The sequence below is a fragment of the Agrococcus sp. Marseille-P2731 genome, from assembly GCF_900117395.1.
Classification (GTDB): Bacteria; Actinomycetota; Actinomycetes; order Actinomycetales; family Microbacteriaceae; genus Agrococcus.
Genome location: NZ_FPEG01000002.1, coordinates 114343 through 172013 on the forward strand (window position 1 = coordinate 114343; position 57671 = coordinate 172013).

General features: G+C 71.6%; 51 protein-coding genes and 2 tRNA genes (2 of these 53 only partly in view). 35 read left to right on the forward strand and 18 right to left on the reverse strand.

The features are described 5' to 3' along the window. The 16 genes from ftsW to BQ6202_RS04580 form a co-directional block, all read left to right on the forward strand. A protein-coding gene (gene ftsW / locus BQ6202_RS04505; RefSeq protein ID WP_083587020.1) for a putative lipid II flippase FtsW crosses the window boundary here: on the forward strand, positions 1-874 show its 3' portion. Its footprint begins 371 nt before the window's first position; 874 of the gene's 1245 nt are visible here — the last part of the coding sequence; the start codon falls outside the window, past its left edge; the stop codon is at positions 872-874. 3 nt (positions 875-877) lie between these two features. Further along, on the forward strand, positions 878-1960 hold the full coding sequence (murG, locus tag BQ6202_RS04510; RefSeq protein ID WP_072313300.1) for an undecaprenyldiphospho-muramoylpentapeptide beta-N-acetylglucosaminyltransferase: 1083 nt from the start codon (positions 878-880) through the stop codon (positions 1958-1960). Next, positions 1957-3372 carry a UDP-N-acetylmuramate--L-alanine ligase gene (gene murC / locus BQ6202_RS04515; RefSeq protein ID WP_072313301.1) on the forward strand — a complete coding sequence of 472 codons (1416 nt, stop codon included), beginning with the start codon at positions 1957-1959 and terminating at the stop codon, positions 3370-3372. Before murG ends, murC begins: the two co-directional genes overlap by 4 nt. Beyond that, entirely contained in the window at positions 3369-4610 is a 1242-nt protein-coding gene (locus BQ6202_RS14555; protein WP_083587021.1) for a cell division protein FtsQ/DivIB, read from the forward strand. The genes murC and BQ6202_RS14555 overlap by 4 nt, the downstream gene beginning before the upstream one ends. Positions 4611-4830: 220 nt before the next feature. Continuing rightward, a complete protein-coding gene (gene ftsZ, locus BQ6202_RS04525) occupies positions 4831-6036 on the forward strand; it encodes a cell division protein FtsZ (RefSeq protein ID WP_072313302.1) in 1206 nt (401 codons plus the stop codon). A 30-nt stretch (positions 6037-6066) separates the two neighbouring features. Next, on the forward strand, positions 6067-6738 hold the full coding sequence (locus tag BQ6202_RS04530) for a YggS family pyridoxal phosphate-dependent enzyme (protein WP_072313303.1): 672 nt from the start codon (positions 6067-6069) through the stop codon (positions 6736-6738). Between the two features lie 27 nt (positions 6739-6765). Continuing rightward, positions 6766-7236 (forward strand): cell division protein SepF, encoded by a 471-nt coding sequence (locus BQ6202_RS04535; protein WP_072313304.1) that lies wholly within the window; start codon positions 6766-6768, stop codon positions 7234-7236. Between the two features lie 4 nt (positions 7237-7240). Next, on the forward strand, positions 7241-7543 hold the full coding sequence (locus BQ6202_RS04540) for a YggT family protein (protein ID WP_083587022.1): 303 nt from the start codon (positions 7241-7243) through the stop codon (positions 7541-7543). Positions 7544-7668: 125 nt separating this feature from the next. Next, entirely contained in the window at positions 7669-8442 is a 774-nt protein-coding gene (locus tag BQ6202_RS04545) for a DivIVA domain-containing protein (RefSeq protein WP_072313305.1), read from the forward strand. Between the two features lie 8 nt (positions 8443-8450). Beyond that, positions 8451-9083, forward strand: a complete 633-nt coding sequence (gene lspA / locus BQ6202_RS04550) for a signal peptidase II (protein ID WP_234946120.1) — start codon at positions 8451-8453, stop codon at positions 9081-9083. Further along, positions 9083-10003: an RluA family pseudouridine synthase gene (locus tag BQ6202_RS04555; RefSeq protein WP_072313306.1), complete on the forward strand. Its 921-nt coding sequence runs from the start codon at positions 9083-9085 to the stop codon at positions 10001-10003. The genes lspA and BQ6202_RS04555 overlap by 1 nt, the downstream gene beginning before the upstream one ends. A gap of 43 nt (positions 10004-10046) precedes the next feature. After that, positions 10047-13553, forward strand: coding sequence for a DNA polymerase III subunit alpha (gene dnaE / locus BQ6202_RS04560; protein WP_072313307.1), 3507 nt, complete (start codon positions 10047-10049; stop codon positions 13551-13553). Positions 13554-13812: 259 nt separating this feature from the next. Next, entirely contained in the window at positions 13813-15447 is a 1635-nt protein-coding gene (locus BQ6202_RS04565) for an HNH endonuclease signature motif containing protein (protein ID WP_072313308.1), read from the forward strand. 223 nt (positions 15448-15670) lie between these two features. After that, positions 15671-16999, forward strand: coding sequence for a histidinol dehydrogenase (gene hisD, locus BQ6202_RS04570; protein ID WP_072313309.1), 1329 nt, complete (start codon positions 15671-15673; stop codon positions 16997-16999). After that, a complete protein-coding gene (gene nrdR, locus BQ6202_RS04575; RefSeq protein ID WP_072313310.1) occupies positions 16999-17463 on the forward strand; it encodes a transcriptional regulator NrdR in 465 nt (154 codons plus the stop codon). Before hisD ends, nrdR begins: the two co-directional genes overlap by 1 nt. Further along, positions 17460-18485, forward strand: a complete 1026-nt coding sequence (locus BQ6202_RS04580) for a quinone-dependent dihydroorotate dehydrogenase (protein ID WP_072313311.1) — start codon at positions 17460-17462, stop codon at positions 18483-18485. The genes nrdR and BQ6202_RS04580 overlap by 4 nt, the downstream gene beginning before the upstream one ends. A gap of 14 nt (positions 18486-18499) precedes the next feature. On the opposite strand, the gene BQ6202_RS04585 is transcribed toward BQ6202_RS04580, so the two are convergent. Then, complete coding sequence (locus tag BQ6202_RS04585; protein ID WP_072313918.1) at positions 18500-19057, reverse strand: DUF3043 domain-containing protein; 558 nt, start codon at positions 19055-19057, stop codon at positions 18500-18502. An 85-nt stretch (positions 19058-19142) separates the two neighbouring features. Between BQ6202_RS04585 and BQ6202_RS04590 the strand changes: the two genes are divergently transcribed. The 5 genes from BQ6202_RS04590 (at position 19143) to ctaF (ending at position 24173) form a co-directional block, all read left to right on the forward strand. Beyond that, complete coding sequence (locus BQ6202_RS04590; RefSeq protein WP_072313312.1) at positions 19143-20579, forward strand: dipeptidase; 1437 nt, start codon at positions 19143-19145, stop codon at positions 20577-20579. A gap of 51 nt (positions 20580-20630) precedes the next feature. After that, positions 20631-20972 (forward strand): HesB/IscA family protein, encoded by a 342-nt coding sequence (locus BQ6202_RS04595; RefSeq protein WP_072313313.1) that lies wholly within the window; start codon positions 20631-20633, stop codon positions 20970-20972. Between the two features lie 156 nt (positions 20973-21128). After that, the gene (ctaC, locus tag BQ6202_RS04600; protein ID WP_072313314.1) at positions 21129-22034 is read left to right on the forward strand and encodes an aa3-type cytochrome oxidase subunit II; all 906 of its coding nucleotides are present in this window, start codon (positions 21129-21131) and stop codon (positions 22032-22034) included. Continuing rightward, entirely contained in the window at positions 22031-23755 is a 1725-nt protein-coding gene (gene ctaD / locus BQ6202_RS04605; RefSeq protein WP_072313315.1) for an aa3-type cytochrome oxidase subunit I, read from the forward strand. The genes ctaC and ctaD overlap by 4 nt, the downstream gene beginning before the upstream one ends. A gap of 1 nt (position 23756) precedes the next feature. Next, entirely contained in the window at positions 23757-24173 is a 417-nt protein-coding gene (ctaF, locus tag BQ6202_RS04610; RefSeq protein ID WP_072313316.1) for an aa3-type cytochrome oxidase subunit IV, read from the forward strand. 64 nt (positions 24174-24237) lie between these two features. On the opposite strand, the gene BQ6202_RS04615 is transcribed toward ctaF, so the two are convergent. The 4 genes from BQ6202_RS04615 to pepN are packed head-to-tail and all read right to left on the reverse strand — an operon-like array spanning position 24238 to position 29833. Continuing rightward, on the reverse strand, positions 24238-25887 hold the full coding sequence (locus BQ6202_RS04615) for an FAD-binding dehydrogenase (protein ID WP_072313317.1): 1650 nt from the start codon (positions 25885-25887) through the stop codon (positions 24238-24240). A 26-nt stretch (positions 25888-25913) separates the two neighbouring features. Then, positions 25914-26312, reverse strand: coding sequence for a globin (locus BQ6202_RS04620; RefSeq protein WP_072313318.1), 399 nt, complete (start codon positions 26310-26312; stop codon positions 25914-25916). Continuing rightward, complete coding sequence (locus tag BQ6202_RS04625) at positions 26309-27283, reverse strand: mechanosensitive ion channel family protein (protein WP_072313319.1); 975 nt, start codon at positions 27281-27283, stop codon at positions 26309-26311. Before BQ6202_RS04625 ends, BQ6202_RS04620 begins: the two co-directional genes overlap by 4 nt. 12 nt (positions 27284-27295) lie before the next feature. Next, on the reverse strand, positions 27296-29833 hold the full coding sequence (gene pepN, locus BQ6202_RS04630) for an aminopeptidase N (protein ID WP_072313320.1): 2538 nt from the start codon (positions 29831-29833) through the stop codon (positions 27296-27298). 100 nt (positions 29834-29933) lie between these two features. On the opposite strand from pepN, the gene BQ6202_RS04635 reads away from it, so the two are divergent. The 3 genes from BQ6202_RS04635 to BQ6202_RS04645 are packed head-to-tail and all read left to right on the forward strand — an operon-like array spanning position 29934 to position 32128. After that, on the forward strand, positions 29934-30587 hold the full coding sequence (locus BQ6202_RS04635; protein WP_072313321.1) for a mycothiol-dependent nitroreductase Rv2466c family protein: 654 nt from the start codon (positions 29934-29936) through the stop codon (positions 30585-30587). Then, positions 30587-31072: a ribose-5-phosphate isomerase gene (locus BQ6202_RS04640; RefSeq protein WP_072313322.1), complete on the forward strand. Its 486-nt coding sequence runs from the start codon at positions 30587-30589 to the stop codon at positions 31070-31072. The genes BQ6202_RS04635 and BQ6202_RS04640 overlap by 1 nt, the downstream gene beginning before the upstream one ends. 15 nt (positions 31073-31087) lie before the next feature. After that, the gene (locus BQ6202_RS04645) at positions 31088-32128 is read left to right on the forward strand and encodes an Fpg/Nei family DNA glycosylase (protein WP_072313323.1); all 1041 of its coding nucleotides are present in this window, start codon (positions 31088-31090) and stop codon (positions 32126-32128) included. 78 nt (positions 32129-32206) lie between these two features. Here BQ6202_RS04645 and BQ6202_RS04650 read toward each other — a convergent pair whose 3' ends face one another. Further along, positions 32207-32878, reverse strand: coding sequence for a hypothetical protein (locus BQ6202_RS04650; RefSeq protein ID WP_072313324.1), 672 nt, complete (start codon positions 32876-32878; stop codon positions 32207-32209). Positions 32879-32927: 49 nt separating this feature from the next. Beyond that, positions 32928-33001, reverse strand: a tRNA-Gly gene (locus tag BQ6202_RS04655). Positions 33002-33072: 71 nt separating this feature from the next. Between BQ6202_RS04655 and BQ6202_RS04660 the strand changes: the two genes are divergently transcribed. After that, complete coding sequence (locus BQ6202_RS04660) at positions 33073-34494, forward strand: GH1 family beta-glucosidase (protein ID WP_072313325.1); 1422 nt, start codon at positions 33073-33075, stop codon at positions 34492-34494. Here BQ6202_RS04660 and BQ6202_RS04665 read toward each other — a convergent pair. The 3 genes from BQ6202_RS04665 to BQ6202_RS04675 all read right to left on the reverse strand — a co-directional run bounded on the left by BQ6202_RS04665 (position 34491) and on the right by BQ6202_RS04675 (position 37634). Next, a complete protein-coding gene (locus BQ6202_RS04665) occupies positions 34491-35492 on the reverse strand; it encodes a 2-hydroxyacid dehydrogenase (RefSeq protein ID WP_072313326.1) in 1002 nt (333 codons plus the stop codon). The two genes, BQ6202_RS04660 and BQ6202_RS04665, sit on opposite strands and share 4 nt — an antisense overlap. Beyond that, positions 35489-36796 (reverse strand): MFS transporter, encoded by a 1308-nt coding sequence (locus BQ6202_RS04670; RefSeq protein ID WP_072313327.1) that lies wholly within the window; start codon positions 36794-36796, stop codon positions 35489-35491. The genes BQ6202_RS04665 and BQ6202_RS04670 overlap by 4 nt, the downstream gene beginning before the upstream one ends. A 145-nt stretch (positions 36797-36941) precedes the next feature. Continuing rightward, positions 36942-37634, reverse strand: coding sequence for a fasciclin domain-containing protein (locus BQ6202_RS04675; protein ID WP_072313328.1), 693 nt, complete (start codon positions 37632-37634; stop codon positions 36942-36944). 200 nt (positions 37635-37834) lie between these two features. Here BQ6202_RS04675 and BQ6202_RS04680 point away from each other — a divergent pair, with 200 nt between their 5' ends. Continuing rightward, positions 37835-39640, forward strand: coding sequence for a cytochrome c biogenesis protein DipZ (locus BQ6202_RS04680; protein WP_072313329.1), 1806 nt, complete (start codon positions 37835-37837; stop codon positions 39638-39640). Between the two features lie 169 nt (positions 39641-39809). Next, a tRNA-Pro gene (locus BQ6202_RS04685) sits at positions 39810-39887 on the forward strand. A gap of 44 nt (positions 39888-39931) precedes the next feature. Here the strand turns inward: BQ6202_RS04685 and BQ6202_RS04690 are convergent. The 4 genes from BQ6202_RS04690 to sigK are packed head-to-tail and all read right to left on the reverse strand — an operon-like array spanning position 39932 to position 43270. Then, complete coding sequence (locus BQ6202_RS04690; protein WP_072313330.1) at positions 39932-40786, reverse strand: phosphatase PAP2 family protein; 855 nt, start codon at positions 40784-40786, stop codon at positions 39932-39934. A gap of 11 nt (positions 40787-40797) precedes the next feature. Beyond that, positions 40798-41739, reverse strand: a complete 942-nt coding sequence (locus BQ6202_RS04695; protein WP_083587023.1) for a DMT family transporter — start codon at positions 41737-41739, stop codon at positions 40798-40800. Between the two features lie 53 nt (positions 41740-41792). Beyond that, positions 41793-42725, reverse strand: a complete 933-nt coding sequence (locus BQ6202_RS04700; protein WP_200792211.1) for an anti-sigma factor — start codon at positions 42723-42725, stop codon at positions 41793-41795. After that, the gene (gene sigK, locus BQ6202_RS04705) at positions 42722-43270 is read right to left on the reverse strand and encodes an ECF RNA polymerase sigma factor SigK (protein ID WP_234946121.1); all 549 of its coding nucleotides are present in this window, start codon (positions 43268-43270) and stop codon (positions 42722-42724) included. The genes BQ6202_RS04700 and sigK overlap by 4 nt, the downstream gene beginning before the upstream one ends. Positions 43271-43528: 258 nt before the next feature. Here sigK and tig point away from each other — a divergent pair, with 258 nt between their 5' ends. From tig to BQ6202_RS04720, 3 genes are all read left to right on the forward strand, one after another. Further along, positions 43529-44890 carry a trigger factor gene (gene tig, locus BQ6202_RS04710; protein WP_072313331.1) on the forward strand — a complete coding sequence of 454 codons (1362 nt, stop codon included), beginning with the start codon at positions 43529-43531 and terminating at the stop codon, positions 44888-44890. Between the two features lie 124 nt (positions 44891-45014). Beyond that, positions 45015-45626 carry an ATP-dependent Clp protease proteolytic subunit gene (locus BQ6202_RS04715; protein WP_072313332.1) on the forward strand — a complete coding sequence of 204 codons (612 nt, stop codon included), beginning with the start codon at positions 45015-45017 and terminating at the stop codon, positions 45624-45626. After that, positions 45626-46297: an ATP-dependent Clp protease proteolytic subunit gene (locus BQ6202_RS04720; protein ID WP_072313333.1), complete on the forward strand. Its 672-nt coding sequence runs from the start codon at positions 45626-45628 to the stop codon at positions 46295-46297. Before BQ6202_RS04715 ends, BQ6202_RS04720 begins: the two co-directional genes overlap by 1 nt. A 63-nt stretch (positions 46298-46360) precedes the next feature. On the opposite strand, the gene BQ6202_RS04725 is transcribed toward BQ6202_RS04720, so the two are convergent. Further along, entirely contained in the window at positions 46361-47053 is a 693-nt protein-coding gene (locus tag BQ6202_RS04725) for a copper resistance CopC family protein (protein WP_072313334.1), read from the reverse strand. A gap of 121 nt (positions 47054-47174) precedes the next feature. Here BQ6202_RS04725 and clpX point away from each other — a divergent pair, with 121 nt between their 5' ends. The 4 genes from clpX to BQ6202_RS04745 all read left to right on the forward strand — a co-directional run bounded on the left by clpX (position 47175) and on the right by BQ6202_RS04745 (position 52457). Continuing rightward, positions 47175-48452: an ATP-dependent Clp protease ATP-binding subunit ClpX gene (gene clpX / locus BQ6202_RS04730; RefSeq protein ID WP_072313335.1), complete on the forward strand. Its 1278-nt coding sequence runs from the start codon at positions 47175-47177 to the stop codon at positions 48450-48452. Positions 48453-48533: 81 nt separating this feature from the next. Beyond that, on the forward strand, positions 48534-49349 hold the full coding sequence (locus BQ6202_RS04735) for an ABC transporter ATP-binding protein (protein ID WP_072313336.1): 816 nt from the start codon (positions 48534-48536) through the stop codon (positions 49347-49349). 55 nt (positions 49350-49404) lie between these two features. Then, positions 49405-50430, forward strand: a complete 1026-nt coding sequence (locus tag BQ6202_RS04740; protein WP_072313337.1) for an ABC transporter substrate-binding protein — start codon at positions 49405-49407, stop codon at positions 50428-50430. Further along, on the forward strand, positions 50427-52457 hold the full coding sequence (locus BQ6202_RS04745; RefSeq protein ID WP_072313338.1) for an iron ABC transporter permease: 2031 nt from the start codon (positions 50427-50429) through the stop codon (positions 52455-52457). The genes BQ6202_RS04740 and BQ6202_RS04745 overlap by 4 nt, the downstream gene beginning before the upstream one ends. A 45-nt stretch (positions 52458-52502) precedes the next feature. Here the strand turns inward: BQ6202_RS04745 and BQ6202_RS04750 are convergent, their stop codons facing one another. After that, positions 52503-54536, reverse strand: coding sequence for a M3 family metallopeptidase (locus BQ6202_RS04750; RefSeq protein ID WP_072313339.1), 2034 nt, complete (start codon positions 54534-54536; stop codon positions 52503-52505). 52 nt (positions 54537-54588) lie between these two features. On the opposite strand from BQ6202_RS04750, the gene BQ6202_RS04755 reads away from it, so the two are divergent. Next, positions 54589-55383, forward strand: a complete 795-nt coding sequence (locus BQ6202_RS04755; protein ID WP_072313340.1) for a class I SAM-dependent methyltransferase — start codon at positions 54589-54591, stop codon at positions 55381-55383. 120 nt (positions 55384-55503) lie between these two features. Here BQ6202_RS04755 and BQ6202_RS04760 read toward each other — a convergent pair whose 3' ends face one another. Then, on the reverse strand, positions 55504-55734 hold the full coding sequence (locus tag BQ6202_RS04760) for a hypothetical protein (RefSeq protein ID WP_072313341.1): 231 nt from the start codon (positions 55732-55734) through the stop codon (positions 55504-55506). After that, positions 55734-57671 carry the 3' portion of a valine--tRNA ligase gene (gene valS, locus BQ6202_RS04765; RefSeq protein WP_072313342.1) on the reverse strand. The gene runs 681 nt beyond the window's last position, so only the last 1938 of its 2619 coding nucleotides appear in the window; its start codon lies beyond the right edge, outside the window — the gene reads right to left on this strand; it ends in the stop codon at positions 55734-55736. The genes BQ6202_RS04760 and valS overlap by 1 nt, the downstream gene beginning before the upstream one ends.

Genomic DNA, 57671 nt, shown 5'->3' on the forward strand with positions numbered 1-57671 from the left:
CCCCCTCGGCTTCGGCGCGGGCGGCAACCGGAACTGGATCGGCTTCGGCGGCTTCTCGCTGCAGCCCTCGGAGTTCGTCAAGGTCGCGCTGTGCGTCTGGCTCGCGATGATCATGACGCGGAAGCAGAAGCGCCTGGGCAGCTTCTGGCAGGTGTGGATCCCTGCCGGGCCGGTCGCGGGGCTCTCGATCGGCCTCGTGCTGCTGGGCAGCGACCTCGGCACGGTCGTCATCATGGTGGCGCTGTCGTTCGGGGCGCTCTGGTTCGCAGGCGTCAAGTGGTGGCACCTGCTCCTGCCGGTGGTCGTGCTGTCGGTGCTGGCCGTGCCGATCGTGCTCGCGAGCGTGTCGCGCGTGCGGCGCATCACCTCGTTCCTGCAGGGCTGCACGAACGACGTCTACTACTCCGACTGCTGGCAGCAGCTGCACGGCACCTGGGCGCTGTCGGCAGGCGGCCTCTTCGGCGTCGGCCTCGGCAACTCCCGCGCCAAGTGGTCGTGGCTCCCGGAGGCCGACAACGACTACATCTTCGCCATCATCGGCGAAGAGCTCGGGCTGCTGGGCGCGATCGTGGTGCTCGCGCTGTTCGCGCTCCTGGCCTGGACGATGCTCCGCATCGTGCGGCAGGCGTCGATGCAGATGACGCGCGTCGTCGTCGGTGCCGCGATGGTGTGGCTCGTCGGGCAGGCGCTGGTCAACATCGCCGTGGTGCTCGGGCTGCTCCCGGTGCTTGGCGTGCCGCTGCCGTTCATCTCCTCCGGCGGTTCGCAGCTCATCGCCGCGCTGCTCGTCGTAGGCATCGTCCTCTCCCTCGAGCGGGTCGACAACCCCAGGGCGCGGGGCGAGGAGCCCCTGCCCGCAGCAGCGAGGGGCTGAGCCGTGCGCGTGCTGCTCGCCGGCGGTGGCACCGCCGGCCACGTCAACCCGCTGCTCGCGACCGCGCAGCGGCTGCGGGAGCGCCACCCGGGCGTCGAGATCACCGTGCTCGGCACGGCAGAGGGCCTCGAGCGCGAGCTCGTGCCCCGCGCGGGCCTCGAGCTCGTCACCATCGCCAAGCTGCCGTTCCCGCGCAGGCCGGATGCGGCGGCGCTGCGCTTCCCCGGTCGCTGGCGACGCGTCGTGCGCGAGGTGCGCGCCCTGATCCGCGACCGCAGGCCCGACGTCGTCGTCGGCTTCGGCGGCTACGCATCCGCCCCCGCCTATCGGGCTGCGCACCTCGAGGGCGTGCCCATCGTGATCCACGAGGCGAACGCGAAGCCGGGCATGGCGAACCTCCTCGGCGCGCGCTGGACCGACTTCGTCGGCCTCTCCTACCGCTCGACGAAGCTCCAGGGCGAGCTGGTGGGGATGCCGCTGCGGCCAGAGATCACCGGTCTCGATCGCGCGGGGCTGCGCGATGAGGCGATCGCCGAGCTCGGCCTCGCGCCTGAGCGCCCGACGCTGCTCGTCACCGGCGGCTCGCAGGGCGCCCGCTCCATCAACCGCACGATCGTCGAGGCGGCGGGCGACATCGTCGACGCCGGCTGGCAGGTCCTGCACCTCTCCGGCGGCAGGCAGACCGACTTCGAGCCCGCCACGACGGCGCACTACGTCGCGATCGAGTACCTCGACCGCATGCATCTGGCGCTCTCCGCTGCCGACCTGGTGGTGTGCCGCGCCGGCAGCCTCACCGTCTCGGAGCTCATGGCCGTCGGGCTGCCGGCGGTGTACGTGCCGCTGCCCTACGGCAACGGCGAGCAGGGGATGAACGCCGCCGACCAGGTTTCCGCTGGTGGCGCACTCCTCGTCGCGGACGGCGAGTTCACGGCAGAATGGGTGCGCACGAGGCTCGTGCCGCTGCTGCGGAGCGCCGATCGGCTCGCCGAGATGGCCTCTGCGAGCGCGGGCGCGGGAGCGAGCGACGGCAGCGACCGCATGTGCGATCTCATCGAGCGGGCCGCGGCCACGAGGAGGCAGTCGTGATCGAACCGGACTTCAGCCAGCCGATCCCCGAGCGGATCGAGCGCGTCCACTTCATCGGCATCGGCGGCTCGGGCATGTCGGGCATCGCCCACATGATGCTCGACGCGGGCCTCGCCGTCTCCGGCTCGGATCGCTCCGGCTCGGCGACGCTCGACCGCCTGGTCGAGCGTGGCGCCTCCGTCGCGATCGGCCACGACGGTGGCAACGTGCCCGTGGAGGGCGAGGGGCGCGTCGACGCCGTGGTCGTCACGAGCGCGCTCTGGCCGGACAACCCCGAGCTCCTCGTGGCGCGCGAGCACGGCATCCCCGTGCTGCACCGGTCGCAGGCCCTGCACGTGCTCGCGCGCGGCAAGCGCGTGGTCGCCGTCGGCGGCGCGCACGGCAAGACGACGACCACCGGCATGCTCGTCGTCGGCCTGCACGGCCTGGGCGTCGATGCCGGCTTCGTGAACGGCGGCGTCATCGCCGGGCTCGACACGTCGAGCTCGCAGGGCAGCTCCGACGTGTTCGTGCTCGAGGCCGACGAGTCCGACGGCTCGTTCCTGCTCTACGACGTGGCCGTCGCCCTCATCACGAACGTCGACACCGATCATCTCGACCACTACGGCACCCCCGAGGCCTTCGACGAGGCCTTCGCGCAGTTCGCGAACCGCGCGAGCGAGGCCGTCGTCATCTCTGCCGATGACGAGGGCGCGCAGCGCGTGCGCGGGCTCATCGACCACGCGCGCGTGATCAGCTTCGGCGAGTCCGAGGGGGCGGATGTGCGCATCCTCGAGATCCGCACGGGTCAGACCGCCTCGTGCGTGCTGGAGATCGCGGGGGAGCGGCTCGAGCTCGAGGTGGGCGTGCCGGGCAGGCACAACGCCGTCAACGCGGCCGGTGCCCTCGCGACGCTCGTGGCGCTGGGCTTCGCGCCCGCCGACATCGCGGGTGCGCTCGCAGCGTTCCGCGGCACGGGCCGGCGCTTCGAGCTGCACGGCGAGCGCCGCGGCGTGCGGGTCTTCGACGACTACGCGCACCACCCGGCCGAGGTCGACGCGGCGCTCACCGCTGCCCGCACCGTCATCGGCGAGGGGCGCATCATCGCCATCCACCAGCCCCACCTCTACACCCGCACGCGCGACATGGCCGGGGAGTTCGCCTCGGTCTACGAGCGGGTCGCCGACCACACGGTGGTGCTCGACGTCTACGGCGCCCGCGAGGATCCCATCCCCGGCGTGACGGGCGCACTCGTCGCCGAGCGCTTCGCCGATCCCGCCGATGTCGACTTCCTGCCCGACTGGCAGGCAGCCGCCGCGCGCGCGGCCGCGCTCGCGCAGCCCGGCGACATCATCGTCACGCTCTCGTGCGGCGACGTCTACCGGATCATCCCGCAGGTGCTGTCGGCCCTCGAGGACGGCGCCCAGGCGTGAGGCGACCCGAGGGCTTCGATCGGCCGGCCGATCGCGACGGCGACGAGCAGCCGGCAGCCGCGGACCAGGGCGACGAGCGCGCGCGCCGGGTCGTCGCCGAGGTGCGCGAGGTCGTCAGGCTCGACGCGCTGCGCCGCCGGCGCGAGCAGGCGCTGCAGGACGAGGCGGTGCGCGACGCCGGTGCATCGGCGGCCGAGCGGCCCGAGCCGCGGCGCTGGGCGCTGAGCGCCTACGCGGGGCTCGAGGACGAGCAGACCGCCGATGCAGACGCGGATAGCGCGGACGCCGCAGCCGAGCCGCGAGGCGGAGGCGCGCCCGCGAGCACCCCCACCGCTCGCCGAGGCGGTGCGAGCGACCATCTGGCCGACTCGGCTGCCGAGCCGCTCGCCGAGGGCGAGTCGCACGCCCAGCGCGTGGATCGCGCGTGGCGAGCGTCGCAGCGCGAGCAGCGCAGGCTCGATCGCGCAGAGCTCGCCGACACGCGTCGCGAGGCGCGGATCGCGAAGCGCGCCCGCATCCGCCAGGAGCGTGCCGAGGTGCGCAGGTTCACGGCCGAGCGCCGCAGGCAGCTGCGCACCGCGCTGCTCGCTGCCGGTGGGCTGGTGCTGGCGCTGCTCGTGCTGGTCGGCCTCGTCTGGTCGCCGCTCATGTCCGTGCGCGAGGTGCAGGTCGAGGGCGCGGAGCGCGTCGATCCGGCAGCCGTGCAGGAGGTGCTCGCCGATCAGCTCGGGCAGCCGATCGCGACGGTCACGGAGGCCGGCATCGCCGAGCGGCTCCAGGCGATCCCGCAGATCGAGTCGTTCCGCGTCGACGTCGTGCCGCCCTCGAGCGTCATCGTGCACCTCGTCGAGCGGCGGCCCGTCGCCGTCATCGGCGCCGACGCCGGCGCATCCGTCATCGATGCCGCCGGTGTCGTGCTCGGCACGGTCGACGAGACGACGGATGCGCTGCCGCGCCTCGTCGGGGTCGAGGTCGGCACCGAGCAGTTCGAGGCGGTCGCGACGCTGCTCGTCTCCGTGCCGAGCGAGGTGCTCTCGGCCACCGAGACGATCGAGGCGCCCACCGCATCCGACATCAGGCTCACGCTCGACACCGGTCAGCAGGTGCAGTGGGGCGGTGCAGAGCAGAGCCCGCTGAAGGCGGACGTCCTGGCCGCGCTGATGTCGACGCAGGATCCCGAGACCGCTGCGGTGCTCGACGTGCGCGCGCCGGAGCACCCGGTGGTCCGCGGCTCCTGAGCCGCCCGCTCGACCTCGGTGGTCTGGGCTCGCCGGCATCGGGCGGCCTCGGCGCCCGCCAGAACCTGACGAAACTTTTTCTTGGCGGATCCCGGCGCGACACGCCCTGACGGTCACGAGCAGGTGCTCCGTGCGCCCGTACCGTCGGAGTCGTCAGCATGAAATGAGGAATTCTCTAAACCTCAACTAGAGGTTGAGAGTTCGATCGAGGGGCCGGAACGTGACTTCCAACAACAACTACCTCGCCGTCATCAAGGTGGTCGGCGTGGGCGGTGGCGGTGTGAACGCCGTCAACCGCATGATCGACCTCGGTCTCCGAGGCGTCGAGTTCATCGCGATCAACACCGACGCGCAGGCGCTGCTGCTCAGCGACGCCGACGTGAAGCTCGACGTGGGCCGCGAGCTCACGAAGGGTCTCGGTGCAGGCGCGGATCCCGAGGTGGGGCGCCGCGCTGCGGAGGACCACGCGGAGGAGATCGAGGAGGCGCTCGCGGGCGCCGACATGGTCTTCGTCACCGCAGGCGAGGGCGGCGGCACCGGCACGGGCGGCGCGCCCGTCGTGGCGCGCATCGCGAAGAGCCTCGGTGCGCTGACGGTCGGCGTCGTGACCAAGCCGTTCTCCTTCGAGGGTCGCCGTCGCCAGGCGCAGGCCGAGGCGGGCGTCGAGGCGCTCAAGAACGAGGTCGACACGCTCATCGTCGTGCCCAACGACCGGCTGCTCGAGATCTCCGACATGGGCATCTCGATGGTCGAGGCCTTCGAGACCGCCGACCAGGTGCTGCTCGCGGGTGTCCAGGGCATCACCGACCTCATCACGACGCCGGGCCTCATCAACGTCGACTTCGCCGACGTGAAGTCGGTCATGCAGGGCGCGGGCAGCGCGCTCATGGGCATCGGCTCCTCCCGCGGTGCCGATCGCGCCATCAAGGCGGCAGAGCTCGCGGTCGCGAGCCCGCTGCTCGAGGCGAAGATCGACGGCGCCCACGGCGTGCTGCTCTCCATCCAGGCAGGCAGCAACCTCGGCATCCACGAGACCTACGACGCCGCGAAGCTCGTGCAGGAGGCGGTGCACCCCGAGGCGAACATCATCTTCGGCACCGTCATCGACGACACGCTCGGCGACGAGGTGCGCGTCACCGTCATCGCCGCGGGCTTCGACGGCGCCGGCCCGGTCGTGAAGGACGACGACTCGGTGCTCCGCACTGCCGCGCGCGACGAGATGGGGCTGCGCTCGGGCGCGCCCTCGGCGCCCCGCGCAGAGGAGCGCCGCGACGAGCGACGCGCCGACGTGCGCCGCACGGAGGAGCCGGCCGAGCGTCGTGCGGTCCCCGCCGTGCCCGTCGCCGACCACCTCACCGGTCCCGTCCAGCCGCTGACGCAGGTGGATGAGGAGGAGGACGAGTTCCTCCCCGACTTCCTCCGCTGACGACACCGACCGCATCCGCTGACCGCGAGCATGACTGACGCCCCCGCGCGCCTGGCCGCCTTCCTCGAGGATCTCGAGGAGGCGCGCCGGGCGCGCGAGGTCACGGTCGTGGTTGTGACCAAGTTCCACCCCGTCGAGCTCGTGCGCGAGCTGGCCAGCACGGGGCATCGCCACTTCGGCGAGAACCGGCACCCGGAGGCGCGCGACAAGGCCGATGCGCTCGGCGATCTCGGACTCACCTGGCACTTCCTCGGGCAGTTGCAGCGCAAGAAGGCGCGGCAGGTCGCGCGCTACGCAGACGTCCTGCACTCGATCGACTCCGTCGAGCTCGTGGACGCCCTCGAGGGCGGCGAGCCTGGCGACGAGCGCCCCGTGCGCGACGCGCTCGTGCAGCTCAACCTGACCGACGACCTCGCCCGCGGGGGCGTCGCGCCCGACGGCCTCGAGGCGCTCGCCGAGCGCGTCGCTGCCGCAGGGGCGCTGCGGCTGCGCGGCGTCATGGCGGTCGCGCCGCTCGACGAGGAGCCGGCCAGCGCCTTCGAACGACTCGCGAGGCACGCCGAGCGCGTGCGCCGCATCGACCCATCCGCCGACTGGATCTCCGCCGGCATGAGCGGCGACTGGCGCGAGGCGCTCCAGCACGGCGCGACACACCTGAGAATCGGCACGGCAATCACGGGAAACCGCCCCTCCGGCGGATAGCGTGAACGCACGCCACGAGGAGGATCCATGAGCAACGCACTGAAGAAGGCGGCGATCTACTTCGGCTTCGCCGAGGAGGATGAGCTGACCCAGGAGGTCCGTCCCGTCGAGCGGACCGAAGAGCACGACCGGGCTCCGCAGCAGCAGCCGCGCGAGCGCGTCGAGGAGCCGCGCCGCGCTCCCGTCACCAAGCTCCGGCCCGCACAGAAGGTGAGCGACATGAGCGAGATCCTCACGGTGCACCCGCGCCAGTACAAGGATGCCAAGGCCATCGCCGAGGCATTCCGCGACGGCACCCCCGTCATCATTAACCTGTCGCAGATGACGGACGGCGACGCTCGTCGCCTGATCGACTTCTCGGCAGGCCTCACGCAGGGCCTCGAGGGGCGCATCGAGCGCGTCACGACCAAGGTCTACCTGCTGACGCCCGAGCACATCGCGGTCTCGGGCGGGCGGGGCGTCGAAGAGGACGCGGACGCAGCCGTCTTCGCCCACTGACCCGGTGACGATCGTCCCGATCCTCGCCTGGGTCGTCCACACGGCGCTGCTCGTCGCGTTCTACGTCCTCTGGGCGCGGATCATCCTCGACTTCGTGCGGCAGCTGCGGCGCGACTGGCGGCCGAAGGGCTTCTGGCTCTTCGTCTCCATCTGGTTGCTGCGGCTCTCCGACCCGCCGCTGCGCTTCGTGCGCCGCTTCGTGAAGCCGATCCGCATCGGCGGCGCCATGCTCGACATCGCGATGCTCGTGCTGCTGCTCGGGCTGCTGCTGCTGATGACGGTCGTCGGCCAGTTCCGCTACGTCTGAACCGAGCTGGCTGAGAGGCGGAGACGCCCGCTCGGCGCTACGATCTCCGGAGCGCGAACCGCGCCGGGTACAGTGAACCTGTGCCGCCTGCCCACCGGCAGGCGACTGACCAAGAAAGGCACGCCATGGCTCTGACTCCTGACGACGTCGTCCACAAGCGCTTCGAGACGACGCGCTTCCGGGACGGCTACGACCAGGACGAGGTCGACGACTTCCTCGATGAGGTGGTCACGGAGCTCCGTCGTCTGACCGAGGAGAACGAGGCGCTCCGCGCGGAGAACGAGCAGCTGAAGTCGGGCGGCGCCAGCGCTGCGCCCGCCGAGGCTGCTGCGCCCGCAGAGGCTGCCGCGCCCGCAGAGGCTGCCGCGCCCGTCGAGCAGGTCGACACGGCAGAGCTCGAGCAGCTGCGCGCCGAGAACGAGCGCCTCGCCAAGGAGCTCGCCGACCGCGACGAGGCAGCCGCTGCCGCCGCCGCACAGGCCGACGCGCAGCCCTCCCAGACGCAGGCTCCGGCAGAGGCCGAGGCTCCCGCTGCGGCCGCCGAGCCCGCTTCGCCGTCGGTCACGCAGTCCGACAGCCTGATCAAGCTCGCGCAGCGCGTCCACGACGAGCACGTCGCCGAGGGCGAGCAGAAGCGCGACGAGCTCATCGCCGCCGCCGAGACCAAGGCGCAGGAGATCGAGGCCGCCGCCGAGCAGCGCAAGGTCGCGCTGCAGGGCCAGTTCGACGACGCGAAGGCCAAGCTCGACGAGCAGAAGGCCGGCCTCGAGGCCAAGATCGACGAGCTGAAGAGCTTCGAGCGCGACTACCGCCTCAAGCTGCGCGGCTACATCGAGAGCCAGCTGCGCGACCTCGACCGCTCGTCCTCGCTCGCCTTCGGCGGGCAGAGCGGCAGCTGAGCCGCTCGGTGACGGACGACCGCGCGCCCGCGCACGGCTCGCGCCCACGCAGCGCCGCCCCGCGCTCGACCTGGCTCATGCTGGGGATCGTGCTCGGGACCGCTGCGCTCGCGTGGGTGGCCGACCTCCTGTCCAAGGAGTGGGTCCTGGCGTCGATGGCTGAGGGCGAGCAGCGGCAGGTGCTGGGCGAGGTGCTGCAGTGGCACTTCGTGCGAAACCCTGGCGCAGCGTTCTCCTTCGCCGCCGGCTCCACCTGGATCTTCACGATCCTGGCCGCCGCGGTCGTCATCTTCATCGCGACGCAGGTGCGGCGCATCCGTTCGATCCTGTGGGCCGTCGCCTTCGGCGGCGTGCTCGGCGGCACGCTCGGCAACCTGACCGATCGTCTGACCCGCGAGCCCGGCTTCTTCGTCGGGCACGTGATCGACTTCATCCAGGTGTGGGGCTTCCCGGCCATCTTCAACATCGCCGACGTCTTCATCGTCGGCTCGATGATCGGGGTGGTGCTGCTCGTGCTGCTCAACATCGGCCTCGACGGCCGACGCCACACCGATGATCCGGCGCATGCGCGCCCGGCGGCTGACGATCCCGATGCCACGCAGCCGCTCGACCCCGAGGATCGCCCGGGAGCCGGCGCCTGATGGAGACGCGGTTCCTGCAGGTGCCGCCGGGGCTCGACGGCACCCGTGCCGACGCCGGGCTCGCGAAGCTGCTCGGGCTCTCGCGCACGGCGGTCGTCGGGATGCTCGACGCGGGCGGCGCGGTGCAGGACGGCACGGTGCTCGGCAAGTCCGATCGGCTGCTCGGCGACGCCTGGCTCGACCTGTCGTGGCAGCCGCGCGAGGAGCCCAGGCTCGTCCCGACGCCCGTCCCCGACCTCGGCATCGTGCACGACGACGCGGACATCGTCGTCGTCGACAAGCCCGCGGGCGTCGCTGCGCATCCCTCGGTGGGGTGGCAGGGCCCGACGGTGGTCGGCGCGCTCGCCGCGGCCGGCTTCGACATCGCGACCTCCGGCGCCGCCGAGCGGCAGGGCGTCGTCCACCGGCTCGACGCCGGCACGAGCGGGCTCATGGTGGTCGCGAAGAGCGAGCGCGCCTACACGCACCTGAAGGCCGCGTTCCACGACCGCGAGGTGACGAAGATCTACCACGCGGCGGTGCAGGGGCATCCCGACCCGCTCTCCGGCACGATCGACGCGCCGATCGGCCGGCACCCGAGCCACGAGTGGCGCTTCGCCGTCGTCTCGAGCGGCAAGCACGCGATCACCCACTACGAGACGCTCGAGGCGTACCGCGGCGGGAGCCTGCTGGAGGTGACGCTCGAGACCGGGCGCACCCACCAGATCCGCGTGCACATGGCCGCCAGGAAGCATCCGTGCCTGGGCGACACCATGTACGGCGCCGACCCGACGACATCTGCGCGGCTCGGGCTCGAGCGGCAGTGGCTGCACGCGATGCGCCTCGGGTTCCGGCACCCCGCGACGGGCGAGCAGGTGCTCTACAGCTCCTCCTATCCGGCGCAGCTCGCGCACGCGCTCGACCTGCTGCGCGAGGACTAGCCCGGCACGTCGCGTCGGCGCCGCGACGTAGGATCGAAGGGAAATGGCAGACTCCTTCGCGCACCTCCACGTCCACACCGAGTACTCGATGCTCGACGGTGCAGCACGCATCAAGGATCTGATGCAGGCGGTGCACGACGAGGGGATGCCCGCGGTCGCGATGACCGACCACGGGAACGTGTTCGGGGCCTTCGACTTCTGGAAGGCAGCGAAGGCGCAGGGCCTGAAGCCGATCATCGGCACCGAGGCCTACATCACCCCGGGCACCCACCGCTCGGAGCGCACGAGGGTCAAGTGGGGCGACCAGGGCGCTCCCTCCGGCGATGACGTCTCCGGTGGCGGCGCCTACACGCACATGACGCTGCTCGCCGAGAACAACGAGGGGCTGCACAACCTCTTCCGACTCTCGTCGTACGCCTCCATGGAGGGCTACTACTTCAAGCCGCGCATGGACCGCGAGCTGCTCGAGCGCTACTCCAGCGGGCTCATCGCCACGACCGGCTGCCCCTCCGGCGAGGTGCAGACCAGGCTGCGCCTCGGCCAGTTCGACCTCGCGCTCGAGGCCGCGGCCTCCTACCGCGACCTCTTCGGCGCCGACAACTACTTCCTCGAGCTCATGGACCACGGCCTCGAGATCGAGCGGCGCGTGCGCGACGGCCTGCTCGACATCGGCAAGCAGCTGGGGCTGCCGCTGCTGGCGACCAACGACCTGCACTACACGCGCGCCGAGGACGCCAAGAGCCACGACGCGCTGCTGTGCGTGCAGTCGGGCTCGACGATGGACGACCCGAACCGGTTCCGCCTCGACGGCGGCGGCTACTACGTCAAGTCGGCCGCCGAGATGCGGCACCTGTTCCGCGACCTGCCGGAGGCGTGCGACAACACGCTGCTCATCGCGGAGCGCTGCGACGTCCAGTTCGACACCGACGCGAACTACATGCCGCGGTACCCGGTGCCCGAGGGGCACGACGAGCACTCGTGGTTCCGCCACGAGGTGCACGCGGGCCTCGAGCGCCGCTACCCGAGCGGCATCCCCGACGCGGTGCAGGCGCAGGCGGAGTACGAGATCGGCGTCATCTCGGGCATGGGCTTCCCGGGCTACTTCCTGGTGGTCGCCGACTTCATCAACTGGGCGAAGGACAACGGCATCCGCGTCGGCCCCGGGCGAGGCTCCGGCGCCGGCTCCATGGCCGCCTACGCCATGCGCATCACAGACCTCGACCCGCTCGAGCACGGCCTCATCTTCGAGCGGTTCCTCAACCCCGATCGCGTCTCGATGCCCGACTTCGACATCGACTTCGACGATCGTCGCCGGGGCGAGGTGATCCGCTACGTCACCGAGAAGTACGGCACCGAGCGCGTCGCGCAGATCGTGACCTACGGCACCATCAAGCAGAAGCAGGCGCTGAAGGACGCGAGCCGGGTGCTGGGCTTCCCGTTCGGGATGGGCGACAAGCTCACGAAGGCGATGCCCCCGGCGATCATGGCGAAGGACATCCCGCTCGGCGGCATCACCGATCCGACGCACGAGCGCTACAAGGAGGCGGGCGACTTCCGCGCGCTCATCGAATCGGACCCCGAGGCGAAGACGGTCTACGAGACGGCGCTCGGCCTCGAGAACCTCAAGCGCCAGTGGGGTGTGCACGCGGCCGGCGTCATCATGTCCTCCGATCCGCTGATCGACATCATCCCGATCATGAAGCGGGAGCAGGACGGCGCGATCATCACGCAGTTCGACTACCCGGCGTGCGAGTCGCTCGGCCTCATCAAGATGGACTTCCTGGGGCTGCGCAACCTCACCATCGTCTCTGACGCGCTCGACAACATCCGCGCCAACCGCGGCGAGGACATCGATCTCGAGACGCTGCCGCTCGACGACCGGGGCGCCTACGAGCTGCTGCAGCGCGGCGACACGCTGGGCGTGTTCCAGCTCGACGGCGGGCCGCTGCGCTCGCTGCTGCGGCTCATGCGGCCCGACAGCTTCGGCGACATCTCGGCCGTCATCGCCCTCTACCGCCCGGGTCCGATGGGCGCCGACTCGCACACGAACTACGCGCTCCGCAAGAACGGTGCGCAGCCCATCACGCCCATCCACCCTGAGCTCGAGGAGCCCCTCGCCGAGATCCTGTCGGAGTCGTACGGCCTCATCATCTACCAGGAGCAGGTGATGGCGGTCGCGCAGAAGGTCGCCGGCTACACGCTCGGCCAGGCCGACATCCTGCGGCGCGCGATGGGCAAGAAGAAGAAGGAGGAGCTCGACAAGCAGTTCGAGGCCTTCTCCGGCGGCATGCGCGAGCGCGGCTACTCGGCGGCCGCCGTGAAGGCGCTCTGGGACATCCTGCTGCCATTCTCCGACTACGCGTTCAACAAGGCGCACTCCGCCGCCTACGGTGTCATCTCCTACTGGACGGCGTTCCTCAAGGCGCACTACCCGGCCGAGTACATGGCGGCGCTGCTGACGAGCGTCGGCGACTCGAAGGACAAGATGGCTATCTACCTGTCGGAGTGCAGGCGGATGGGCATCACGGTGCAGCCGCCGGACGTCAACGAGTCGACCCTGTACTTCACCGCCGTCGGCGACGACATCCGCTTCGGCCTCGGTGCCGTGCGCAACGTCGGCGAGGGCGTCGTGGACGGCATCGTGGCGGCTCGCAAGCGCGAGGGCGCGTTCGGGTCGTTCCACGACTTCCTGAAGAAGGTGCCGCTCGGCGTGGCCAACAAGCGCACCGTCGAGTCGCTCATCAAGTCGGGCGGCTTCGACACCATGGGCGTGACGCGGCGAGCGATGCTCGAGATCCACGAGGATGCGGTGGATGCGGCCGTCTCCATCAAGCGCAACGAGGCGAACGGGCAGGTCGACCTCTTCGGCGACATGTTCGACGACCTCGATGCGGTCGCCGACCGGGTGCCCGATCGCCCGGAGTGGGGCAAGCAGGACAAGCTGGCCTTCGAGCGCGAGATGCTCGGCCTGTACGTCTCGGACCACCCGCTCTCGGGGCTGGAGCTCGAGCTCGCGAAGCACGCGACGCACCAGATCCAGGAGCTGCAGGAGGTCGAGGATGGCGAGCACGTCTCGCTGGCCGGCCTCATCACGAGCGTGCAGCACCGCGTCGCGCGCAACTCCGGCAACCCCTACGGCATCATCGCCGTCGAGGACTTCAGCGGCGAGCTCGAGATCATGGTGCTCGGCAAGACCTACACGGAGTACCGCGTCGCGCTGCAGGCCGATCAGGTGGTGGTCGTGCGGGGCCGCGTGCGCACGCGCGACGACTCGGTGTCGGTGCACGCGAACGCGATCGACACGCCCGATGTGCAGCCGATCGACGAGACGCGGCCGCTCGAGCTGCGCATCCCGGAGCGGCGGGCCTCGATGACGGCCATGCGAGAGCTGCGCGGACTGCTCGAGCGCCACGCCGGGCCAACCGACGTGCGCATCGCGCTGCAGCGCCCAGATCTCGAGCGGGTCTTCGCGCTGCCGCAGCGGGTGCGCGTCTCCTCCGACCTCTTCGGTGAGCTCAAGAGCCTGCTCGGCCCCGCCTCGATCGCCTGACCCGCCCCTGCCCGCTGGTCGAGGAGCGCGCGGCGCAGCCGCACGCGTCATGCCCGTTGGTCGAGGAGCGCGCGGCGCAGCCGCACGCGTCATGCCCGTTGGTCGAGGAGCGCGCGGCGCAGCCGCACGCGTCGCGAGACCCGCCGTTGGTCGAGGAGCGCACGGCGCAGCCGCACGCGTCACGAGACCCGGTCGGCGGCTTGTTCACGCCTCTCGATCGCCCGCCTCCGATGTCAGTGGTGCGTGATGTGATGCACCCATGAGCGACGATGGCCTCGACCCCCAGGGCACTGACCCTGAGGCCATCGACGCCGACGCCTACATCGCCGCGGTCCGTGCTGGCGCGGTCGACCCGTACGGGCAGTCGGCGGATGAGCTGCAGGCCTCGCTCGACGCGTACGACCGGGAGTGGACGGCGCGGCTGCTGGCGCTGTCGGATGTCGAGCTGGATGCGGTCGTGACGGGCCGGATGCGGGTGCCGCAGCTGCCGGGCCCGGTGGAGTCGGAGGGCACGGCGCGGCTGCGTGCGGAGGCCGCGTATGTGGGCCGGGTGCGGGCGCTGGAGGCGCAGGCGGCGCGGCTGGAGGCGGCCAAGCGTGAGCTGCTCGCGGACCGGTTCGCGCGGCTGCTGGCCGAGCCGGGCTCGTTCGAGACGAACCTGCGCGAGGCGGCCTCGGTGCTGGCGGTGGAGCTGCACCTGTCGGATCGTGCGATCGAGCGGCGCATGACCGACGCGTGGCAGACGGTCACCGAGCTGCCGCTGGCGCACGACGCGCACCGCGCGGGCCGCATCACGGCCAGCCACCTGCGCGCGATCGTGACCGCGACCGAAGCGCTCCGCCTCGACGCTGCGGTCGAGCACGAGCAGCGGGCGCTGGTCGAGCAGGAGCTCGTCGCGGTCGCCGAGACGACCACGCCCGGGCGGCTGCGCTCCCGCGCACGCCGGATCGTCGACCGTGTCCTGACCGCGCCGCTGCAGCAGCGGTACGAGACGGCCAGTCAGCAGCGGGCGGTATCGCTGCACGACGCGGGAGACGGCATGGTCGATCTCTGCGCACGCGTGCCCGCGGCGCTCGGCGCGGCCGCGTTCGCGCGGCTGACGGACGCCGCCCGCGGCAAGGCGAAGGACGACCCGCGCACCTTCGACCAGTTCCGCGCCGACGCCTACCTCGAGCTCCTCCTCACCGGCCACACCCCGCAGAACCTCGCCGGCGTCAACGGCATCGCCGCGACGATCATCGTCACCATCCCCGCCACCGCCCTCCTCCACGACGACGCCGACCGCCACGACGGCGCCAACGGCACCGGCAACGCCACCGGCAACGGCACCGGCACCGGCAATGGCACCGAGGGCCGCGGCGGTGATGCTGCGCCGGGGCTGCGGTTCCCGGCGATGCTCGAGGGCGACATCCTCGTCGACGCCGCCACCGTCCGCTCCCTCGCCGCCGACACGGTCACCTGGGAGCGGCTCTTCCTCGACCCCGTCACAGGCGTGCCCGTCACCGTCGACACCTACCGGCCCAGCCGCGCCATGCGGCGCTGGCTGCGCCGCCGCGACGGCCACTGCCGCTGGCCCGGCTGCAGCAACCGCGTCAGCAGCACCGACCTCGACCACACCCAAGACTGGGCCGACGGCGGCCCCACCACCCTGTCCAACCTCGCCAGCCTCTGCCGCCGCCACCACACCATGAAGCACGCCACCCGCTGGAGCGTCCAACAGCTCGAGCACGGCATCCTCGAATGGACCAGCCCCCTCGGCACCACCCTCCACGACGCACCCCAACCCCAAGGACCACGCTTCACCAACACCAGCCACGACGACACCCCCTGGGGCACACCGACCACCGCCGAACCCAACCTCGCCAACGCACCACCAGTGACGCTGCCCTTCTGACGACCGAAGCCAGCCTCCAACGGGTGACCTGCACGCCTACCGTCCCGGCGTGGATCGGTCGCACTGCGTTCGGTCACCTGTCGTACCCATCGTTCATGGCGCCCGAGCCATCCGTCAGTGCGGCACCGAGAGCGATGCCGTGAGGGCTCGTGCGACAGCGCGGGCGCCCCTCGTGGAGACCATCCGCCATCGGCACTCCCGCAAGCGATCTACGATGGAACCCGTGCTCCGACGAATCGATCTGACGACCCTGCCCGGCGACCAGGAGCTCCGTGCGCTGCTGCCGCGCCCCGCGGTCGACGTCTCGGCATCCCTGGCAGCCGCAGCAGCGCTCATCGACGCGGTGCGCGAGCGAGGCGCCGCTGCCCTCGTCGAGCAGGCCGAGCGCTTCGACGGCGTGCGCCCCGCCGCCATCGCCGTGCCCGCGGCAGCGATGACGGACGCGCTGGACGCGCTCGACGCCGACGTGCGATCGGCGCTCGAGACCACGATCGATCGCGTGCGCATCGGCTCGAAGGCCCAGGTGCCGCCGCCGATGATCGCCCACCTCGGCGAGGGCGCCGAGATCGAGCTGCGCTGGCAGCCCGTCGACCGCGTCGGTCTCTACGTGCCCGGCGGGAAGGCGGTCTACCCCTCGAGCGTCGTCATGAACGTGGTCGCCGCGCAGGCAGCCGGCGTGCGCTCGATCGCCGTCGCGAGCCCTGCACAGGCCGAGCACGGTGGCCTGCCGCACCCGACCATCCTCGCCGCGTGCGCGCTGCTGGCCGTCGACGAGGTCTACGCGATGGGCGGCGCAGGCGCGATCGGGGCCTTCGCCCACGGTGTGCCCGCGATCGGCCTCGACCCCGTCGATGTGGTCACCGGCCCCGGCAACGTCTTCGTCGCCGCCGCCAAGCGGGTCGTCGCCGGCACCGTGCGCGTCGATGCAGAGGCCGGCCCGACCGAGATCCTGGTGATCGCCGACCACACGGCGGATGCCGAGCTCGTCGCCGCCGACCTCGTCAGCCAGGCCGAGCATGACGAGCTCGCCTCTGTCGTGCTCGTGACCGACTCTGCCGACCTCGCCGACCGCGTCGACGCATCCGTCGCCCGTCGCGCAGCAGCCACGCAAGCAGCCGAGCGAGTGCGCGCCGCGATCACGGGGGAGCAGTCAGCGATCGTGCTGGTCGCCGATCTCGAGGCCGCGGCTCGGGTCAGCGACGCCTACGCGCCAGAGCACCTCGAGATCATGACGCGCGACGACGACTCGGTGCTCGCCCTGGTTCGGCACGCCGGCGCCATCTTCCTCGGCCCCGACACCCCGGTGAGCCTGGGCGACTACGCGGCAGGATCGAACCACGTGCTGCCGACCGGCGGCCAGGCCCGCCGGGTGTCCGGCCTCGGCGCCGCGACCTTCCTGCGCGCGCAGCAGGTCGTGCGCTACGACCGCACCGCCCTCGCCGCCGTGCGCGCCGAGGTGACGGCGCTCGCCGCCGCAGAAGGCCTGCCGGCGCATGGCGAGGCGATCGAAGCGCGCTTCGACAGCGGCGCCGGCGGCACCGGGGCGCGCTGATGCACTGTCCCTTCTGCCGCAACCCCGACTCTCGCGTCGTCGACTCGCGCACGAGCGACGACGGCACGTCGATCCGTCGTCGCCGCCAGTGCACCGAGTGCGGCCGCCGCTTCACGACGACCGAGACCGCGAGCCTCTCGGTGGTGAAGCGCTCCGGCGTGCTCGAGCCCTTCCGTCGCGAGAAGGTCATCGAGGGCGTGCGCAAGGCCGTGCGCGGGCGTCCGGTTACCGACGCCGATCTCGCGGGCGTGGCGCAGTCGGTCGAGGAGACCATCCGCGCGACGGGCGCGAGCCAGATCGACGCCAACGAGATCGGCCTCGCGGTGCTGCCGCCGCTGCGCGAGCTCGACGAGGTCGCCTACCTGCGGTTCGCGAGCGTGTACAACAACTTCGACTCGCTCGACGACTTCGAGGCGGCGATCGGCGCGCTCCGTGCCGCCCGTCCAGAGGGGGGCGCCGGATGAGCGCCTACGACCTGCTGTTCCGGCACGGCTTCACCCGCGTCGATCCCGAGCGGGCGCACCACCTCGGCGCGACCGCGATCAGGGCCATCGGCGCCGCGCGACCCGGCGTGCGCACCGACCCCGCGCTGCGCACCCGCGCGCTCGGCCGCGCGTTCCCCACGCCGTTCGGCGTCGCCGCCGGCTTCGACAAGGATGCGACCATGATCGCCGGGCTCGGCGCGCTCGGCTTCGGCCACGTCGAGGTCGGCACGCTCACGGCGCAGCCGCAGCCCGGCAACCCGCAGCCGCGGCTCTTCCGCCTGCCGGAGGACCGCGCGCTCATCAACCGGATGGGCTTCAACAACGGGGGAGCGGCAGCCGCCGTCGACCGCATCGCCGCCGCCCGCGATGCCCGCTCGCGCCCGGTGATCGGCGTCAACATCGGCAAGAGCCGCGTCGTCGACGCCGAGGACACCGCCGCCGTCGAGCGCGACTACCTGCAGTCGACGCGCCTGGTGGCCCCGGTCGCGGACTACCTCGCGGTCAACGTCTCGTCGCCCAACACCCCGGGGCTCAGGGGCCTGCAGGATGCCGAGGTGCTCGAGCCGCTCCTGGCCGCCATCCGCGGGGCGGCCGGCGCCACGCCCGTGCTCGTGAAGATCGCTCCCGACCTCGACGACGAGCAGGTCGAGGGCATCGCCGAGCTGGCCGCGCGCCTCGAGCTCGCCGGCGTCATCGCCACCAACACCACCATCAGCCGAGCGGGGCTGCGCAGCAGCGCGGATGCGGTGGCACAGGCAGGCGCAGGCGGCCTGTCGGGCCCACCGGTCGCCCCTCGCTCGCTCGAGGTGCTGCGCCGGCTGCGCGCGGCGCTGCCGGCGACGATCGACGTGATCTCGGCCGGCGGTGTCGAGACCGCTGACGACGTGCGCGAGCGGCTCGCCGCCGGCGCGGCGCTCGTGCAGGGCTACACGGCCTTCATCTATCGCGGCCCGGGCTGGGCGCGCGAGATCAACCACGGCCTCCTCAACCTGAGCAGCTGAGCGGCCTCCGCGGCCTACTCCGGGTAGCGGAAGAGCTTCGTCTGCGGCTTCGGCATCCGCATGAACGGCAGCTGCACCGACCGCATGGCCGCGTACCAGCCGTGCCCCTTCGCATCCTTCGCGCCGAACTTGGCGCGCACCGCGCGGCGCAGCTGCCATGCCATCAGCACCGAGTCGAGGACGACGACCGCGACGAACGCCCAGAGCACGAGGGTGCCGATCAGGCGCCACTGCGGATCGTTGATGAAGGTCAGGATGAGCACGACGACCATGACGGGCATCGCGGCGGTGCCGATCGAGAGGCGAGCGTCGACGAAGTCGCGCACATAGCGGCGCACCGGCCCCTTGTCGCGCGGGGGCAGGTACTTCTCGTCGCCGCGCTCGAAGCCGACGCGCGCCTTCTGCCGCTCGGCGCGCATCTTGTCCTGCACCTGGCGGCGCGCCTCCTTGCGGTCCTCCGGCACGAGCGGACGGCGGTTGCGGGCGACCTGCTCCGACTGCTTCGGCGTCCTGCGGCCTTCCTGCAGGGGCTCGATCGGAGCCTTGTCGTCAGAACGGCTGAACAGCGCCACGGGGAGGTCCTTCTCGAGTCGGTCGCGGGGGATCGCTCCATCGTACTGCCGCGCGGGCGCATGGCGGCCGCCTAGGATCGAGCGCATGACTGCACACGATGCTGACTCCAGTGCGCCCTCGCGCGACGCCGACGCGAGCGCCCTCTCCGAGCGCGACCGCGCCATCCTCGCCGCCGTCGATGCCGGCTTCGACCGCGCGGTCGAGGATCTGAAGGCGCTCGTGCGCATCCCCTCGGTCGCGTGGGACGCCTACGACCCCGCGCAGGTGCAGGCGAGTGCCGAGGCCGTCGCGGCGCTGGCCGAGGGCACCGGCGTCTTCGAGCGCGTGTCGATCGAGCGGGCGCCCATCGGCGACTCCGAGCAGCTCGGCCAGCCGGCCGTGCTCGCGGTGCGCGCTGCCCGCGGTGGCAAGCCGACCGTGCTCCTCTATGCCCACCACGACGTGCAGCCCTGGGGCGACGAAGCGCTGTGGCGCACGAAGCCCTTCGAGCCGACCGAGATCGACGGCCGGCTCTACGGGCGCGGCGCCTCCGACGACAAGGCCGGTGTCATCACCCACATCGCCGCGATCCGCGCCCTCGCAGAGACCGTCGACCCCGAGGTCGGCCTGGCCCTGTTCATCGAGGGCGAGGAGGAGCACGGCTCGCGCTCCTTCCAGCGCTTCCTCGAGCTGCACGCCGATGTGCTGAGCGCCGACCTCATCGTGGTCGCCGACAGCGACAACTGGTCGACGGAGATCCCCTCGCTCACCGTCGCGCTGCGCGGCAACGCGGCGTTCAACGTCACGCTCACGACGCTCGAGCACGCGAGCCACTCCGGCATGTTCGGCGGCGCGGTGCCCGACGCGATGATGGCCTTCGCCAAGCTCGCGGCCACGCTGTGGGCCGATGACGGCTCCGTCGCGGTGGCGGGGCTCACCGAGGCAGACCTCGACGTGCCGGAGCAGACCGAGGCGCACGTGCGGGCCGAGGCGGGCCTGCTCGAGGGTGTCGACCTCGTGGGCTCCGGCCCTGTGCTCTCGCGCCTGTGGGCCAAGCCGGCCATCACCATCACGGGCGTCGACGCACCCGCGGTGCCCGACGCGTCCAACACCATCCTGCCGACCGTCCGGTTCCGCATCTCCGCCCGCATCGCGCCCGGGCAGACGGCGGCCGACGCGTTCGAGGCGCTCCAGCGCCACATCACCGAGCACGCGCCCTTCGGCGCGCACGTCGGCTACGACAGCATCGACCTCGGCGACCCCTTCCTCGTCGACTCGACGGGCTGGGGCGCCACCGCGGTCAAGCGGGCCATGGCGGATGCGTGGGGCGCACAGCCGGTCGAGGCCGGCATCGGCGGGTCCATCCCGTTCATCGCCGACCTGGTGCGGCAGTTCCCCGCGGCGCAGATCCTGGTGACGGGCGTCGAGGACCCGGCGACCATGGCGCACAGCCCGAACGAGTCGCAGCACCTCGGCGTGCTGCGCAGGTCGATCGCGGCCGAGGCGCTGCTGCTCTCGCGCGTCTCCGAGGGTCGCGAGTAGCATGGAGGGCGACGGGACCGCGGTCCCGGAGAGCTTTCGAGAGGAGCTGAGATGACGGATGTCATGACGCACGGCGTCGACCTCACCGACACGGCCGCCGACAAGGTGCGCCGCCTGCTCGACCAGGAGGGTCGCGACGACCTGCGGCTGCGGGTCGCGGTGCAGCCGGGCGGCTGCTCGGGGCTGATCTACCAGCTCTACTTCGACGAGCGCCGGCTCGACGGCGATGCGATCCGCGACTTCGACGGCGTCGAGGTCATCGTCGACCGCATGAGCGTGCCCTACCTCGACGGCTCGACCATCGACTTCGAGGACACCATCCAGAAGCAGGGCTTCACGATGGACAACCCCAACGCCGAGGGCTCCTGCGCCTGCGGCGACTCGTTCCACTAGCGCGCGCTATCGCGTCCTCCGGCGACACGCCGTCGATCCTCGGATCGGCGGCGTGTCGCTTTCCACTGCCCCTTGTGGGGAGCGTGGCAGGGGCCTGAGCGCCGTCTGTGGGTACTAGGATCGAAGGCAGACGTTCACAAGAGTCGGAGGAAGACATTGCGCACTCGTCGATCTCGTTGGATCGCGGCCCCGCTCGCCGTAGTGGTGGCGCTGGCGCTCGCCGGATGCACCCAGGCACAGCTGCAGGGGTACATGCCGTCGGAGTCCGGCCTCACGAACCACGTCGACCGCATCATGGGTCTGTGGACGACCTCGTGGATCGTCCTGCTGGGCGTCGGGCTCATCACCTGGGGCCTGATGATCTGGGCAGGCATCGCCTACCGCCGCCGCCGTGGCCAGAGCGGCCTGCCGGTGCAGCTGCGCTACCACATGCCGTTCGAGATCTTCTTCACGATCGTGCCCGTCATCCTCATCGCCGGCTTCTTCGCCTTCACCGCGCGTGACCAGGCCGCCATCGAGGAGCCGATCGAGGACCCCGACTACTCGCTGACCGTCTACGGCAAGCGCTGGGCGTGGGACTTCGTCTACGAGCGCGAGGGTCAGGACCCGGTCTACTTCCAGGGGCTGCAGGCGCAGGTCGACCCGGAGAGCAACCAGATCGACGCCGAGTCGCTGCCGACGCTCTACCTGCCGACCGACTCGAGCATCGAGATCACGCTCGAGGCCCGCGACGTCGCGCACTCCTTCTGGATCGTGGAGTACCTCTACAAGAAGGACATGCTCCCCGGCCTCACGAACCACATGTACTTCGAGACCGGCTCGCAGGAGGGCACGCTGACCGGCAAGTGCGCCGAGCTCTGCGGCGAGTACCACTCGCAGATGCTCTTCGACGTCGAGCTCGTCAGCCCCGAGGAGTACGACGCCTACCTCGAGACCCTCGAGGCCGCGGGCAACGTCGGCGCGATCGATGCGTCGATCAACCCGTTCACGGGCGACGACAACGTCGACACCGAGGCCGACGAGGCCTTCGACACCACCAACGAAGGCGAGAACGACCGATGACGGCCACCGCCACGCGCGGCACGACGCAGACGCCGATCAGCCCGAGCGCACAGCGCAAGGGCAACGTGCTCGTCGGCTGGATCACCTCCACCGACCACAAGACCATCGGGTACATGTACCTGATCACCTCGGTGCTCTTCTTCCTGATCGGCGGCGTCATGGCGCTGCTGATCCGTGCGCAGCTCTTCGCGCCGGGCCTGGAGGTCGTGCCGACCGAGGAGCAGTACAACCAGCTCTTCACGATGCACGGCACGGTCATGCTGCTGATGTTCGCGACGCCGCTGTTCGCAGGCTTCGCCAACGTGCTGATGCCGCTGCACATCGGTGCTCCCGACGTCGCCTTCCCGCGGCTCAACGCGCTCGCCTTCTGGCTCTTCTCGTTCGGCTCGATGCTGGCTGTGGCCGGCTTCCTGACGCCGCAGGGCGCGGCGTCCTTCGGCTGGACCGGCTACGTGCCGCTCAGCAGCGAGGCCTTCTCGCCCGGCATGGGCGGCGACCTGTGGGTGCTGGGCCTGGCCATGTCGGGCTTCGGCACGATCATGGGTGGCGTCAACTTCATCACGACCATCATGACCATGCGCGCACCGGGCATGACGATGTTCCGGATGTCGATCTTCACCTGGAACATCCTGGTCACGTCGATCCTCGTGATCATCGCGTTCCCGGTGCTCGCGGCCGCATTCTTCGGCCTCGCGATCGACCGCATCCTGGGCGGCCACGTCTACGACCCGGCCAACGGCGGCGTCGTGCTCTGGCAGCACCTGTTCTGGTTCTTCGGCCACCCCGAGGTCTACATCATCGCGCTGCCGTTCTTCGGCATCATCTCCGAGGTCATCCCGGTCTTCAGCCGCAAGCCGATCTTCGGGTACAACACGCTCGTCGGCGCGACGATCGCGATCGCCGCGCTCTCGGTGACGGTGTGGGCGCACCACATGTACGTCACGGGCACCGTGCTGCTGCCGTGGTTCGCGCTCATGACGATGCTGATCGCGGTGCCGACCGGCGTGAAGATCTTCAACTGGATCGGCACGATGTGGCGAGGCTCGATCACGTGGGAATCGCCCATGCTGTGGGCCTTCGGCTTCCTCGTGACGTTCACGTTCGGTGGCCTCACGGGTGTCATCCTCGCCTCGCCGCCGCTCGACTTCCACGTCTCGGACACGTACTTCGTCGTCGCGCACTTCCACTATGTCGTCTTCGGCACCGTCGTGTTCGCCATGTTCTCGGGCTTCTACTTCTGGTGGCCGAAGTGGACCGGCAAGATGCTCAACGACCGACTGGGGCACGTGCACTTCTGGATGCTGTTCATCGGCTTCCACGTCACGTTCCTCGTGCAGCACTGGCTGGGCGTCGTCGGCATGCCGCGCCGCTACTACACGTACCTCGTCGAGGACGGGTTCACCTGGATGAACCAGCTCTCGACCGTCGGAGCCATGATCCTGGCGGCGTCGATGATCCCGTTCTTCTGGAACGTGTGGATCACCGCGCGCACCGCGCCCAAGGTCGAGGTCGACGACCCCTGGGGCACCGGCCGCTCGCTCGAGTGGGCGACCAGCTGCCCGCCGCCCCGTCACAACTTCAACTCGATCCCGCGCATCCGCTCGGAGTCGCCCGCGTTCGACCTGCACCACCCGAACGCCGGCATGCAGGTGGGCGTCGGCCCGCTGAAGGACGCGCCGGATCGACCGGTCAAGGATCTCTCGAAGGACGAGGTGCGCTGACATGCGGGCGAACATCATCCTGCTGGGGATCATCTCCGTCTTCTTCTACCTGGCTGCCGCCGCGTACACGCTCTGGCACCTCGCCGACCGGGGGACGGTCGAGTGGACCGGCACGCTCGGCATGGCGCTCACGGGCGTCCTGGCGACGCTGATCGGCTTCTACCTCGTGCTGGTCTACCGCGGGCAGCAGGGAGAGTTCGCGGCGGATCGCCCGGATGCCGAGCTCGACGACGACGATCCCGAGATGGGGCACTTCGCGCCCTGGAGCTGGTGGCCCATCGGGCTCGCGGCTGCGCTGGCGCTGCTCTTCCTCGGCTTCGCCGGGCCGACCTTCCTCTTCCCGGTCGGCGGCGGCCTGCTCGCCATCACGATGATCGGCTGGGTCTACGAGCACTACCGAGGCAACTTCAGCCGCTGAGGCTGACGCCTCGCGCACGACGAAGCGCCCCGCTCCCGTGAGGGACGGGGCGCTTCCTCGTGGCTCAGATGACGCGACCTGCGCGCAGGCCCGTGTGGAGGCATCCGCCCAGGAACGTGCCCTCGAGCGCCCGGTAGCCGTGCACGCCACCGCCGCCGAAGCCGGCGGCCTCGCCCACCGCGAAGAGCCCCGGCACCGGCTCGCCGTCGGCGCCGAGCGCCCGCGAGTCGAGATCGGTCTGGATGCCGCCGAGAGTCTTGCGGGTCAGCGTGCGCAGGCGCACCGCGATGAGCGGCCAGTGGCGCTCGTCGAGGATGCGGTGCGGGCGCGCGGTGCGCACGAGCCGGTCGCCGATGTACTCGCGGGCGCGGCGGATCTCGACCGCCTGGGGGTCGGTCGAGTCGGGATCGGCGACGGCGGCGTCGCGCTCCTCGATCGCCGCGACGACGGCGGCGCGATCGATGGTGGTGCCGTCGGCGTTCGCGCCGAGGCGCTCCATGCCGTCGAGCAGCTCGGTGAGCGAGCCGGCGACGATGAAGTCCTCGCCGTGGTCGAGGAACGCCTGCACGGGCGCGGGCGCGCCGGGCAGGATGCGCTGCGCGAGCCGGCGCAGGTTGCGCCCGGTCAGGTCGGGGTTCTGCTCGGAGCCGGAGAGAGTGAACTCCTTCTCGACGATCGACTGGGTCAGCACGAACCACGAGTGCTCCGCGCCGACGGATCGCAAATGCCCGAGGGTCGTCAGGGTGTCGAAGCCGGGGTAGTTGGGGGAGGGGAGGCGGCGGCCGCGGTGGTCGAGCCAGAGGCTGGAGGGGCCGGGCAGGATGCGGATGCCGTGGTCGGGCCAGATCGGGTCCCAGTTCCCCACGCCCTCGGTGTAGTGCCACATCCGGTCGCCGTTGACGAGCCTCGCGCCGGCCTCGCCTGCGAGCGCGAGCCCGGAGCCGTCGACGTGCACCGGCACGCCGCGCACCGCCTGGGTGGGCGCGGCGCCGAGCGATGCCGGCCAGAGCTCGCGGACGCGCTCGAGCTCGCCGCCGATGCCGCCGGTCGCGACGACGACGCTCTCGGCGCGCAGCTCGAAGTCGCCGACGACCTCGCGGCTCGAGGGCTCGCCGCGCACGGTCACGTCCTCGGCCAGTCGGTCGCCGGCGACGCCGACGACGCGGCCCTCCTCCACGAGGAGCTCCGTCACGCGGTGCCGGAACGCGAGGCGCGCGCGGCCCTCGCGCACCGCTTCCCGCAGCTGCCGGGTGAAGGGCGAGACGATGCCGGGGCCCGTGCCCCAGACGATGTGGAAGCGGGGCACCGTGTTGCCGTGCCCGCCCTCGGTGCGCGCGCCGCGCTCGGCGTGGCCGACGACGGGGAAGAGCGAGACGCCGAGCTCGCGCAGCCACGGCCGCAGGTCGCGGTGGGCGAAGTCGAGGTAGGCGTCCGCCCATCGGCGCGCCCAGGCGTCGTCCTCGCGGTCGAAGCCCGCGGTGTGCTCCCAGTCGTGCCAGGCGAGCTCGAGGGAGTCCTCGATGCCGAGCCGGCGCTGCTCGGGGGAGTCGACGAGGAAGAGGCCGCCGAAGGACCAGAAGGCCTGGCCGCCGATCGACTGCGGTCCCTCCTGCTCGACGATGGTGACCGTCCGGCCGCGGTCGAGCGCCGTGCAGGCGGCGACGAGGCCCGAGAGCCCGCTGCCGATCACGAGCGCGTCGGTGTGGTGGGCCATGGTGCCTCCTCGGTGCGGCGGACCGCTCAGCGGAAGAGCGGGTTGTGGTTGACCATCGCGGTGGCCGCGCGGTCGAAGTAGTCCTCGAGCTCTGCCCGGTGCAGGGGCGCGGGGTCGAGCTCGTCGAGGGCGGCGGTCATGCTGGCGATCCAGCGGTTCCGCGCGTCGTGGTCGATGGGGAACGGCAGGTGGCGCATGCGCAGTCGCGGGTGCCCGCGCTGCTCGCTGTAGGTGCCGGGGCCGCCCCAGTACTGCATGAGGAAGAGGCTGAAGCGATCCTCGGCGCCGACGCGGTCCTCCTGCGGGTACATCGCGCGCAGCACGTCGTCGGCCCAGACGCGCTCGTAGAACTCGTGCACCAGGCGACGGAAGAAGGTCTCGCCGCCGACCGCGTCGAAGAGCGTCTGCTCGCGCGAGCCCGTCACGCTGCGCCCTCGTCCATGCCCTTGACGACGATCTTCTGCAGCGAGGGCAGCGTGACGCCCAGGTCGTCGAGACCCTCCTTCACGCGCCGCCGCAGCTCGCGGCCGGCCGCGTACTTCGCGCTCGCGCGGGTCTTGACGACGAGGCGGATGACCACGGCCTCCGCGGACACCGACTCGATGCCCCACACCTCGGGCTTGTCAATGATGCGGCCGAGCCACTCGACATCCTCGCTCATGTCGGTCGCGACCTGCAGCAGCCGATCCGTCACGGCGTCGATGTCGGATGCGTAGGGCACGGCCTGGTCGATCACCACGCGAGCCCAGCCCTGCGACTCGTTGCCGACCCGGACGATCTCGCCGTTGCGCACGTACCAGAGCGTGCCGTTCACGTCGCGCACCTGCGTCACGCGGATGCCGACCGACTCGACCACGCCGGAGGCCTCGCCCAGGTCGACGGTGTCGCCGATGCCGAGCTGATCCTCGAAGACCATGAAGAGGCCGTTCAGGAAGTCCTTGATGACGCCCTGCGCGCCGATGCCGGCCGCCGCGCCCAGGAAGCCGGCCATCGCCACGAGCGATGCCGGCTCGACGCCCAGGATGCTGAGGATCAGGATGAGCGCGAAGGCGCCGATGAGCCACCCGGCGAGAGTGTTGAGCACGCTGCCGATCGCGCGGGTGCGCTGCACGACGCGCACCTGCGCGAGCGGCGAGTTGACGAGCGCCTCGGTGTCGGCTGCGTCGGCCTTGCGCTTGACGCCCGTCACGACGCCGTCGACGACGCGGCGGACCACGGTCTTCAGGATCGCGTAGGCGATGAAGGCGCCGACGACCACGAGCAGCACGCCGATGGGCGTGTCCCAGGCCTCCCACCAGGCGCCGACCGCCGCCCAGTCGACGCCTTCGCCGGCTGCGCCCGCCCGGGCGACGCCCGAGCCAGCCGTGCTCGTCGCAGCCGTGCCCGCCTCAGTCACTCGCGCCTCCGATCAGGCGTCTCGCCGCTGCGCAGCGAGCGCGCGCTCGACGCCGGCGAGGTGCTCGACCATGATGCGGCGCAGCGCCGGCACCGGCTCGTTCGCGGCGAGCCAGTCGCGCGTCGCGCTCGCCAGCTCCTCGCTGGCGATGACGGCGGGGTAGAGGCCCACGAGCAGCGCGTCGGCCACCTGGTACGTGCGCGAGTCCCAGATCTGCTGGATCGCGTCGTGGTAGCGCGTCACGATCTCGGCGAGCGCGGCCGGGTCGTTGACGTGCTGCAGGCCGAGCCCGGTGTAGCGCACGATCATGTTCGAGGCGCCCGACTCGTCGGCGACCGACGCGAAGGCGGCCTCCTTCGCCTGGGGCGTCGGGATGGTGGCCCGGGCCCGCGCCGCGAACTGGCGGCCGGTCGCGGTGTCGTCGCCCGCGAGCTCTGCGGCGATCTCGGCCTCGCCGGCGGCGCCGGTCAGCACGAGGCCGTCGAGCAGCTGCCAGCGCAGGTCGCTGTCGACCGTGAGGCCGTCGAGCGTGCGCGTGCCGTCGAGCAGCCCGCGGAGGATCTCGGCGTGCTTCGTGCTCGAGGCGAGCGCGGCGAAGGCGCCGACGAACTGGAACTGCGCGTCCGAGCCGTCGTCGGCCTTGCTCGCGAGCTTCCAGAGGCGGTCACCCACCTTCTCGATGGTCTCCGCTCGGCGCGAGGGGTGCACGTAGGTGCGCGCCGCCTGCGCGAGCTGTGCGAGGGCGAGGCGGATGGTGGTGGACTCGGTCTCCTCGTCGATGTTGTCGAGCACGAGGTCGATGTAGTCGCTCGCGGGCGTCTCCGCGTCGCGCGTCGCATCCCAGGCGGCGCCCCAGACGAGGGCACGCGCGAGCGGGTCCTCGATGGTGCGCAGGCCGGAGAGGGCCGCCGCCATCGAGCGCTCGTCGAGGCGGATCTTCGCGTAGGCGAGGTCGTCGTCGTTGATGAGCACGAGCGCGGGGCGCACGTGGCCGACGAGCTGCGGCACCTCGGTGCGCGGGCCGGCGACATCGATCTCGAGGCGCTCGGTGCGGCGCAGCGCGCCGCCCTTCTCGTCGTAGAAGCCGATCGCCAGGCGGTGGGGGCGCAGCGTCGGGTGATCGGCCGGCGCCGTCTGCTCGATCGCGAAGGCGGTGATGATGCCGTCGGGCGTCGTCTCGATCGTCGGGCGCAGCGTGTTGACGCCGGCGGTCTCGAGCCACAGCTCGCTCCACTCGCCGAGGTCGCGACCGCTCGCGGCCTCGAGCTCCGTCAGCAGGTCCTTCAGCTCGGTGTTGCCCCAGGCGTGCTTGCGGAAGTAGGCGCCGACGCCCTGCATGAAGGCCGGCAGGCCCACCCATGCCACGAGCTGCTTGAGCACCGAGCCGCCCTTGGCGTAGGTGATGCCGTCGAAGTTGACCTGCACGTCATCGAGGTCGCGGATCTCCGCGACGATCGGGTGCGTCGAGGGCAGCTGGTCCTGGCGGTAGGCCCAGGTCTTCTCCATCGCCTGGAACGTCGTCCAGGCGCCCGTCCACTCCGTCGCCTCAGCCGTCGCGAGCGTCGACGCCCACTCGGCGAAGGACTCGTTGAGCCACAGGTCGTTCCACCACTTCATGGTGACGAGGTCGCCGAACCACATGTGGGCCAGCTCGTGCAGCACCGTCACGACGCGGCGCTCGCGGATGGCATCGGTCACCTGCGCGCGGAAGACGTAGGACTCGGTGAACGTGACGCATCCGGCGTTCTCCATCGCGCCGGCGTTGAACTCCGGCACGAAGAGCTGGTCGTACTTCGCGAAGGGGTAGGCGACGCCGAACTGCGCCTCGAAGAAGGCGAAGCCCTTGCGGGTCGTCTCGAAGATGTAGTCGGCGTCCATGTGCTCGGCGAGCGAGGCGCGGCAGAAGATGCCGAGCGGGATGGTGCGGCCGTCGCGCGAGGTGAGCTCGGAGCGCGTGACCGTGTAGGGCCCGGCGACGAGCGCCGTGATGTAGCTCGAGATGCGCGGGGTCGGCTCGAAGGCCCAGACGCCGGTGTCGCCGTCGATGCTGGGCTCGGGGGTCGGCTGGTTCGAGACGACCTGCCAGGCGGCGGGCGCGGTGACGGTGAAGGCGAAGGTGGCCTTGAGGTCGGGCTGCTCGAAGACCGCGAAGACGCGGCGCGAGTCGGGCACCTCGAACTGCGAGTAGAGGTAGACCTCGCCGTCGACGGGGTCGACGAAGCGGTGCAGGCCCTCGCCGGTGTTGACGTACATGGCGTCGGAGACGACGGTCAGCTCGTTCTCGGCTGCGAGGCCGTCGAGCTGGATGCGCACCCCGTCGTTCACGGCCGATGCGTCGAGCTCGACGCCGTTGAGCGTCACGGAGTGCACGGTGCGGGAGATGTGGTCGATGAACGTCGACGCGCCCTCGGTGGCGGTGAACCTGACCGTCGTGGTCGAGCGGAACACCTCGTCGCCGGTGGTGAGGTCGAGGGCGATGGCATAGCTCTCGACCTGCACGAGCGCCGCGCGCTCCTGGGCTTCGACGCGAGTGAGGTTCTCTCCGGGCACGCTGGACTCCTTCGGCAGTGGTGTGCTGGTGCGTCCAGCGTAGTCCGGTCGCCCGGGCCGGTGCTCTCGCCGCGGGACCGCTGGTCGATACGATCGACCCATGACGGATGAGGCTCAGCAGCAGGCTCCGCAGCGCGTGCGGATGTGGTTCGACCCGACGTGCCCGTGGGCATGGATGACCTCCCGGTGGCTCGGCGAGGTCGCGGAGGCGCGGGGCCTCGCGGTCGACTGGCAGGTGATGAGCCTCGCCGTGCTGAACGAGGGCCGCGACCTGCCGGAGGCGTACGCGAAGCGCATGCCGCGCTCGATGCGCCTCACGCGCCTCGTCACCGCCGCCCGCGCGGCCGGCGGCGACGCCGTCGTGAAGCCCCTGTACGACGCGCTCGGCGAGCGCATCCACCACCAGGGGCGCAAGGACGACGACGCGCTCATCGCCGAGGCGCTCGCAGAGGCCGGCGTCGACGCATCTCTCGTGCAGGAGACCGACGAGCACGACGCGAGCCTGCGCGCCTCGCACCAGGTCGCGATCGACCTCGTCGGCGATGACGTCGGCACGCCCGTGATCGCGGTCGACGACGTCGCCTTCTTCGGGCCGGTCGTGAGCCCCGCGCCCAAGGGGGCGGATGCGCTGCGGCTGTTCGACGGCATCGTCGCGGCCGCGTCGATCGACGGCTTCTTCGAGCTCAAGCGCTCGCGCACGCGCGATCCGCAGTTCGACGTCGAGATGTCGCCGAGCGACGGAGGATCCGCCTGATGCGCATCCACGTCGCCACCGACCACGCCGGCTTCGAGATGTCGCAGCGGCTCGTGGAGCACCTGCGGCAGCAGGGGCACGAGCCCGTGGACCACGGGCCGAGCGCCTATGACGCCGAGGACGACTACCCCTCCTTCTGCATCAACGCCGCCCGCGCCGTGGTCGCCGACCAGCGCGCAGGTGTCGAGGCGCTCGGCGTGGTCTTCGGCGGCTCCGGCAACGGCGAGCAGATGGCAGCGAACAAGGTCGAGGGAGTGCGGGCGGCGCTCGCCTGGAGCCTCGCGACCGCGCAGCTCGCCCGCGAGCACAACGACGCGAACGTCGTCGCCGTGGGCGCCCGTCAGCACGAGGAGCAGGAGATGCTCGCGATCATCGACGCATTCCTCGGGACCCCCTTCTCGGGTGCGCGGCGGCACGCGCGCCGCATCGCGCAGCTGGGGGAGTACGAGACGACGGGCGCCATCGCCGGCCACGAGATCCTCTGATGCCGAGGTCCTGCGATGCCTGAGGGCCACTCCGTCCACCGCATCGCGCGGCAGTTCGACGCGAACTTCGTCGGTCGCAGCGCGGCGGTCTCGAGCCCGCAGGGGCGCTTCGACGTCGGCGCCGCCGAGCTCGACGGTCGCGTGATCGTCTCGTCGCAGGCCATCGGCAAGCACCTGCTGCTGGGCTTCGCGGGCGACGACGAGGGCGCGCCCGGGCCGACGCTGCACGTGCACCTGGGCATCTATGGCGCCTGGGACTTCGCGGGTGCGATCTCGCTCGACCCGACGATCCTCGCCTCGCGCGCCGCCGTCGGCGCTGCGCGCATGGGGCAGACGGGGATGCGCGGGGTCGCGGCTCCGGAGAGCGTCGCGGTGGGCGCGGGCACGCGGGGCGAGAACGAGGAGTCGATCGCGTCGATCGGCGCGCCGCGGCTCGCGCGCCTGCGCGCCGGTGAGCACGAGAGCCTCGCCGAGCCGGTCGACTTCCCGCCGGAGCCGGTGGGGCAGGTGCGCGTGCGGCTCCTGACCGAGACGGCAGTGGCCGACCTGCGCGGACCGACGGTGTGCGAGGTGCTCGAGGCCGCCCAGGTGCAGGCGCTGGCGCAGAGGCTGGGCCCCGACCCCGAGGCGCCGACCGAGTCGAGGGCGAAGGCGGAGGCGCGGTTCGTCGCGCGCGCCTCGCGGTCGAACCAGCCGATCGGGCAGCTGCTGATGGATCAGTCGGTCGTTGCGGGCATCGGCAACGTCTACCGCGCCGAGCTGCTGTTCCGCGCGCGCATCGACCCGCACCGGCCCGGCAGTCGGGTGACGGAGGACGAGCTGCGCGCGCTCTGGCGCGACTGGGTGAAGCTGCTGCGGATCGGCGTCGAGACGGGCCAGATGCTGACGATCGACGGCCTGCGCGGCGCCAAGCGCGCTGCGGCGCTCGCGAACCGCGCCGACCGCCACTGGGTCTACAAGCGCGAAGGCCTGCCGTGCCGGCGGTGCGGCACCGCCGTCGCGCTCGAGACGATGCAGGCGCGCAAGCTCTACTGGTGCCCCGGCTGCCAGCTGTAGCCCGCAGCTCGCCCTTCGGCAGGCTCAGGACCCGGAGCGCGCGGCGGAGCCGCACGCGTCACGAGACCGAAGCCCGCCTCACCGCCACCGGTACAGCGTCGACGCATCCTGCGTGCTCTGCTCGGGGCTGATGACCCACGAGCCCGTGGTCGCCGCATCCTCGCGCACCGCGACCATCACCTGCGCGGTCTGCGTGTCCCCGGGCGCGAACTCCCAGATGCAGCCCAGGTCGAAGGGCGCCGCAGCGATCGCCGCGGAGTTCTGGTCGGAGATCGGCCCGCCGTCGGGCTGGTAGCCGAAGGTCATGTCGTGCATCGGATGCGTCGTGATGACGCCCACGTTGGTGATCGTCAGGTCGAGCATGACGAAGCGCTCGCCCGAGCGCGGCACGGCTGATCCGCCCGTGCCCTGGCAGCCCAGCGAGGCCTGGCTGTCGGCGGGATCGGTCGACTCGGTCGCCGTGATCTCCCAGGTCGAGCCGTGCGAGGTGTGGATGGTCGCCGCATCTCCGAACGAGAAGTCGCCGGGGTCGGTGGTCGGCACCGGCGGCTCGGTCGGGCCGTTCGTCGTCGGCGGGGGAGCGAGGTCGGTGAACACCGGGGTCGGCGTCGCGGGGATCGCCGGGTCGGCGGGCGTCGAGGCGGGCATCGCCACGCAGGCGGCGAGCGACAGCGCCACGGCGGCGACGAGCGATGCGCCCAGCGCGCTGGAACCGCGGCCGCGCGGGCGGGAGACGAGCCTGGACTGCACACCGGCACGCTATCGGACTGCGCTGTCGGCGAGCCGTGGCGGAGGCTGCTGGAGCGGGCGACGGGAATCGAACCCGCGTAATCAGTTTGGAAGACTGAGGCTCTACCATTGAGCTACGCCCGCGCGCCCCGCGAGCGGGACTGCACGAATCTACCGCATCCGCGCACGTGCCGGTGTCGGGATACCCTCGTGGCGTGCAGCGAAGCATCCCTTCAGACCTCATCCTCGGCGGCGCGACCGCCGCCTTCCAGATCGAGGGCGCAGCGGCCGAGGACGGCCGTCGCCCCAGCATCTGGGACACCTTCGCCCGCGTGCCGGGTGCCGTCATCGACGGGCACACCGGCGACGTCGCGTGCGACCACTACCATCGCATGCCCGAGGACGTCGCGCTCATGCGAGCGCTGGGCCTGCAGGTCTACCGCTTCTCGACCAGCTGGGCGCGCGTCTGCCCCGACGGCGGTGCGCCGAACGCGAAGGGCCTCGACTTCTACTCGCGGCTCGTCGACGAGCTGCTCGAGGCCGACATCATGCCCTGGCTGACGCTCTACCACTGGGATCTGCCGCAGGCCCTCGAGGATGCCGGTGGCTGGCCGCACCGCGACACCGCCCACCGCTTCGTCGACTACGCGCTCGCCGTGCACGATCGGCTCGGCGATCGCGTCACCAACTGGACGACCATGAACGAGCCCTGGTGCTCGTCCTTCCTCTCGTACACCGCCGGCGCGCACGCGCCCGGGCGCCAGAGCATCTCCGACGGCCTGCAGGCCGCGCACCACCTGCTGCTCGCGCACGGCATGGCCGTCGGCGCGCTCCGCGACGCTGGCGCAGAGCGTGTCGGCATCACCTTGAACTTCCAGCCGGCCGTGCCGCTCGACGCGAGCAGCGCATCCGACCGCGAGGCCGCGCGGCGGCTCGACGACCAGTACAACCGCTTCTTCGTGCACCCGATCATGCGCGGGGAGTACCCCGAGTCGCTGCTCGCCGACGTCGGCCACCTCGGCCTCGACGAGGTCGTGCTGCCGGGCGACCTCGACATCATCGCGGCGCCGATCGACGTGTTGGGCGTGAACTACTACCACGATGACGCCGTCTCCTACGAGGCGCCCGTGGTGCCGGTCGTCAACGACGCCCCGACCGATCGGCCGATCGCGAGCCCCTACCCGGCGGCCGAGGGCGTGTGGGCGCACCCGCGCGAGCTGCAGACGACGAACATGGGCTGGGAGATCAACCCGGCCGGCCTCACCACGCTGCTGCGCCGCCTGCACGACGAGTACACCGGTGCCGCGGGCATCGAGCTGTGGGTGACCGAGAACGGCGCTGCCTTCGACGACGAGGTCGTGCACGAGCAGGCGGATGCGGGGGCCGGCGAGGCGCGCGTGCACGACACCGAGCGCCGCGAGTTCCTGCGCGGCCACGTGGGCGCGGTGCTCGACGCGATCGACGCCGGGGTGCCCGTCAAGGGCTTCATGTACTGGTCGCTGCTCGACAACTACGAGTGGGCCTGGGGCTACCACAAGCGCTTCGGCATCGTGCGGGTCGACTACGACACGCAGGAGCGCACGGTCAAGGACTCAGGGCTCGAGCTCTCGCGCATGATCCGCGAGCGCACGCTCTAGGCCGGGTCCCGCTCCAGCTCGAGCGCCGCCGGGTTGAGCGCGTGCACCGGCGCCTCGCCGCGCGACACCGCGATGATGTCGTCGTTGGCGGCGCGCGTGACCGCGGCGGTGAACGCGTCCGTCCAGCACAGCGAGTGCGGCGCGAGCGTCACGTTCGGCAGCGACAGCAGCGGGTCGTCGGGCGCGGGCGGCTCGGGGTCGAACACGTCGAGCCCCGCTGCCCGGATCGTGCCGTCGCGCAGCGCGTCGACGAGCGCCGGCTGATCGATCAGCCCACCGCGGCCGATGTTGACGAGCACGGAGTCTGCGCCCATGAGGGCGAGCTCGCGCGCGCCGATGAGCCCGCGCGTCTCCGGGGTGAGCGCTGCGCACAGCACCACCACATCCGCCGCCCGCAGCAGCGCGTCGAGGTCCACGAGCTCGACGCCCAGCCGGCTCGCCGCCTCGCTCCTGCCGGAGCGATTGGTGCCGATCACGGTGAAGCCGACCCCCTGTGCCAGCGCTGCGAGCTCGGCCCCGACGCTCCCGAATCCGACGACGCCGAGCGTGGCGGCCTCCGTGGCCGTGCCTCGCCACGCCTCGCGCTCGCCCCAGCGGCTCTCGACCGTGAGCCGGTGCTTCTGCACGAGGTTGTGCGTCGTCGCGAGCACGAGCGTCAGCCCGGCGAGCGCGAGCGGCCGCCGCACCGCCGCCGGCGTGTTCGTCACCACGACGCCCGCCGCCGTGCAGGCGTCGAGGTCGATGGTGTCGTAGCCGGCGCCGAAGCGGGCGACGTGCCGCAGTCGCGGCGCCGAGCGCAGCACCTCGGCGTCGAAGGGGCGGTGCCCGAGCGCGTAGACCGCGTCGAGCTCGGCGAGGTCGTCATCGTTCTCGGGGTGGGCCTCGATGATGCGCCACTCGATGCCAGCCGCCTCGAGCTCGTCGAGCCGCAGGTCGCCGTGCACGCTCGAGCCGTCCGCCTCGATCGCGTCGTCGGTGATGCCGAGGAGGTAGCTCACGCGAGCGCCTGCTGGTTGAGCGGCTTGCGCACGAGCACCGTGTAGGCGACCGCGGCGAGCGCCGCGATGATGCCGCCGATGATGAACGACGGGGCGTAGGAGCCGGTCGCGTCGGCGATGATGCCGGTCAGCAGCGGCGCGAAGGCGCCGCCGAAGTAGCCGCCGAAGTTCTGGATGGCGCCGACCGAGGCGACCTGCTTGGTGTGCACGACGTCACCGGGCATGGCCCATGCCGCCGCCTGCATGGTGGCGACGAAGCCGAGCGCGACGGTCATGACGATCATCGCGAGCCACAGCTCTGCCACGAGCGGGATGAGGCAGATCAGCACGCCGGCGACGATGGCGGCGACCGACATCACGTGGCGCTTCGCGGTGAGCGCGTCGAGGCCGGAGCGCTTGGTGTACTTGGTCATCACCCAGCCGCCGGTGATGCCGAGGATCGCGGCGCCGAGGTAGGGGATGGCCGCGAGCCAGCCGGAGCCGGCGATCGATGCGCCGCGCTCCTCCTGCAGGTAGAGCGGCAGGAACACGATGAAGATGTTCCAGATCCAGATGACGCAGAAGAAGCCGGCCATCATGCCCCAGATCTGGCGGTGCTTGAAGAGCGAGAGCCACGAGACCTGCGCGGTGCCGGTGTCCTGCGCCTGCTCCTGCGACTTGATGAGGTCGAGCTCCTCCTGCGAGATCGAGGGGTGCAGCTCTGGCCGGCGGTAGAAGATGAAGAAGGCGACGGCGAGGACGAGGCCGAGCACGGCGAGGAAGACGAAGATCGCCTGCCAGCCGAAGGTGATCATGATGCCCGTGAGGATCGGGGGAGCGATCGCCGGGCCCCACTTCGAGCCGGAGTCCCAGATGGCTGTGGCCTGCCCGCGCTCGTGGCGCGGGAACCAGTCGGCGGTGAGGCGGGCGCTCGCGGGGCCGTTGGGCGCCTCGGTGACGCCGAGCAGGAACCGGAAGGTGATGAAGTGCCACAGCGTCGAGCCGATCGCCATGAGCCCGGTCGCGATGGACCAGCCGGCGATGGCGAGGAAGTACATGCGGCGCGCGCCGAGCTTGTCGACGAGCCAGCCTGCGGGCAGCTGCGCGAAGGCGTAGGTCCAGCTGAAGACGGTGCCGAGCAGACCGATGTCGGTGCGGGTGAGGCCGAGCTCGTCGATCAAGTAGGGCGCAGCCACCGAGATGGCGCTGCGGTCCATGTAGTTGACGATGCCCGCGATGAGGGCCCAGCCGAGGATCCACCACCTGAGGTTCTTGATGGTGCGCCGCGCTGCGCTCTCGCGCACGGGTGTCGTCTCAGTGCTCACGTCTTCACTCCTTCGTGAAATTGCCCGGCTGCGATGCCGATGAGCAAGATCCTATAGGAAACAGAATCTTGGGCAAGTCGTGCGCACAGCGAAGGGGCCGGCCTCATGATGAGACCGGCCCCTTCGGGAGTGGACAGAGGCTGGATCAGCCCATCGACGGCGGCATCAGCACCGAGTCGATCAGGTAGACCGTGGCGTTGGCCGTCTGGACGCCGCCGCAGAGCACAGTGGCGTCGCCGACCATCAGCTCGTCGCCGGAGCCGGTGACCTCGACGTCCTCGCCCTGCACGGTGGTGTGCATGCCCTCGATCGCGTCAGGCGCGATCTGGCCGGGCACCACGTGGTAGGTCAGCACACTGCTGAGCGTCTCGGCGCCCTCAGGCGTGCCGAGCGTCTCGACGGTCTCGGCCGGCAGGGCCTCGAAGGCCTCGTCGACCGGTGCGAAGACGGTGAACTCGTCGCCGTTCAGGGTGTCGACCAGGTCGACATCCGGGTTCAGCTGGCCGGAGACGGCCGCGACGAGCTGCGTGAGCATCGGATTGTTGGAGGCCGCGACCGCGACCGGGTCCTGCGACATGCCGACGATCGAGCCTGCGCCATCCGGCACCTGCTCGTCGTACATCGCGCACGCTGCGCCGACGAGGTTCGCGTAGGCCGGGTCCATCTCGGCCGACTCGGTCTCCATGGGCTCCTCGGTCATCGGCGCCTCTGCCGACGGAGCGGTCGTGCCCTCGGTCTCGGCGTCGGTGGTGCCGCCCATGGAGCAGCCGGCGAGCACGAGCGTGGCGGCGCCGACGAGCACGAGGCCAGCCATCTTGGGGTTCTTCTTGGTGAGCATCGCTGCTCTCCTTCCGGTCGTCTTCCTCGGTGGTGTCCCGACCCGTGCGAGTCGGTGATGCAGGGGCTTCGGAGCCCCGACACCGGCGGATTGGAACCGGATCTCGGACGGCTCCGACCCATCCGCATCGCCCTTCGTGCCGAACCCAGAGCACGTCGAGGCCACGATCGCGGGCACGGCGCTGCTGCCAAGGAGGCACCATGCTCGCCCTCATCGGATTGCTCGGTGGATTCATCACCGGCATCTCGCCATGCATCATCCCCGTGCTGCCCGTCATCCTCTTCTCCGGCGGCATGCAGTCGGCGCGCGACGAGCGCAGCACGCCCGAGGGCGGGGATGCTGCTGCCGACGCGGGCGGATCGGGCGGCGGGCAGGGCGCGGTCGCCACTGCCGTGAAGCCGAAGCCCGTGCGCACCATCTCGCGCTGGCGTCCCTACCTCGTCATCTCCGGCATCGTCGTGAGCTTCACGCTCATGACCCTCGCGGGCAGCCTCGTGCTGAGCCTGCTCGGCCTGCCGCAGGACGTGCTGCGCTGGGCGGGCATCATCGTGCTGAGCCTCATCGGCATCGGCCTCATCGTGCCGGCCTTCCAGCACCTGCTCGAGAAGCCGTTCGAGCGGCTGCCGTTCCTGCAGCGCGCGGGCGAGAGGTCGAGCAAGCTGCAGGGCTTCCCGCTCGGCCTCGCGCTCGGCGCCGTGTACGTGCCCTGCGCCGGTCCCGTGCTCGCGGCCATCACCGTCGCCGGCTCGACCGGCCAGATCGGCGCCGACACCATCGTGCTGACCGTGTCGTTCGCGATCGGCGCCGCGCTGCCGCTGCTGTTCTTCGCGCTCGCGGGCCGCCGGCTCGCCGAGCGCATCGCCGCCTTCCGCAAGCGACAGGGCGTGATCCGCATGGTGTCCGGCGCGCTCATGATCCTGCTCGCGCTCGGCCTCGTGTTCGACCTGCCCGCCCGCCTGCAGCGCCTCGTGCCCGACTACACCTCCGCCATCCAGGGCGCCATCGCCGACAACGACGAGGTGCAGGAGGCGATCTCGATCGGTGGCCTCGAGAACGACGAGAACGCCGACCTCGACCTGTGCGACCCGGGCGCGACCGAGCTGCAGGAGTGCGGCACGGCGCCGAGCATCCGCGGCATCGACTCGTGGTTCAACACGCCTGGCGACGCGCCGATCGACCTCGCGTCGCTCCGCGGCGAGGTCGTGCTCGTCGACTTCTGGGCCTACTCCTGCATCAACTGCCAGCGCTCGACCCCGCACATGAACGCCTGGTACGACACCTATGCGGACGCGGGCCTGAACGTCATCGGCGTGCACAGCCCGGAGTACGCGTTCGAGAAGGAGGTCCAGAACGTCGTCGACGGCGCCGAGGCGCTCGGCATCGAGTACCCGGTGGCGATCGACAACCAGCTCTCGACCTGGACGAACTACCGCAACGCCTACTGGCCCGCGCGCTACCTGATCGACGCGGAGGGCACCGTGCGCAACGTGCACTTCGGTGAGGGCCAGTACGCCGAGGGCGAGCAGATGCTGCGCGAGCTGCTCGAGCAGGCGAACCCCGGCGTCGAGCTGCCGCCGGCCACGGAGACGGGCGACGAGACCCCCGACAACGCCGACATCACGCCCGAGTCCTACCTCGGCACCACGAAGGTGCAGAACTTCGGCGGCGACGAGCGCTACTCGACGCAGACCGAGTCGTTCGCCTTCCCGGCCGAGCAGCCGCAGGACACCTTCGCGCTCGACGGCGACTGGCAGCTCGAGACGCAGTTCGCGACGCCGCGCGGCGACTCCGCGCGCATCCGCCTCGACTACCGGGGGCAAGAGGTGCGGATGGTGCTGGCCGGCTCCGGCACCGTGGTCGCGGACGTCGACGGCGAGCGCGTCGAGCTCGACGTCTCTGGCACGCCGCGGTCGTACCGCCTGCTGCTGGCCGACGGCCTGCAGGCCGGGACCATCGAGGTCACCGTGCCCGCCGGCGTCGAGGCCTACTCGTTCACCTTCGGGTGATCGGCGGGCGCCGTGGCAGTTGCGACCCCATGCCCGACCCCTTCTGCCAAGCTCGACCCGGTGCACCGGGTCGCCCTTGGCGGAGGGGGTCGGGCTCTCGCGCTGGCGGCTCGTAAGAGCAGGGCCCCTGGCGCCGGTAGACTCGCAGGTCGTACGGGAGCGATCCCTACGGGGCGTAGCTCAGCTTGGCTAGAGCGCCCGCTTTGGGGGCGGGAGGTCGCAGGTTCGAATCCTGTCGCCCCGACCACGGATGGCGCTGTGTTGCCGGCGCCGTGCAGTCCGGTGTCGTGCTCAGGCCGGTTGCGGCTCCTGATGCCGCACCCGCAGCGTCAGGTAGAGCCGGTGCGCGGTGATGATGAGCGCCACCCAGGCCGCACCGAGCAGCCAGCCTGCCACCACATCCGTCACCCAGTGGTGACCGAGGTAGACGCGGCTCGCGGCGACGAGCAGCGTGAAGGCGACCGTCGTCGCGATGATCACGACCCGCGCCCCGATCGTGCGGCGGCGCAGCACCAGCAGGTAGGCGACGATGCCGAGGATGGCGACCGCGTTCAGCGTGTGGCCGCTCGGGAACGACGCCGAGACCTCGAACGGCGGCACCGCGTCGGCCACCGGCGGCCGGTCGCGCCCCACGACGACCTTGCCCGCGATCGTCATCAGCAGCGAGCCCGCGCCCGCGGCGACGATGAGCACGAGCGGCGTCCACGAGCGACGGCGGATGCTGAGGATCAGGAGCGCGGAGATGGCGATGAGCGGCATGCCGACCGTGCCGGCCAGATCGGTGAACCCCGTGATCAGCGCCGCAGCCTGCGGATCGCGGATGGTCAGGATCGCATCGAGCACCGGGCGGTCGATGCCGGCGACGCCATCCTCATCGGTGACCGCGTCGTAGACCTCTGCGGCGAGGATCGCGAGCCCGGCGGTGATGGCGAGCCCGATCGCGAGGATGATGAGCAGCGCCGCGTGCGGACCGAGCGCCGCACCGATCCGCTCTGCGATCGAGGCCAGCGCTCGCCCGGGCGGCGTGCGCCAGCGCGTCAGCTCGACGCCGCCGACCGTCGTGTCCTCGCGGCGCTCGCCGGACGCGCCGTGCTCGGGCCTCGACGCGGCGGCCGCGGCTCGCAGTCGGTCGCTGATGGGCTCCATGGCGAGCGACGCTATCGCGGTGGGCTCGACCGCCGCTGAGCGACCAGCACGATCGCGACGCCGACCGCGGCCACCGCCATGCCGGCGATGCCGAGCACCGAGACCGGCACCCCGAACACGAGCCACACCCACAGCATCGTCGTCGGCGGCGTCAGGTAGAGCAGCGTCGACACGAAGGTCGCGCCGTGCGAGCGCGTCACCGTCACGTAGAGCAGGTAGCCGCCCAGGCTCGCGAACGCCACGAGCCACAGGATCGCGCCCCACACCTCCAGCGTGGCAGGGGGAGCGGCGTGCCCGCGCACGAGCGCCACGAGCATGAAGGCCGCCGCCGCGACCACCGCCTGCATCAGCAGCGTCTGCAGCAGGTCGTCGTGCATGTGCCAGCGCCGCTGCAGCACCGTGCCGCTGCCGAGGCAGACGACGCCGATGAGCGGCAGCAGGTGCGCCCACGGTGGCGCGCCGGTCGCGCCGATCTGCCCCGAGACGACGAGCGCCACGCCCCCGAGCCCCACGAGCATGCCCAGCCACATCCACCGGTTCGCGCGCTCGCCGAGGAAGCGCCCGGCGAGGGTCGCGACCAGCATCGGCTGCAGGGCCGCGATCAGCGAGACGGTGCCGCCGTCGACGCCGAAGCGGACGCCCTCGAACACCATCAGCAGGTAGCCGAACTGGCTCAGCAGCGCGATCGCGCCCTGCCGCAGCCAGCTGCGCCATCGCGGCCAGCGACGCCGCACGACGAGCATCGCCAGCGCCAGGATGCCTGCGAGCACCGCGAAGCGCCACGCGAGCACGGTGACGGGCTCGCCGCCGGCGCGGTCGGCGAGCTCGGCGCCGACGAAGCCGGAGCTCCAGGTGATGACGAGCGCGACCGATGCCACGACGATCGCGGTCGTCCCGAGCCGCGTCGAGCGGCGGCCACCGCCGGCAGGCTCCGGACGCGAGGGATCTGACACCGCTCGATCCTGTCAGGTCGAAGCCCCGCGCGCGCGACGACGGGGCGGATGCGTCAGGTCTGGACGACGAGGAAGGGCTCGGTGGTCGGTGCCTCGGAACCGCCCTCGGGCTCGACCGTCACACCCACGGCCATCCCCGCATCCATCTCGCCCTCGAGCAGCACCGCGGTGCTGGCGCCCTCGGCGTCGAAGACGCCGGCGCTGTGCGGGCCGGCCTCGTCGATGTACCAGGCCTGGTAGGCGTGCCCGTGAGGCGCGGCATCGAGGTCGTCGAAGAGCAGGACGGACTGCCCGAGCTCCGCCGACCAGATGGCGGTCGCGCTCGCGCCGCCGTCGAGCTCGACCTCGGCGCGCTGCGCATCTGCGGCCGCGACGACAGCGCCGAGCGCCTGCTGCTGCGGGTCACCGGTCAGCTGCGATCCGATCGCGACGCCGCCGGCGAGCAGCGCTGCGCCGGCCGCCACGCCCGCGAGCATCCGCAGGGGGCGCCAGCGCGCCTGAGCGCGACGCTCGGCCGGCCCCGGCTGTCGGGTGACGGGTGCTGATGCGTCCACCGGGCTCGCATCCGTCGCCGCCGGCTCCTGGCGGGGCACCGCTCGGAGCGCGGGCGCCGCAGGCGCTGCGGACTCGCCGCGGTCGACGGTCTCGGCGTGGCGGGGCGCGCGGTCCTGCGGCTCGGCGCGGATCGCGTCGAGGATGCTCGCGCGCAGGCTCGGTGGGGGAGCGATCTCGTCGGCGGCGAGCAGCGCAGCGGTGTCCGCGAGCTCCGCGGCCTCGCGGCGCGCGGCGGGGGAGGCCTGCGCCTCGAAGCGCACGCGATCCTCTGGCGAGAGCGCGTCGAGCGCGTACGCGGCGGCGAGGTCGTCGATGGCCTGCTGATCGTCCTGCATCTCGTCACCCCCGTTCGTCTCGAAGTCGTTGTCGCTCGCGCCTCGCTCACCCGAGCCGGCGCCGTGCCCGCCTGGGCGCGTGTCGTCGCCGCTCATGCCGTCACCCCCAGCAGCTCTCGCAATCGCCGCATGCCGTCGCGCATCCTCGTCTTGACCGTGCCGAGCGGCGCGCCGATCCGCTCTGCGATCTCTGTCTGGGTGAGACCGCCGAAGTAGGCGAGCTCGATCGCCTCGCGCTGCGCGGCGCTCAGCTCGCTGAGGGCGCGCCTGGCTCGCGCCGACTCGAGGGAGGTCTCGACGCGCTCCGCGACGTCATCGATCGGCACCGCGGTGTCGCGGAGGCCGATGCGGGCGTCGCGATCCCGCTGCGCCTGCGAGGAGCGGACGCGGTCGACAGCCCGGGCGTGCGCGATCTGCAGCAGCCAGCTGATGGCGGCGCCGCGCGCAGGATCGAAGCGCTCCGCACGTCGCCACGCCTCGAGGTAGACCTCCTGCGCGACCTCCTCGGCCTGGGCTCGGTCGACGAGGATCCGCAGCACGAGGCCGAACACGCGCGGCGCTGATGCATCGTAGAGCTCTGCGAACGCCCGCTGGTCACCGCCCGCGGCGCGGACGAGGCACTGCTCGAGGTCGGGTGACACGATCCCGAGTATCGCAGGCCAACGCGGCACGGCGCGCAGGATGCGCGGATGCGGCGTCGGCGTGGCGAGCAGGAGGGCGGTCATGCCGGTGGTTCGGCGCCGAGCCGCGGTCGGATTGCCGACGGGAGATTGCGACGCGCAGGCGCGCGGCCGGTAGACTCGGGCGGTGGTCCGCCCTCTCGCGGCGGATCTGGCGCGCCACAGCGTCGCAGGCCGGCATTGCCGGCACATCCCACGAACCCCTCAGGAGACCACCTCGTGAAGACCACGGTCGAGAAGATCGAGAACACGCGCGCCAAGCTCACCATCGCGGTGGAGCCTGAGGAGCTGCGCCCCGCGATCGACCAGGCGTACAAGACCGTCGCCGAGCAGATCAGCGTGCCCGGCTTCCGCAAGGGGAAGGTGCCCTCGGCGATCATCGACCAGCGCATCGGCCGCGGCGAGATCCTGAACCAGGCCGTCTCCGAGTCGATCGACGACTTCTACCGCCAGGGCGTCGCCGAGGCCGGCGTGCGCCCGATGGGTCGCCCGCAGGCGGACATCGCCTCGCTGCCCGAGGTCAAGGACTTCTCCGGCCAGCTCGTGCTCGAGATCGAGGTCGACGTGCGCCCCGACTTCGACCTCCCCGAGGTCGCAGGCCGCACCATCACGGTCGACGCCATCGAGGTCGGTGACGACGCCATCCAGAAGGAGCTCGACGAGCTCCGCGGCCGCTTCGGCACACTCGTGACCGTCGAGCGCCCCGCCACCAAGGGCGACTTCGTGCAGCTCGACCTCATCGCGACGATCGACGGCGAGACCGTCGACTCGGCCAGCGGCATCTCCTACGAGGTCGGCTCCGGCGAACTCATCGACGGCGTCGACGAGGCCGTCGAGTCGCTCACCGCGGGTGAGGAGACCACCTTCACCTCGACGCTCGTCGGTGGCGACCACGCCGGCAAGGACGCAGAGGTCAGCGTCACGGTGCAGGCCGTCAAGGAGCGCGAGCTGCCCGAGGCCGACGACGACTTCGCGCAGATGGCGAGCCAGTTCGACACGATCGACGAGCTCAAGGCCGACCTCGCGGAGCAGGCTGGCCGCTCCGGCCGCCTCGGCCAGGCGGAGCAGGCGCGCCAGCGGCTGCAGGACGAGCTGATCGAGGCCGTCGAGATCGAGGTCCCCAGCGCCGTCGTCGAGGACGAGGTCGAGCGCCACCTCGCGGCCGAGAACCGCGCGGAGGACACCGAGCACGGCGAGGAGGTGCGTCAGGAGACCAGCAAGCTGCTCAAGCAGCAGATGCTCTTCGACCGCTTCGCCGAGGAGGAGAACCTGCAGGTCTCGCAGCAGGAGCTGACGCAGATCATCGTGCAGCAGGCTGCGCAGTACGGCATGGGCCCGCAGGAGCTCGTGCAGGCGCTCGAGCAGAACGGCCAGCTGCCGGTGCTGCTCGGCGACATCCTCCGCGGCAAGACGCTCTCGACCCTGCTCGGCCGCGTCACCGTCGTCGACGACAAGGGCGAGACGGTCGACCTGAGCGACTTCCTGCCGCCGGCGGAGTCGGACGAGGTCGGCGAGGACGACGTCGAGGCCGCGATCCGCGACACCGAGCAGAAGCTCGCGGCGCAGCACGCCGAGGACTGATCCACCAGTGAGGGGCCGGGCGGGAGCCCGGCCCCTTCTCGCTACCCTCCGCCTGCGGCGAACACGGCCCGATCGGGGCCACCCGCTCGCCTAGGGTTGAAGCAATCGAGAGAAGGAGTCACCTGTGGCTGAACCCGTCTTCGCACAGTCGGTCTTCGACCGCCTGCTGCGCGACCGCATCATCTGGCTCGGCGAGGAGGTGCGCGACGACAACGCGAACGAGATCTGCGCGAAGATCCTGCTGCTCGCCGCTGAGGACCCGACGAAGGACATCTTCCTCTACATCAACTCGCCCGGCGGCTCCATCACAGCCGGAATGGCGATCTACGACACCATGCAGTTCGTGCAGAACGACATCGTCACCGTCGGCATCGGCATGGCTGCGTCGATGGGCCAGCTGCTGCTGACCGCGGGCACGGCGGGCAAGCGCTACATCACGCCGAACGCTCGCGTGCTGCTGCACCAGCCGCACGGCGGCTTCGGCGGCACCTCGAGCGACATCCAGACGCAGGCGCAGCTGATCCTCGACATGAAGAAGCGCCTCGCCGAGATCACGGCGGCCCGCACGGGCAAGTCGGTCGAGCAGGTCAACGCCGATGGCGACCGCGACCGCTGGTTCTCTGCGGAGCAGGCGCTCGAGTACGGCTTCGTCGACCACCTGCGCGCCTCGGCAGCAGACGTCGTCGGCGGCGGCGGCACGGAGCAGGACGACAGCGGCCAGGAGGGCAGCAACTGATGGAGACCCCCACGTTCCAGGCAGGCGGCAACGCCCTGCAGATGCCCGGCTCGCGCTACATCCTGCCGAGCTTCGAGGAGCGCACGGCCTATGGCTTCAAGCGCCAGGACCCGTACGCGAAGCTGTTCGAGGACCGCATCATCTTCCTCGGCGTGCAGGTGGACGACGCATCCGCGGACGACATCATGGCGCAGCTGCTCGTGCTCGAGTCGCAGGACCCGGATCGCGACATCGTGATGTACATCAACTCGCCCGGTGGCTCGTTCACGGCCATGACGGCGATCTACGACACGATGCAGTACATCCGCCCCGCCGTGCAGACGGTGTGCCTCGGCCAGGCGGCCTCCGCCGCGGCCGTGCTGCTCGCCGCCGGCGAGCCCGGCAAGCGCCTCGCGCTGCCGAACGCGCGCATCCTCATCCACCAGCCCGCCACGTCGGACGCCGGTCGCGGCCAGGCATCCGACATCGAGATCCAGGCGCGCGAGGTGCTGCGGATGCGCGGATGGCTCGAGGAGACGCTCTCGAAGCACTCGAACCACGACGTCGAGAAGGTGTCGAAGGACATCGAGCGCGACACCTTCCTCTCTGCGGAGGAGGCGTTCCAGTACGGCCTGATCGATCAGGTGCTGACGAGCCGCAAGCTGGCAGCGCAGGCGCAGCTCAGCAGCTGACGTCGCACCACGAACGAGGGCCGGCTCCCCGCCAGGGGGAGCCGGCCCTTCGTCGTGCAGCTCTCAGGCGCCGCCGGTGCCGTCGGTGCCGTCGCGCCCGACGTCCTTGCGGAGTCGGTTGGCCCGGTAGGCGATGAACGCCAGCACGGCGAGCACCGCGAGGATGCCGACGGTCAGGAACGGGAACGGCGCGGCCTCCTCCTCGGTGCCGTCACCCTCGACGCCAGCGCCCTGGTCGGAGGAAGCGGTGGCGGGAGCCGCGTCCTCGCCGGCGGGCGCGCCGGTCTCGGCTGCGCCGCCCGGCTCGGTCGCCGCGGGCTCGGTCGCCGCGGGCTCCGACGCCGCGGGTGCCGCCTCACCGCACACCGGCGCAGCCTCGGCGCCGGGCTCGCCCGCCTCGCCCTCCGCCGGCTCGAAGGCGAAGGCGATCGTGTCGGAGACCGGGTGGCCATCGGCCGAGACCACCTGGAAGGTGAGGGTGTAGTCGCCCGCCTCGCCGAGCTGCGCCTCGGTCGAGGCGGTGTCGCCGTCGACCGCGACGCATCCGTCACCGTAGAAGCGGCCATCGGCGTCGGTGATCTGCAGCGCGTTCGAGCTGTCGGCGCCGTCGACCGACAGGATCTCCTCGTTCATGACGACGCTGATCGTGCCGGGCTGCTCGGTCAGCGTGTCGCCGTCGCTCGGCGTCGACCCGATGAGGGAGGCGTGGGCGGGCAGGAGCACGACGGCCGAGAGCACGGCGAGGGTGGGGAGCATGCTCTCAGCGTAGCGAGGTGATGCGCGCCCCACCGGCGTGGGCGGTGGCCGTGTCAGCGGCCGGGGCTAGGCTCTTCACGACGGGCGCAGCCTGCGTTCGACGACGATCGGGAGATGCAAGATGGCGCGACTGGGAGAGAGCGGCGATCTGCTGAAGTGCTCCTTCTGCGGCAAGAGCCAGAAGCAGGTGCAGCAGCTGATCGCGGGTCCAGCGGTGTACATCTGCGACGAGTGCGTCGAGCTGTGCAACGAGATCATCGAGGAGCGCATGGCCGAGGCCGACGGCGCGACGCCCCGCGAGGGCTTCACGCTGCCGAAGCCGCGGGAGATCTTCGACTTCCTCGAGGAGTACGTGGTCGGGCAGGAGAGCGCCAAGCGCTCGCTCGCCGTCGCGGTCTACAACCACTACAAGCGCGTCGCGGCGTCGCAGCAGCTCGAGTCCGCCGACAGCCTGGGCGACGCGGTCGAGATCCAGAAGTCGAACATCCTGATGGTCGGCCCGACGGGCTGCGGCAAGTCCTACCTCGCCTCGACGCTCGCGAAGCAGCTGAACGTGCCGTTCGCGGTCGCCGACGCGACTGCGCTGACCGAGGCCGGCTACGTCGGCGAGGACGTCGAGAACATCCTCCTGAAGCTCATCCAGGCCGCCGACTTCGACGTGAAGCGCGCCGAGACGGGCATCATCTTCATCGACGAGATCGACAAGGTCGCGCGCAAGGCAGAGAACCCGTCGATCACGCGCGACGTGTCGGGCGAGGGCGTGCAGCAGGCCCTGCTGAAGATCATCGAGGGCACGGTCGCCTCGGTGCCGCCGCAGGGCGGGCGCAAGCACCCGAACTCGGAGTTCATCCAGATCGACACGTCGAACGTGCTGTTCATCGTCGCGGGCGCGTTCGCCGGGCTCGAGGACATCATCGCCAATCGCTCCGGGAAGCGCGGCATCGGCTTCGGCGCGCCCGTGGCCTCCCTCAAGCCCGACCTGCACGTCTTCGAGGACGTGCTGCCCGAAGACCTCCACAAGTTCGGCCTGATCCCCGAGTTCATCGGCCGGCTCCCGGTCATCGCGACGGTCTCGCCGCTCGACCAGTCGGCGCTCGTCGAGATCCTGTCGGAGCCGAAGAACGCGCTGGTGAAGCAGTACCAGCGCATCTTCGAGATCGACGGGGTGAAGCTCGACTTCGAGCCAGAGGCGCTGCAGGCGATCGCCGATCTGGCGGTCGAGCGCAAGACCGGCGCGCGCGGGCTGCGCTCGATCCTCGAGACCGTGCTCGCACCCGTGATGTTCGAGGTGCCTTCGCGCGAGGGCGTCGAGCGCGTCATCGTCACGAAGGAGTCGGTCGTCGGGAAGGAGACGCCCGTCGTGCTCACCGCGGACGACATCCAGGAGCTCTCGGCCTAGTGCTCCCGCAGCTCCGCGACCAGGAGCCGCGGAGTGCAGCTCGAATTGCACCGGAGCCAAGGTAAGGCTACCCTTACCTTCGTGAACCCCGGCTTCCAGGCGCTCCGCGCGACCGACGTCTCGCTCGCCTACGGCCGCGAGGCCATCGTGCACGACGCCGACATCGCGCTGCGCGCCGGAGCCGTCACCGCGCTCGTCGGTCCCAACGGCAGCGGCAAGTCGACGCTGCTGCGAGGCCTCACCGCGCTGCACCGCCCGACGGGCGGCACCGTGGTGTTCGCCGATGGCGCTGACGCCTCGGCGCTGGGGGAGCGCGACCTCGCGCGCCGCATCGCGATGCTCGCGCAGTCGCACCCGGAGCCCTCCGGCGTCAGCGTGCGCGAGGTCGTCGGCTACGGCCGCTTCGCGCATCGCGGCCGGTTCCGCGCCGGTGACGTCGACGGCCCGGCCGTCGTCGACCGCGCGATGGCCGCGACCGGCATCGGCGACCTCGCCGACCACGCCGTCGCGCAGCTCTCCGGCGGGCAGCGCCAGCGCGTCTGGCTCGCGACGTGCCTCGCGCAGCAGACCGGCATCGTGCTGCTCGACGAGCCCACGACGTACCTCGATCTGCGCTACCAGCGCGAGATCCTCGAGATCGTGCGCGACCTCGCCGACGAGGGCGTCGCTGTCGGCATCGTGCTGCACGACCTCGAGCAGGCCGCAGAGATCGCCGACGACGTCGTGCTGCTCGTGCGCGGTCGCATCGTCGCGACGGGGAGCCCTGAGGAGGTGCTGACCGCCGAGCGGCTCAGCGCTGCCTACGAGGTGCCCGTCGAGGTCGAGGCCGTCGCCGACGGCCTGCGCATCCGGCCGACGCGGCTCCGCCGCCGGCTCCCCGTCTCACGCGCCGCGTGATCCCCACCCCCATCAGGCCCGCAGGCATCAGCGCCCGGGCCGAGGAAGGCTGACCATGACCGACTCCCTCCGCTCCACCGCGCGCTCGCGCGCGACGCGACCGCTGCTCGCCGGCGCCGCCGTGCTGACCGCGCTCGCGCTCGCCGCCTGCGGCACCACCGAGGCCCCGGCCGAGAGCACCGAGCCCGATGCGGCCACCGCATCCGATGTCATCACCGTGACGGATGCCCGGGGCGAGCAGGTCGAGATCCCCGCGGGGGTGGAGGACGTGGTCGCGCTGGAGTGGAACGTCGTCGAGCACCTGCAGACCGTGGGCGTCGAGCCCGTCGGCGTCGCAGACGTCGCCGGCTACACCGACTGGGCGGGCCTCGGCGCGCCGCTGCAGGGTGAGCCGACCGACGTGGGCACGCGCACCGAGCCGTCGATCGACGCGATCGCCGGCCTCGCGCCCGACCTCATCGTGGCGACCTCTGGCCGCGACGCGGGCGCCTACGCAGACCTCGAGGCGATCGCACCCGTCGTCGTCGTGCAGGGGGCTGACGCAGCGTCGCCCATCGAGACGATGTTCGCCGACCTGCGGCTCGTGGGCGAGGCGGTCGGCAACCAGGCGGCGGCCGACGAGGCCATCGAGGCCTACGAGGCGCACGTCACCGAGGTCAGCGCGATGGTCGAGGAGCGCGGCCTCGCCGGCACCGAGCTCGCGCACATGGACGGCTGGGAGGCCGGCGGCCAGGTGTCGATCCGCCCCTACGCCGAGGGTGCACTGCTGCCCGCCGCCTTCGAGTCGGTCGGCTTCGTGAACGGCTGGCCCGGCGAGGGCGACCCGCAGTACGGGCTCGGCAGCACCGACGTCGAGGGCCTGACGGAGCTCGGCGACGAGACGCACATCCTCTACACGACCGGCGGCGACGTGGACGTGTTCGAGACGCTGCTCGGCGACAACGCGATCTGGAACGGGCTGCCCACCGTGCAGGCGGGCAACGTGCACCGACTGCCCGACGGCATCTGGCTCTTCGGCGGCGTCGACTCGCTGACCGCCTACCTCGACGCGATCGTCACCACCCTCGCACCCACCCCGTGACGCGGGTGCGGCCGGGAGGGCTCGCGCTCGGCGCGGCCCTCCTCGTCGCCCTGGTCGTGCTCGCCGCGTGGCACACGACGCAGGGCACCACGGCGCTCGGGCTGTCGGAGCTGCTCGGCTGGCTGGGCGGCGATGCCGGCGACAGCGCCGTCATCGTCGAGAGCCGCCTGCCGCGCGTCGCCGCGGCGATCGTCGTCGGCCTCGCGCTCGGCGCGGCCGGCTACGCGATGCAGACGCTCACCGGCAACCCGCTCGCCTCGCCCGACACGCTGGCCGTGAACGGCGGCGCGAGCGCGGCCATCGCGCTCGCCGCGGTCCTCGGCGTCAGCCTGCCGGGCATCGGGGGCGCAGGCCTCGCCTTCGCCGGCGGCCTGGTCGCGGCGCTCGCCGTCGTCGCGATCGGGCGCGGGCGCGGCTCGACGACCCAGATGGTGCTCGTCGGCACCGCGCTCGCGCTCGCGCTGCAGTCGGTCACGACGGTCACGATCATCCTGAACGAGCAGGCGACCAGCGGGCTCTACGCGTGGGGGGTCGGCCAGCTGTCGCAGAACGGCATGACCACCGTCGCCCAGCTCGCGCCGCTCGTGCTGGTCGGCATCGCGGTGCTGCTCCTGCTCGCACGGAGGCTCGACGTGCTGGCGCTCGGGGAGGAGGCTGCGACGACGATGGGCGTCGGCGTCAGTCGCCTGCGCCTTGGCACCCTCGTCGCGTCCGTCGCGCTGGCCGCGACCGCCGTCGCCATCGCCGGCCCGATCGGCTTCGTGGGACTCGCGGCGCCGATCGTCACTCGACTGCTCGTGCGCCGCATCCGCGGAGCATCGCGACACCTCGTCGCGATCCCGCTGGCCGCGCTCGCCGGCGCCGTGCTCGTGGTCGGCGCCGACGTGCTCCTGCGCGCCGTGCTGCCGGGGCGGGCGTCGCTCGACGTGCCCACCGGCGTCGTCACGAGCCTGATCGGCGCGATCTGCATCATCGTGCTCGCCCGCACGATGGCCGGGGCCGCCGAGACCGAGTCGATGTCGGTGCTCGGAGCGCGCACGATCGCGACGCGCGCCTGGCTGCCCATCGTCGTCGCCGCCGTCGTGCTCGCGGTGCTCACGGTGGCCGCCGTGCTCCTGGGCGATCGGATGCTGCTGCTCGGTGACGTCGGCAACTGGCTGTCCGGGCGCGCGGGCGATGCCGTGCGGCTGACGCTCGACGCCAGGGCGCCGAGGGTCGTCGCCGCGGTGCTCGCGGGCGTCGCGCTCGCGCTCTCGGGCGCGCTCGTGCAGGCGGTGGCGCGGAACGCCCTCGCCGAGCCCTACCTGCTGGGCGTGGCGGGCGGCGCGGGGCTCGGCGCCGTCGGCGTGATCACGCTCGTGCCGGTCGCGACCGGCTGGGCGGTGGCCGGCAGCGCGCTCGCGGGCGGCGGGCTCGCGGGCCTGATCGTGCTGCTGCTCGTCGGGTGGCGCAGGCTCGGCTCGCTGCGGCTCGTGCTGACGGGGCTCGCGATGTCGGCCGCCACCGCGGCGATCACGAGCCTGCTGATCGTCACCACCGACCCCTTCAACCAGGGCAAGGCGATCGTCTGGCTCGCCGGCTCGACCTACGGGCGCGGCTTCGAGGATGCCGTGCCGGTCGCCGTCGTGCTCGTGATCGCCGGTCTCGGCATGGTGTGGATGCACCGCGACCTCGACCTCGCGCAGCTCGACGAGTCGACACCGCGGCTGCTCGGCGTGCGGCTCACCGCCGTGCAGGTCGTGGCGCTGGCGCTCGCCGTCGCGCTCGCGTCGACCGCGGTCGCCGCGATCGGCGTCGTCGCCTTCGTCGGGCTCGTCGCGCCGCACGCCGCGCGCGCGCTCGTCGGTGCTCGGCACCGCGTGCTGCTGCCGCTCGCGGCGGTGCTCGGCGGCACCCTGACGCTCCTCGCCGACACGCTCGGGCGCTCGCTCATCGCGCCGGCGCAGCTGCCCGCCGGCATCATGACGGCCCTCGTCGGCATCCCCTACTTCATCTGGCTCGTGCTGCAGGCCGGCCGCGCCCGCTGAGGGTGCGACCGGCCTGCAGGCGGGCGGGAGCTGGGCGCCTGGGCGTCAGCCCTCGAGCCCGCGGCGCTTGAGCAGCGGGGCGATGTCAGCGTCGCGGCCGAGGAAGTCGCGGAACGCCTCGAGCGGGTCCTTCGAGCCGCCGACGCCCAGCAGCCGCTCGCGGAAGCGATGCCCGGCCTCGCGGATCGACGGCTGCTCCTTGAACCACTCGACGGTGTCGGCGTCCATGACCTCGGACCAGATGTAGGAGTAGTAGCCGGCCGAGTAGCCGCCGGAGAAGACGTGCTGGAAGTAGCCGGTCGAGTAGCGCGTCGGCACCGTCTCGCTCAGCAGCCCCACCTGGTCGAGCGCGTTGCGCTCGAAGGCCGCGACATCCGTCACCTCGTCGCCGGCCGTGCGCGCGTGCCAGGCCTGGTCGAGCAGCGCCGCTGCGAGGTACTCGCTCGTGTCGTGGCCCTGGTTGAACGACTCCGAGGCCTGCAGGCGCTCGATCACGTCGGCCGGCAGCGGCTCGCCGGTCTCGATGTGCTTGGCGTAGTTGTCGACGATGCCGGGCCACAGCATCCACATCTCGTTCACCTGGCTGGGGAACTCGACGAAGTCGCGGAAGACGTTCGTGCCGCCGAGCGAGGGGTAGGTGACCTGGGCGAACAGCCCGTGCAGCGCGTGGCCGAACTCGTGGAAGAGCGTGTTCGTCTCGTCGAAGGTCAGCAGCGTCGGCGTGCCGGCCGGAGGCTTCGGCACGTTGAGGTTGTTCATCACGACCGTCGGGTGGCCGAGCAGCGCGTTCTGCTGGATCAAGGGGTTCATCCAGGCGCCGCCGCGCTTCGAGTCGCGCGTGTAGAGGTCGAGCAGGTAGAGCCCGACCTTGCTGCCGTCCTCGTCGCGCACCTCGAACACGCGCACGTCGGGGTGGTAGCCGACGAGGTCGCCGCGCTCCTCGAAGGTCACGCCGTAGACCTGCGTGGCGGCGTGGAAGACGCCGTCCCAGAGCACGCGCTCGGCCTCGAAGTAGGGGCGCAGCGCCGCGGTGTCGACGTCGTAGCGCGCCGTGCGCTCCTTCTCCGTCCAGAAGTCCCAATCCCACGCGGCGAGCTCGTAGTCGTGCCCGGCTGCCTCGATCTGCGCCTGCAGCGCGGCGGCCTCGGCCTTCGCGTTGGCGGCTGCGGGCGCGGCGAGCCGGGTGAGCATCGCCATGACGCGGTCGGGCGAGCCGGCCGTCTCGTCGGCGGTGATCGCGTGCGCGTGGGTGGCGAAGCCGAGCAGCTGCGCGCGCTCTGCTCGGGCAGCGGTGAGCTCGAGCACCGTGGCGCGGTTGTCGTGCTCGTTGCCACGGGTGCCGCGGGCGAGGGATGCCTCCAGCACGCGCCGGCGCACGTCGCGGTCGGTGAGCGACGCGAGCCACGGGTGGCCCGAGAACAGAGGCAGGGTGATGAGCCACTTGCCCTCGAGACCGCGGTCGGCGGCGGCAGCGGCGGCCGCCTGGATCTCGCCGTCGGCGAGGCCGTCGAGCTGCGCGGCATCGTCGATGACGACCGCCAGGTCGTTGGTGTCGGCCTGCAGGTGCTTGTCGAAGCGCGTCGTGAGCGTCGCGATCTGCTGGTTGAGCTCCTTCAGGCGCTCGCGCGCGGCGTCGTCGAGGCCGGCGCCGGCGACGGTCATCTCGGTGAAGCGGCGCTCGACGAGGTAGCGCTGCTCGTCGCTCCAGTGCTCCTGCGGCTGCTCGTGCAGCGTGCGGATGCGCGCGTACAGCATCGGGTCGAGCGTGATGGAGTCGGAGTGGGCGGCGAAGCGCGGCGCGTAGCGCTCCTCGAGCTGCTCGAGGAACGGCGAGGAGTCGGTCGAGGTCATGCTGAAGAAGACGTGCGCGACGCGGGAGAGGATGCCGCCGGAGCGCTCGAGCGGCTCGATGGTGTTCTCGAACGTGGGCGCCGAGCGAGCGACGACGATGGCGCGCACCTCCTGCGCCTGCTCGGCGAACCCGGCCTCCAGCGCCTCCTCGTAGTGCTCGTCGCGGATCTCTGCGAACGGGGGCAGCTGGTAGGGGAGCGCGCTCGGCGCGAAGAAGGGATTGGTCATGTCGACCACCCTAAGCGGCCGGCCCCTGCGAGGCCGCTCGTAGACTCGCGGCATGCCCGAAGCCGAGTACTCCCACGGCCATCACCCTTCGGTCGTCGGCGCGCACGCCGCGCGCACGGTCGCCAACTCCGCCGCCTACCTCGTGCCGCAGCTCGTGCCCGGGATGCGCATCCTCGACGTCGGCTGCGGGCCGGGCTCGATCACGATCGACCTGGCGCGCATGGTCGGCAGTGGTGGCCTCGTCGTCGGCATCGACGCGAGCGCCGAGGTGATCGAGACGGCACGAGCCGCTGCGGCTGCTGCGGGCGTCGCGAACGTGGAGTTCCGCGTCGGCGACGCCTACGACCCGACGCCGGGGGAGCGGTGGGATGTCGTGCACGCGCACCAGGTGCTGCAGCACCTCGGCGAGCCCGTCGCCGCGCTGCGAGCGTGGCGCGCGGTGAGCGAGCTCGTGGCGGCCCGCGAGGTCGTCTACTCGGCGACAACGATCGAGCCGCTGACGCCGCCGCTGGCGCGCTGGCGCGAGCTCATGGGCCAGCTGCAGTGCGCGAACGGCGGCGACGGCGACGCGGGTGCGAAGCTGAAGCGCTGGGCGCGCGAGGCCGGGTGCGCCTCGATCGAGACGGGCGTCGAGACGTGGTGCTTCGAGTCGCCGGAGGGGCGTGGGTTCTGGGGCGGCCAGTGGGTGCAGCGGGCGCTGCACTCGGCCTTCGCCGAGGGCACCGAGCGGCACGGGCTGGCGGATGCGCGCCAGCGGCAGGAGATCTCGGATGCGTGGGCCGCCTGGTCGCGCGACGAGGACGGCTGGATGGCCATGCTGCACGGCTGGGTGCTCGCGCGCGGCTGACGCCTGCTCGCCGAGCCGCTCCGCACGCGGAGCGCGCTGAGCGTGTCGAAGCGCTGGCTGGGCGGCCTTCGACTCGCTCTGGCGCCTGCGGCGCCGGAGCGGCTCAGGCGGCGGTGAGCGTCAGTCTTCGCGGGTGACGAGCACGTCGGCGCCGTCGAGGCGGATCGTCGTGCCGTCGTCGAGCTCGACGACGGGCAGGCCCTCCAGGAAGGTCAGCGTCCAGCGCCAGCTCGAGGTGTCAGCGCCCAGCTCGACGAGCGTGCGCTCCTCGTCGTCGATCGCCGCCCGCATCTCGACCGGCACCGCCGACGGCGGCTCGCCGCCGACCGCCCAGCGGGTGCCGATCTGCATCAGGACTCCTCGAGCGCGATCTCGCGCACCGCGAGCTCGTCCGCGTCGACGAGCGTCAGCTCGCGGATGCGCCCGACCGCCCGCAGGTCGCCGGCCGCCGCCTCGAGGTGCTCGCGCAGCGCCGACGGCACCGCGATGACCGCGGAGGCGACCGGCGTCTTCTGGCTGGCCTTCGCATCCGTCTTCGCCCTGCGGATGCCGATGAGCGCCTGGCCGACCGATGCGAGCATCCCCGTCGAGCCGATGCTGATCGCGCCTGTGGCGAGCGCCCCTGCACCCATCGCGTCGCTGCCGTTGCCGAGCTCGTCGGGCGTGGGCCACGCGGCGACGTGGATCGAGTCCTCGTGCGACCAGGACCAGACCTCCTCGGTCGCGAAGGGGAGGAAGGGCGCGAGCAGGCGCAGCTGCACGTCGATCGCGAGGCGCAGCGCGCCGATCGCCGAGCCGCGGCCGGGCTCGTCACCGGTGTAGGCGCGCTCCTTCACGAGCTCGAGGTAGTCGTCGCAGAAGGTCCAGAAGAAGCTCTCCGTGACCTCGAGCGCCTTCGCGTGGTCGTACGCCTCGAACGCTCGGGTGGCGGTGCGCACGACCTGCGCGAGCTCGCCGAGCATCTCGCGGTCGAGGCGCTCGGTCACCTCGCCCGGCGCGCCCTCCATCGAGAGCACGAACTTCGCGGCGTTCAGCACCTTCATCGCCAGGCGGCGCCCGATCTTGACCATCTTCGGGTTCTGCGGGTCGAGCGTCGCATCGACGCCGAGCCTCGACGACGCCGCCCAGTAGCGCACGCCGTCGGAGCCGTGGTCCTCGAGCATGCCGAGCGGCGTGACGACGTTGCCCTTCGACTTCGACATCTTCTTGCGGTCGGGGTCGAGGATCCAGCCCGAGAGCGCCGCGTGCTTCCAGGGCGCACCGCCGTCCTCGAACATCGAGCGCAGCAGCGTCGAGAAGAGCCAGGTACGGATGATGTCCTGGCCCTGCGGGCGCAGGTCGAAGGGCGTGATCTGCTGCCAGAGCGCCGAGTCGGCGGCCCAGCCGCCCGCGAGCTGCGGGGTGAGCGACGAGGTCGCCCAGGTGTCCATCACGTCGACCTCGCCGACGAAGCCGCCGGGCTGCCCGCGCTGCGCCTCGTCGAAGCCCTCCGGCACGTCGCTCGTCGGGTCCAGCGGCAGCTGCTCGGGCGTCGGCAGCAGCACACCGCCGGGCACGCGCTCACCCTCCGAGTCGAGCTGGTACCAGACGGGGATCGGCACGCCGAAGAAGCGCTGGCGCGAGATGAGCCAGTCGCCGTTGAGCCCGTGCACCCAGTTCTCGTAGCGCGTGCGCATGTGCTCGGGGTGCCACGCGATCTCGCGGCCGAGCGACACGAGCCGCTCCTGCAGGCCCTCGTCGCGGCCGCCGTTCTTGATGTACCACTGCAGCGTCGAGACGATCTCGAGCGGCTTGTCGCCCTTCTCGAAGAACTTCACCGGGTGCGTGATCGTGCGCGGCTCGCCGACCATGCGGCCGGCGGCCTGCAGCAGCTCGACGATCGTCTTCTTCGCGCTGAAGACCGTCTTGCCGGCCAGCTCTGCGTAGGCGGCCTTCGCCGCATCGCTCTCGAGCGCCTCGGGAGCCTCGGCCACGAAGCGGCCGTCGAAGCCGATCACCGAGCGGCTGGGCAGCTGCAGCTCGCGCCACCAGATCACGTCGGTGAGGTCGCCGAAGGTGCAGATCATCGCCACGCCCGTGCCCTTGTCGATCTGGGCGAGCTCGTGCTTGACGAAGGGCACCTCGACGCCGAACACCGGCGTGGTCACGGTGGTGCCGAACAGGTGCTGGTAGCGCGCGTCGTCCGGATGCGCGACCACGGCCACGCACGAGGCGAGCAGCTCCGGGCGCGTGGTGTCGATCCGCAGCTCGCCGTCCGCGCTCTCGAAGAGCAGCGTGTGATAGGCGCC

Coding starts and splice junctions, on each gene's coding strand:
- BQ6202_RS04530 (WP_072313303.1), top strand. CDS start 6,067: ATGACTGACGCCCCCGCGCGCCTGGCCGCCTTCCTCGAGGATCTCGAG.
- BQ6202_RS04535 (WP_072313304.1), top strand. CDS start 6,766: ATGAGCAACGCACTGAAGAAGGCGGCGATCTACTTCGGCTTCGCCGAG.
- BQ6202_RS04545 (WP_072313305.1), top strand. CDS start 7,669: ATGGCTCTGACTCCTGACGACGTCGTCCACAAGCGCTTCGAGACGACG.
- BQ6202_RS04555 (WP_072313306.1), top strand. CDS start 9,083: ATGGAGACGCGGTTCCTGCAGGTGCCGCCGGGGCTCGACGGCACCCGT.
- dnaE (WP_072313307.1), top strand. CDS start 10,047: ATGGCAGACTCCTTCGCGCACCTCCACGTCCACACCGAGTACTCGATG.
- BQ6202_RS04565 (WP_072313308.1), top strand. CDS start 13,813: ATGAGCGACGATGGCCTCGACCCCCAGGGCACTGACCCTGAGGCCATC.
- nrdR (WP_072313310.1), top strand. CDS start 16,999: ATGCACTGTCCCTTCTGCCGCAACCCCGACTCTCGCGTCGTCGACTCG.
- BQ6202_RS04580 (WP_072313311.1), top strand. CDS start 17,460: ATGAGCGCCTACGACCTGCTGTTCCGGCACGGCTTCACCCGCGTCGAT.
- BQ6202_RS04590 (WP_072313312.1), top strand. CDS start 19,143: ATGACTGCACACGATGCTGACTCCAGTGCGCCCTCGCGCGACGCCGAC.
- BQ6202_RS04595 (WP_072313313.1), top strand. CDS start 20,631: ATGACGGATGTCATGACGCACGGCGTCGACCTCACCGACACGGCCGCC.
- ctaD (WP_072313315.1), top strand. CDS start 22,031: ATGACGGCCACCGCCACGCGCGGCACGACGCAGACGCCGATCAGCCCG.
- ctaF (WP_072313316.1), top strand. CDS start 23,757: ATGCGGGCGAACATCATCCTGCTGGGGATCATCTCCGTCTTCTTCTAC.
- BQ6202_RS04615 (WP_072313317.1), bottom strand. CDS start 25,887: ATGGCCCACCACACCGACGCGCTCGTGATCGGCAGCGGGCTCTCGGGC.
- BQ6202_RS04635 (WP_072313321.1), top strand. CDS start 29,934: ATGACGGATGAGGCTCAGCAGCAGGCTCCGCAGCGCGTGCGGATGTGG.
- BQ6202_RS04640 (WP_072313322.1), top strand. CDS start 30,587: ATGCGCATCCACGTCGCCACCGACCACGCCGGCTTCGAGATGTCGCAG.
- BQ6202_RS04645 (WP_072313323.1), top strand. CDS start 31,088: ATGCCTGAGGGCCACTCCGTCCACCGCATCGCGCGGCAGTTCGACGCG.
- BQ6202_RS04675 (WP_072313328.1), bottom strand. CDS start 37,634: ATGCTCACCAAGAAGAACCCCAAGATGGCTGGCCTCGTGCTCGTCGGC.
- BQ6202_RS04680 (WP_072313329.1), top strand. CDS start 37,835: ATGCTCGCCCTCATCGGATTGCTCGGTGGATTCATCACCGGCATCTCG.
- BQ6202_RS04690 (WP_072313330.1), bottom strand. CDS start 40,786: ATGGAGCCCATCAGCGACCGACTGCGAGCCGCGGCCGCCGCGTCGAGG.
- BQ6202_RS04700 (WP_200792211.1), bottom strand. CDS start 42,725: ATGAGCGGCGACGACACGCGCCCAGGCGGGCACGGCGCCGGCTCGGGT.
- BQ6202_RS04720 (WP_072313333.1), top strand. CDS start 45,626: ATGGAGACCCCCACGTTCCAGGCAGGCGGCAACGCCCTGCAGATGCCC.
- BQ6202_RS04725 (WP_072313334.1), bottom strand. CDS start 47,053: ATGCTCCCCACCCTCGCCGTGCTCTCGGCCGTCGTGCTCCTGCCCGCC.
- clpX (WP_072313335.1), top strand. CDS start 47,175: ATGGCGCGACTGGGAGAGAGCGGCGATCTGCTGAAGTGCTCCTTCTGC.
- BQ6202_RS04740 (WP_072313337.1), top strand. CDS start 49,405: ATGACCGACTCCCTCCGCTCCACCGCGCGCTCGCGCGCGACGCGACCG.
- BQ6202_RS04750 (WP_072313339.1), bottom strand. CDS start 54,536: ATGACCAATCCCTTCTTCGCGCCGAGCGCGCTCCCCTACCAGCTGCCC.
- BQ6202_RS04755 (WP_072313340.1), top strand. CDS start 54,589: ATGCCCGAAGCCGAGTACTCCCACGGCCATCACCCTTCGGTCGTCGGC.
- BQ6202_RS04760 (WP_072313341.1), bottom strand. CDS start 55,734: ATGCAGATCGGCACCCGCTGGGCGGTCGGCGGCGAGCCGCCGTCGGCG.